Source organism: Leclercia sp. UBA7405, assembly GCF_037152215.1.
GTDB lineage: Bacteria > Pseudomonadota > Gammaproteobacteria > Enterobacterales > Enterobacteriaceae > Enterobacter > Enterobacter pneumoniae.
In genome coordinates, this window is the sequence record NZ_JBBCMR010000001.1 from 344,469 (window position 1) to 400,423 (window position 55,955).

The window sequence follows — 55,955 nt, forward strand, 5'->3', positions numbered from 1 at the left end:
CTGGAAACCGCCATTGAGAAAGTCCGTCTGGCTGAAGATGGCTGGAACACGCGCGATGCGGCCAAAGTCGCGCTGGCTTACTCGCTGGATACCAAATGGCGTAACCGTGCCGAATTCGCCAATAACCGCGAAGAGGCGGAAGGTTTCCTCGCCCGTAAGTGGAAAAAAGAGCTCGAATACCGCCTGATTAAAGAGCTGTGGGCGTTTGGCGGGAACCGTATTGCCGTGCGTTATGCTTACGAATGGCGTGATGACTCAGGCAACTGGTTCCGCTCTTATGGCAACGAAAACTGGGAGTTCGAGGCTGATGGCCTGATGAAACGTCGCTTCGCATGTATCAATGACATGCCTATCAAAGAGAGCGAGCGTAAGTTCTTCTGGCCGCTGGGCCGTCGCCCTGACGATCACCCGAGCCTCTCTGACCTCGGCCTGTAAGTCAGTCAGATATTGCGCGTGAGATAAAGCAGGGCTGTCTCAGTTCATTCTCGGGGAGCCTCGCTTTTCGCGCGTCACCAATCTGACATTCTGCGAGCCTGGGCCAGCATAAGCGCCCAGATCCCAAAGGCTCCATTGTTATTATTCCGCATCTCTGCAACTATGACCCGCACATAGCCTACCCGGCAAAACGACCCACCGAACAACACCGCCGAATCTGGGCTATGACATACGCGATAAGCCATAACAGCAATATGCTGACGAACGGAGTGAGCGCTGAGGACCGCAATATGACCAACTTTTACCCTTTTTCTGCCCGTACACTGCGTGGCGAGCCCATCCCGATGGCCGACTATGCTGGCAAAGTGATTCTGGTAGTAAATACCGCCAGCCATTGTGGTTTCACGCCTCAGTATGCCGGCCTTGAAGCGCTCTACCAAAAGTATGCGGCCCAGGGGCTGGTGGTGCTTGGTTTTCCCTGCAACCAGTTTGGCAAGCAGGAGCCCGGCGGAGCCGATGATATCGAGCAGACCTGTCACATCAACTACGGTGTGAGCTTTCCGATGTTCGAGAAAGTGGAAGTTAACGGCCCCGCCGCGCACCCGCTGTTTCGCTACCTGAAAGAGGCGTTGCCCGGCGTGCTGGGCGGGCGGATAAAGTGGAACTTTACCAAGTTCCTGATTGGTCGGGACGGCAAACCCCTCAAGCGTTATGCCCCGTTCACCAAACCGGTAAATATAGAAGCCGACATTATCGCTGCGCTTGAGCGTTAATCGTATCAGCCCGGGCTATTGCGGTTCTGAAAGAGAAGCGTCACCTGAAGGCGAAGGGCTCAGTCGATGAGCGTGACTAGCGCGTGATTGAAGCGGCGCCAGAACAGAGTAAAAGCATGGTTTTCCTGGAATCCCGCCAGCGGCTGGCACAGCGTAAGTTGCAGACTATGGTCAGTAATGGCGCTGACGCGGGTGGTTTCAAAACCCATATACGCCTTCACTCTGGGAAAGAGCGCCTTGAACAGGCTCTCCTTGGCGCTAAAGGCCAGCGTTAAGGCGAGAGGAAAGGGCAAGCCGCTGTTGAGCAGCAGGCTGCTTTCCACGTCGTTAACAATGCCCTCTTTAATGTCGAAAGCCTCTTTTTCGTCGAGGATCGCTTCATAATCAATCCCCACTAACGAATTTTCGCTAACGATAGCCATCGCGATATGGCCGCTGTGGCTGATGCTGCCATTCAGGCCCGTCGGCCAGAGCGGTTCGCCGTTTTCACCTACGCCCGGCACGGTCGATACCCCCCGCGATGAGAGGGCCGAGACCGCGGCGATCCGCCCGGCCAGGTGCTCTGTTTTACGCTTACGCCCGGCGTTAGCCAGCTGCGTATGATGGGGGAGCCAGAGGAGATCGTCCTCCGTAAAGGTGGCGGGATCGAAGGTCACAGTGTGGACGGTGGTGCCGGCGAGCTGAAAAGTGGATGTGGTGTAATACATGGCGTCCGGGATCTCGCACGGGTTTAAAACCCATGTTATCGCACGGGAGGCGATAAAACGGCAACCCATCCAGGTTGCCGTTATCAGGTTGACTTAGAAGTGCGTATTCACGCTCATGTACCAGGTGCGTCCCGGTTCGTTAAACGTATAAGCCCCTGCGCCGTACATATAGGCCCCGGTCTGGTCATTACCCGTGGTTTGCGCGTTACCCGCACGCCACACGCGTTTATCAAACAGGTTATCCACGCCGCCGGTCAAACTCACGTTTTTGGTGACATCCCAGGTCGCGCTCAGGCCAACAATGCTATATGGGCTCACTTCGTCTTTCTCAGAGCCGGTTGCCGGTTCGCCTTTGTAGTTGTATTTCTTCGGCTGCTGCTTGCCGTACCAGGTGAAGGTCGACTGCAGCGACACATCCTGATGTACCTGCCAGCTCAGGGTCGAGTTCAGCGTGTACTCAGGGATGATCGACAGTCGGTCACCGGTCTCTTTGTTTTTACTTTGCAGCATATAGGTGAGGTTATTGGACCAGTTTACCGTATCGCTAACCGGGATATTGAGCGAACCTTCCAGACCTTCTACCACGGCTTTCGGGACGTTCTCCCACTGATAGATATCGGTAGAGACCTTGCTGGTTGAGGTATGACCGATTGGCGCGTAACCCGCTTCGATCTTGTCGCGATAGTCGTTACGGAACCAGGTCACGCCGGCCAGCCAGCCATCGTGTTTCCACTCCAGCCCAATCTCTTTGTTAATGCTGGTTTCGGCCTTCAGGTCGTCATTGCCCATCATGTAGCAGCCCACGCCGTCGGAGCTTGCGTAGCAACCCTGGCCTTTACTGTACAGCAGGTAGTTCGGGTTGGTCTGATACAGGCTTGGGGCTTTATAGGCCCGGGCAATACCCATTTTCAGGGTAAAGTCATCCCCCAGACCTTGCGACAGGTTCAGGGAGGGGCTCCAGTTGTTTCCTACAATGGTGTGGTGATCGAAACGCAGCGCCGGGGTCAGCATGGTGCTGTCGGTCAGCTCCATGTTGTTCTCTGCAAAGACAGAGAAGATTTCGGCCTGCGAATACGGGCTGCGATCGTCGCTCATGCCCGGGATCGCGCCGCCTTGCAGGGGTTGCGTGTTCGAGGTGGAGTCCTTCATCCGCTGCTGGTTCCACTCGGTGCCCAGAGTCAGGTTCTGATTGACCAGGAAATCGATCGGAATATTCACTTCGCTGTGCAACATGACGTCTGCCAGGTCGGTATCGGTGAACTGATTGCTGTTAAACAACCCTTCCAGACCGCCTGCCAGCCCTTCGCCAAGACGGGAGTTACGGGTATGCTCGTATTGCGCCCAGTTGCTGGTGGTAACGCCGTTATCCCAGCCACCGTTCCAGGTGACGGCAAAGTTCTGGCGATAAATACGGTTCGTCTCTTTACCGTAATTTTTCTTAACCAGACCCTCTTTCGCATTGTCGTTATTGGTGTTTTGCGTATCACCGGCGTAGAGGTTGTTCTGACGACTGTAGCCCGCTTCGAACTCCAGCGACTGCATTGGCGCGAAGTCCCAGCGAACCACGCCGTTAATGTCTTTGTTCTCGACCCCTTCACGGCCTGCTGGCAGGGTGTCGGCGTAGGCGCCGGTACGTTCAGACTGATGACCGTCGTTGATGTCCCAGGCATCGGCCTGGGTTTTATCCAGATTGCCATACATGCGGAAGCTGAAATCACCCCCCAGCGGCCCGCTCAGGCTGAAGTTGGTGCGTTTGGTTGAACCCTCTTCTTTGTGCTCTGGCGCGTTGAGATAGGTGTTCCAGGAGCCGTGCCACTGGTCGTCGAATTTTTTGGTGATAATGTTCACCACGCCGCCCGCCGCGCCGTTGCCGTAACGCGCAGCCGCAGGACCACGAATAACTTCAATGCTCTCAATCATCTCTGGCGGTACCCAGCCGGTATCACCACGCGTATCACGCTCGCCGCGCCAGCCCAGACGGATAGAGTTGCGGCTGGTCACCGGTTTGCCATCAATCAGAATCAGGGTGTTTTCTGGCCCCATACCACGAATATCGATCTGGCGATTGTTACCGCGCTGGCCGCTGGTGGAGTTACCGGTCAGGTTGACGCCAGGCATGGTACGGATGATCTCTGCCACATCGCGTGCAGGAGGATTTTTGCGGATCTGATCGGCGGTAATCTTCGACACCCCCGGTGCCTGCAGGTTCTGCTCGGCGGCGGTGATAACCATGGTGTCTTCATGCGCGGGCGTCTCAGCGGCCATGGCGGGCAGGGCCGTGCCGAAAATCCCCAGGTTGACCAGTACGGCCAGTGAGTGAATCTTGTTGTTCATTGTGTGTCCTGCTTTTCGTTGCCGCGTTCCCCTGGCTCCGTTCCCGAAAGGGCAGGGAGGCGGCAGGATGTCGCCCGCAAGGCTGTGTAAACTGCTCGTTCCTGATCAGTACACAACGCCAGGCATGGTTAATAAATGGTCACGCTTCCCATAGCGCGACCATACGCTATTGCAAATGCAAATAGTTATCAATAATATTATCGATATAAATTATCGTTGATCAAAAACAGGCCTGTAAACATGGGGTTAATTCAGTGACAACGCTGGAGACAGGAAGCGACGCCTGGTGGCGGGCGGTAAATGGCCCGCAGAAGGTGCAGGAAGGGGATCACTATCGGGTCACGTTTTACTGGCGCGATCCGGCCGGCACCGAGCAGACGTCGCGGTTAAAGCGAGTCTGGCTCTATATCACCGGCGTCACCGACCATCACCACAATGCCCGCCCACAATCTCTGACGCGCCTGCCTGGCACCGATGTCTGGCAGTGGCAGGGCACCTTCAGCCCGCACTGGCGCGGCAGCTATTGCTTTATTCCCTCCGTGAATGACAACGATTTTGCCGATACCGTGTTTGCCGCCGATCCGCCGGATCGTATGGCCCTGCGTGAAGGGTGGCGTAAGCTGCTGCCGCAGGCCATTGCCGATCCGCTCAACGCCTGGAGCTGGCGCGGTGGACGTGGGCATCCCGTCTCGGCGCTGGAGATGCCCGGTGCGCCGGTGCAGCCGGGCTGGGAGATGACGACGTGTAGCCATGCGCAACCACGCTGCATCACCTGGCAAAGCGACAGGCTGGGCAATAGCCGTCGGGTCTGGATATTCACCACCGGCGATGACGCCCCCGCAGAACGCCCTCTGGCAGTGCTGCTGGACGGGCAGTTCTGGGCCGAGAGTATGCCCGTCTGGTCGCCGCTCACGGCCCTGACTCAGGCGGGAAAACTGCCGCCGGCGGTTTATCTGTTAATCGATGTGATCGATACCGCCCATCGCAGCCGCGAGCTGCCCTGCAACCCCGATTTCTGGCTGGCAGTGCAGGACGAATTACTGCCGCAAGTGCAGGACATCGCCCCCTTCAGCGACCGGGCCGACCGAACGGTGGTGGCCGGGCAGAGTTTTGGCGGCCTCTCCGCGCTCTATGCCGGACTTAACTGGCCTGAACGCTTTGGCTGCGTGCTCAGCCAGTCGGGGTCGTTCTGGTGGCCCCATCGCGGCGCTCAGCAGGACGGGCAATTGATTACCCAACTAAAAAACCATGAAATCACGCCGCAGGGATTGCGCATCGTCATTGAAGCGGGGATCCGCGAGCCGCTGATCCTGCGTGCCGGACAGGCACTTTATGCCGAGCTACAACGCACGCAGTTGCCGGTTTTCTGGCGTCAGGTTGACGGCGGACATGATGCACTTTGCTGGCGCGGAGGGCTGACGCAGGGGCTGATGACGCTCTGGCAGCCGCTTATTCAATAACGGAGTCTGGTATGGAATTTACTAATCCCTTCGACAATCCGCAGGGTCAGTTCATCCTTTTGCAAAACGCACAGCAGCAGTTCAGCCTCTGGCCGCAGCAGTGCGCGTTGCCTGCGGGGTGGCAGGTGGTGAGCGAGCCGCAATCCAGCGAGGCCTGTCAGCAGTGGCTGGCGGCAAACTGGCGCACCCTGACCCCCGCCCATTTCGCTGAGGAGCAGGCATGAGCACGCGTCTTCCCCTTGTCGCGGCTCAGCCGGGTATCTGGATGGCAGAGCAGCTCTCTACCTTACCCAATGCCTGGAGCGTGGCGCACTACGTAGAACTTGAGGGTGAAATCAGCGCGCCGCTGCTGGCAAAAGCCATCGTCGCGGGCATGATGCAGGCCGATACCCTGCGCACCCGTTTTGCGGAGGATAACGGCGAGGTGTGGCAGTGGGTTGATGAGACCCTGCCGCTAGCTGAACCCCCTATTGTTGACTGCCGCAATGAAGCCGATCCGCATGCCGCCGCCATGGCGCAGATGCAGGCAGATTTACACCAAAACCTGCGAGTGGATACCGGCCAGCCGTTGGCCTGCCATCAACTGATTCAGGTGGAGGACAACCGCTGGTACTGGTATCAGCGCTATCACCATCTGGTGGTGGATGGCTTTAGCTTCCCGGCCATTACCCGGCAAATCGTCGCTATTTATCGTGCCTGGTCGAGGGGAGACGAGACCCCCGCATCGCCCTTTACCCCTTTTGCGGAGGTGGTGGAGGAGTATCAACGCTATCGGGAGAGCGATGCGTATGCCCGCGATGGTGCTTTCTGGGCTGAGCAGCGTAAACAGCTACCCCCGCCGGTGTCGCTTTCCGCTACGCCGCTGCCAGGCCGGGCCGCGACCACCGATATTCTGCGCATGAAGCTAAGCGCTGATGCCCGCGCCTTCAGTAAGTTGGCAAACGCCGGGCAGGTGCAGCGCACCGATCTTGCGCTGGCGCTGGTGGCCTTATGGCTGGGACGTCTGACCGGACGGATGGAGTATGCCGCCGGGTTTATTTTTATGCGTCGTATGGGCTCTGCGGCCCTTACCGCCACCGGCCCGGTGCTGAACGTGCTGCCGCTGGCGGTCACCCTTCAGCCTGCGGAGACACTGCCCGCACTGGCGCAGCGCTTAGCCGGACAGCTTAAAAAAATGCGTCGTCATCAGCGTTACGATGCTGAGCAGATCGTTCGTGACAGCGGGCGTACCGCCAGTGACGAAGCGCTCTTCGGCCCGGTCTTCAATGTTAAAGTCTTTGACTATCAGCTCGACCTGAACGGCGTAACGGCCACGACTCACACCCTGGCGACGGGCCCGGTAAACGATCTGGAGATGGCGCTGTTTCCGGATGAGCAGGGCGGATTGACCATTGAGATCCTCGCTAACCAGCAGCGTTACGACGAAGCGACGCTGAGCCGGCACGTAGAACGTCTGCATGCCCTGCTGGCTCAGTTCGCTGAAAATCCGGCGCTGACCTGTGGCGCGGTAGAGACCGTTTCGCCCGCCGAATATCAACAGCTGGCGCAGATCAACGATACCGCGGTGGCGCTACCCGCTACCACCCTGAGCACGCTGGTGGCAGAGCAGGCTGCCCGCACGCCCGATGCCCCGGCGCTCGCCGATGCACAGCACGAACTAAGCTACCGCCAGATGCGCGAGCAGGTGGTTGCCCTTGCCACGCTATTGCGCGAACGGGGCGTACAGCCAGGCGACAGCGTCGCGGTGGCGTTACCTCGCTCGGTATTCCTGACCCTGGCGTTACATGCCATTGTGGAGGCGGGGGCCGCCTGGCTACCGCTGGATACCGGTTATCCGGACGATCGCCTGCACATGATGCTCGAGGACGCGCAGCCCTCGTTGCTGATCACGACCGACGACCAGCGCGCGCGCTTCAGCCAGCTGGCGATACCGACTTTTAGTTACAACACACTATTACCTGCCGCGGGCAGCGAACCGCTGAACCTGTGCGCGCCGCAGCAAACTGCCTACATCATCTTCACCTCGGGCTCAACAGGACGGCCGAAAGGGGTGATGGTGGGACAGACCGCCATCGTTAACCGCCTGTTATGGATGCAGGATCACTACCCGCTGACTGCTACAGACGTCGTCGCGCAGAAAACCCCGTGCAGCTTTGATGTGTCGGTATGGGAGTTCTGGTGGCCATTTATCGCCGGAGCGAAGCTGGTGATGGCCGAGCCGGAGGCCCATCGCGATCCGCTGACTATGCAGCAGTTCTTTGCCCGGTACGGCATCACGACGACCCATTTCGTGCCTTCCATGCTGGCCGCCTTTGTGGCGACCCTGACCCCGGACAACGTGGCCTGTACCCGCAGCCTGAAGCAGGTGTTCTGTAGCGGTGAAGCGCTGCCGACCGAGCTTTGCCGCGAGTGGGAGCAGCTTACGCGCGTGCCGCTGCATAATCTGTATGGCCCGACCGAGGCGGCGGTAGATGTCAGCTGGTATCCGGCGTTTGGGCCGGAGCTGGCGGCCGTGCAGGGCAACAGCGTGCCGATTGGTTTCCCGACGTGGAATACCGGCCTGCGTATTCTGGATGCCATGATGCGTCCGGTGCCGTTTGGCGTCGCGGGCGATCTCTATCTCACCGGTATCCAGCTGGCACAGGGCTATCTGGGCCGTCCGGATCTGACGGCCAGCCGCTTTATTGCCGATCCCTTTGCCCCCGGCGAACGGATGTATCGCACCGGCGACGTGGCGCGCTGGCTGGATAACGGCGCGGTGGAGTATTTAGGGCGCAGTGACGATCAGCTAAAAATACGCGGTCAACGCATTGAGCTGGGTGAAATTGACCGGGCGATGCTGAGTCTGCCTGACGTGGCGCAGGCCGTGGCCCATGCCTGCGTCTTCAACCAGGCGGTGGCGACGGGCGGAGATGCGCGTCAGCTGGTGGGATATGTCGTATCTGAGTCCGGCCTGCCGCTGGATCGCGACGCGCTACGCGAGAGGCTGAAAGCGCAGTTACCCGCCCACATGGTGCCGGTGGTACTGCTGCAAATCAGTGAGTTGCCGCTGTCTGCCAATGGCAAGCTTGACCGCAAGGCGCTGCCGTTGCCTGCCGTGTCCAACAAAACCAGCGGTCGCGCACCGGGATCCGACACTGAAATCGCTGTTGCTCAGGCCTTCTCAATGCTGTTGGGTTGCGAAGTGAATGACATTGAGGCCGATTTCTTTGCTCTGGGTGGCCACTCGCTACTGGCGATGCGTCTGGCGGCACAGCTTAGCAATACGTTTGCCCGCAAGGTAACCCCGGGACAGGTGATGGTAGCCTCAACGGTGGGGGCGCTCAGCACGCTGCTGGCGTCGTGGAACGATGATGAAGCACAGCGAATGGGGTACGAAACCCTGTTGCCTCTGCGTAAAAGCGAGGGGCCTACGCTGTTCTGCGTCCATCCGGCTTCGGGTTTTGCCTGGCAGTTCAGCGTGCTGGCGCGCTATCTGAGCCCGCGCTGGTCGATAACGGGGATCCAATCGCCGCGGCCCGAGGGACCGATGCAGCAGGGTGACAATCTGGATGCGGTGATCGACCATCATCTGGCGACACTACAAGCCCAACAACCGCACGGGCCCTACTATTTGTTCGGTTACTCACTCGGCGGTACGCTGGCGCAAGGTATCGCCGCACGTCTGCGTCAGCAGGGCGAAGAGGTCGCTTTCCTCGGACTGCTGGATACCTGGCCACCAGAGACGCAAAACTGGGCAGAAAAAGAGGCAAACGGACTTGATCCCGAAGTGCTGGCCGAGATTGCCCGCGAGCGCGACGCCTTTATCGCCGCCCAGCAGGGGCAGGCGTCTGGCAAACTGTTTGAAGCGATAGAGGGCAACTACGCTGATGCCGTGCGCCTGCTCACCACCGCTCACAGCGCGAAGTTTGACGGCAAAGCGACGCTGTTTGTCGCCGAGCGCACACGCACGCAGGATCCGCATCAGGCATGGGCACCCTGGGTGGGAGAACTGGAGGTATACCGTCAGGATTGCGCTCACGTCGATATTATTTCGCCGCAGGCGTTTGAGACCATTGGACCGGTATTACAGAGAATTCTGGGATAATGACTCCCTTTAGCATGACTATCCCGGCCTGTGCCGGGATTTTTTTTCAGCAGGGTGGGTAGATATTAGAAGCGGTAGCCGACCGAGAGGTTAAAGCCGTTAACGGAGTAAGATTCGTAATATTTTGCTGTGGTACCTTCGTAGCCGATGCCGATAGAAAAATCATCCGTTGGGTTAAACTGTACCCCAGCGCCCCAGGCGAACTGGGTTGAGTTAACGCTTTCTTTTTCATTAAGGAAAGGACCCCGGCTACTAATCCAGGTTGTATCTTCATCAACTTTGATATAAGAAACTCCGCCCAGCGCATAAACAGATACATAGTCATTAATGCGATAAGCCGGGCCAGCCAGAAACGAATAATATTTCACTTCATCTTTAAACTTCAAAACATCACTTGTACCATCATCATCGACTTCACTGCTATCCCCGGTCAGATAGGTGAAAGAGCCCATCACGCTAAAAGGGGAGTCCCATTCATAGCGATACTGAACGTTCACGCCACGGATATCACCCAGATTTTCAAAGTCACTTTGTGCATAACCAATCGAGACAGTATGGTTATTTGCCAGCGCAGTGCCGCTCATCAGGGTACTTGCTACCAGCAGCGCCAAAGACAATTTTTTCATTGATTAACATCCTTATTTTTACTGTGAAACACGCCCGTGAATGCGGCGTAGTAATATGAAGGTTACCTTTTCGAGGCAGAAAACTTTGCCTGAAGGGCGACGCTATTTTGAAGGGGTAAAGCCCATAATTGTATTTATTTCAGTGAATTAGATGCTAAATTCAGAATCTATTTAGCCTTATGCTGTAATGGGTGTTATTGCCAGTTGATGTGATAAACGAAGGCGAGGGCTGCTTTGAATAGGTGGGCGGGCTTTGAGTGTGATGATGATATTTTGTCTTTCGAGGCGGGAAGGCGACTGCGGGGCAGCAGGCCGCTGCCGCTGAAGGAGAGGGCAATGTTACGCTCTGCTGGTTAAAAATGCTCTGTAGTATAAACGAGGGGTGACAGTATTAGCGGGGTACCAAAGCGGCATGATTTATGGCAGATTTTTATTCAGGGTGACTGGTTATATGGGCTATAACCTGGTGCGAGCGTAACGCGATCTTTTTGCGCGGCGAGTGGATCGCGCAGGCAGGATTTATCAGCGGGATGCCGATCAAGATCCGGGTGATGCCGGACTGCATCGTTATCACCGCCCAGAACACCCGCGAGTTGTGGGCTGCGCCGAAGGGCTGAACGTGACTTACGTCAACAAGAAGAAGATGGAACAGTGGATCGGGGCGTTTCCGGGAGCGCTGAACGACACCGGCGATCTGCCGGTGTATAAGCGCGGGGACAGGCATTTAGGGTGAGCCTAACGGCTGATAACATTATCCCGGCTAATGGCCGGGATCTTTTGGGGTTAGTAAAAGTCTTCTCTTTTAAAAACTATACCCGTAGGTTCCAGATCATCTTTCTCAAAATAAACCGTAGTCTCTTTCCCATGTAAGATTACAGAGTACCCATAAATAATCTCATTCTCTTCACTGATGCCAAGAACAACGCCTTTACAACCAACATATTTCTTGTGCTTTGCTTCAGGAACAACCTCAACTTCTTGGTAAAAATCAATTTTCATATATATATCACTTATGAGTAATTCTGCCATCGAGAGAAATATTCAAGTGAGAACCATCCCTTGTTGCCCAACCCAATTGCGCTTTACCTGTTCGAGATAACTGTACATCCCATTCAAACGCTTGCCCTGCTGTACGAGACGGACCTTTTACCCACTCATTACCAAATCTATCAATATATCCATTATTCGGCCCTCTCGGTAAAGGCTGCGATGCAGAGTAGCCTTCGGGTGGCACATAACGGATCTTTCCTTCATTCGGTAGTTGCACATAATTGATTCGCCCTTTGATTGACCACGGCTGTGCTGCACCTGCTGTTCCTGAAGGATTAAATGGAGGCTCTTCTACATATGATAGTTTGGCGGTGGTTCCTTTCCCTGCTGGAGTTGTAGCAGTCGATTTCCCTCCCGGCAGGGTCTTCGCCTGTGCTAAAGCCCCTGATATTGTCCCTGCAACATTCTCCAGCGCTTTCTGGTCACCATTCCAGGCCTTCACAACTGTAGTTTTAATACCTTCCCACGCATCGCCATTTACGATGCTATTCAACACTTTCGCTGCCGCCGCATCTTTTTTAGCGATATCACTTTGCGCCTGACTACAGTAGCTCCCCTCTGTTGCACAGGTTGTTAACGCTGCCACTATATCAAACGCCGTATCACCGCTCAGCATCGCGAAGTCGCCGGTTTCAGCAGCGGCATTGACCAGACCATTTGCAATCTGGGAGACGGTGTTCTCACCCAGTTGTTCCCTGATCTGTTCTTTCCACCATTCCTTACTTTCTTTCAGTGACTCGCGGCCCTTATCCCCGGCCATCGAGTTATTCTCAACCTCCACCCGCGCCGTGTTCGCCCCCACGGCAGCCAGCGACACATCCCCGCCGCCCGCAGCATACCCTACACCGGCTCCGGCGAGGGTGACAAGGTTACTTACCAGGCTTTTCTCATCCGCGGTCAGCTGGCTGACATCCTTGCCGTACAGCGCGCTGACCAGCCGTTCGGAGAGCAGGGAGGCCGTCACTGCCCCTGCGGCCCCGGCCTTCATGCCGTCTGCGCCGCTGCCGCCTGCAAGCTGGGTGAGGGCGGCCGCTACGATGCCGTGCAGTGCTGCGCGGGCAGCATCGTTTTCAACGTTTTTCACCAGTGAGGCGAGCAGGGGAGCCGCTCCCGCCGCGGCCCCGGCCTGCATGTTGCCGCCGAGCGCGCCAGCCAGCAGACCTGCCGCCGCACTGCCCTTCGTCCAGAAGGCGCTCCCCGGACCGTAGTCGGTGCTGTTGTACTCCGGCTGGCTGCGGATAACCGCCTCTCGCTGGGCGGTAGTCAGGCCATCAAGCTTCCCTTCCGATGCCAGCTTCGCTTCCAGTGCGGCATTGGACTCTGCCGCCTGCTTCTGGGCGTATTTGCTGTAGGCATCCAGTACCGTGGTACCCAGGGCTGCGGCTTCGCTCTGTACCGCGAGGTCATCCTTCACCTTCTGAATATCCCCGCGGATATCCACGCCGTCGTGCGTGTTCTCCGTATCCCGGCTGAGCCCGGCAATGTCCTGCGTCTGGCCTTCCGGGTTGCGCAGGATAATCTCCCCGTCGCTGATGGCGGAGCGGGTGGTGCCGCGGCCTTCGCTGCCGGCATGCCCATGCTACCGCCCTGCCAGATAAACGCTCCACATTATCAACACCATAAAGAAAAAGAGGGGTAACATCATTAGCTAATGCACTAAGGCTGCCTGGTTCAGGGCAAAAATGTTGTCAGAGTTACTAACATAAAGGACTCAGCCTGTTGCGAGTAGAAAGCGAATTATTGTGCGCCAAATGGATAGCGCAGGGGGGATTTACCAGCGGGATGATGATCACAATCCGGTGGATGCCGGACTGTGTCGTTATCACCGCCTGGAACTCCTGTGAACTGTACGGTTGTGCCGAGGGCCGGAGCGTGGCTTACGTCAACAAGAAGAGTGGATCGGGACGTTTCCGGGGGCCGAACGACACCGGCGATCCGCCGGTGTACAGGCGCGGGGATGGGCATTGTGGGTAACGGCTGATAGGACGATCCCGACCAGATCATTCTGGCCGGGATTTATATGTTAATTCAGAAGATCCATTGATACATTGCCAGTTTCGAAGAACTCTTTGAATATACTGACAACAAGGGAAAAGTCTTTTGTTAGCTGGCATTCAGGCCAATAATTACCGAGAACAATAATTTTGTTATTGCCCTTTGACGTATCCCAGTATGAACGAACATCTGAGCTATTTTCCGAGTATTCCAACAGAGTGATTAGATAGAAGCCATTTTCTGTTGAAACATCTATATTTACAGGGCCAATATCAGATTCAGGGAGGATAACGAGTCTCATCGATCCCTGCTTATCCTTTAATTTTTCCAATAATTCTTCAACGTCAGTCCATTCGGGCCTACGTACTCTAGTAAAAGAGCTTCTACCTGATAGATAAAACTCTGCTTCCAATTCAGTTTTCATTAATTCTATTTCCTGATGAATTTTTTCATACCGGCTTCCCAGTATAGAAAATCACCATTTCTTTCTTAATATATTGTCAGTGATTTAAGACCTGATTTATCGGCCATTTTTACTATATCAGTGCTGCAATAAGAACCAACACGCTCGCCACTCACCGACATCAACATATTTTTGCCTTTAGTCATCCCTTTATCAAAGGCTTGCTGGATCATACCGATCTCAGCGTGAGCAGTCCCCATATTTGCGTTAGGCAGACTCCTTTTAGGCCGTTTGTCAAGTTTAGTCTGTATAACATCGTTTATCAGAGTTGGCTTATTATCGCGCAGATCCAGCAGGTTGCCCTCACGGGCAGGGAAGGCGCTGTAAAGCTGGATATAAGTGCTACTTTCCGGCGTCAGGGTGACGTGGCGGATATCGCCAGGCACTACCCTGAGCGCCAGTGTACCCTGACGTAAATCCTGCGCAGGCGCCAGCACCCGGGTGGTGATCCAGCCGTGATCAACCAGCCGATTTTGTAGGGCGCTCATCAGCATGTTCACCCCTTTACCGCCGAGGCACCTCCCTTGCGCCTGATTCGCAATGCGCTGCAGCGGCAGCCAGTGGGGCAGGGCCTCTTGCCCGCTGAGCGTGACGCGCGCAATGAGGAAGCAGGGGGTTTCCGTGGAAAAAATAAGCTGGCTGGAACGATCGTCGCTACCGGAGAGGCGCACGTCCGGAGTGGGTGGGGTGAGCTGTTGTTCAAGCGCCTTCTGACGCTGTTGCTGGATGATAAACTGATTGTCAGACTCAGCGGCAAAGAGCGGCTGGCCGAGCGTAAGGCAGGCAAACGCCGCACATATCCCTTGTAGCGCACGAGGCATCATAAGCATTCCATGCTGTGATTGAAAAAGAAGCAGTCAGGTCAGGAATGTTAATGTTTTTGCCGGGCAGATAAAGGGGCGTAATTCTTAAAAAGCAGTTAAATCTGAAAGATAGGGCGGGTGAGTACGAAAGCGGACGGCCTAAGCCGCCCCTTTTCCTAATGGAACCACCAGCGGCGTCCCGGCTACCGGATCGTCAATAATCATGCAGCGCATGCCGTAGATCTGTTCGATCAGATCCGGCGTTACGATCGCTTTCGGTGCGCCTTCCGCCACGATCTTCCCGTCGCGCAGGGCAATCAGGTGGGTGGCATAGCGGCAGGCCTGATTAAGATCGTGTAATACCGCCGCCAGCGTATAGCCCTGAGTGCGGTTCAGCTCACTCAGCAGCTCCAGCAGATCAATTTGATGGCTGATATCGAGCCAGGTGGTCGGTTCGTCCAGCAGCATGATGGCGGTCTCTTGCGCCAGCACCATGGCAATCCACGCCCGCTGTCGTTGTCCACCAGAAAGGGTATCCACGCTTTGAGCGGCCAGATCGGTGATGCCCGTGGCCTGCATTGCGCGGGTTACCGCGGCTTCATCCTCTTTACGCCAGCGAGTAAACAGCGGCTGATGTGGGTAACGGCCACGCGCCACCAGCTCCTGTACGGTGATATCTCCCGGGGTGGTGGCGTTCTGCGCCAGCAGACCAATACGGCGAGCCACCTCTTTGCTGGCGTAGCGCTGGATCTGCTCGCCGTCGAGATACACGTTCCCGGCCAGCGGCGTCATCAGGCGGCTCAGGGTGCGCAGCAGGGTCGATTTCCCGCAGCCGTTGGGGCCGATAATCGCCGTAAAGTGCCCGTCGGGAATGGAGACATTCAGATCCTGCGCCACGGTTTTTTTGCCATAGCCAAGGGTAAGATTTTCGCCGCGCAAGCGGGTGGGTATTGTGCTCATTTCTTGCGTGACTCCTGAACAAGCAAGACGATGAGATAGATACCGCCAAGACTGACGGTAACTACCCCGACCGGAAGTTGATAAGGCATAAACAGATGCTGGGCACAGAGATCGGCTGCCAGAAGCAGCAGCGAACCGCAAAGCGCGGCCTGGGTTAAGCCCCAGCGCGCGGTGCCGCTCAGACGGCGGGCGATATGCGGTGCGACCAGCGCAATGAATGAAATCGGCCCGGCGATGGCGGTGGCGGCTGCCGTCAGCACCACCGCCACCAGCATCAGCATTAAGCGCGAACGCTCCACGCCCACGCCGAGGGCACAGGCGCTGTCATCGCCCATCTCCAGCAATCGCATACGCTTCACCAGCAGCCAGGCACACAGCAGCATCAGGCCGATAATGGGGGTGGCAGGCAAGGTTTTCGCCCACGTCAGGCCATTTAGCGAACCCGCGTTCCACAGCCCGGCGGAGAGGGAGGTTTCCAGCGAAGCACGCAGCAAAAGCCAGGTATTGAAAGCCATCAGCATAGCCCGAACGCCAATGCCGATAATAATAAGACGGAAGGTTTCGATCCCGTTACGCCATGCCAGGGTCCAGACCACCAGCGAGGTCAGGATCCCGCCCAGCATCGCCGCCAGGGCTATCGCCGTCAGATGCTGACCAAAGAGCACCATGGCCACCAGCACGCCGCTCCAGGCCCCGGTGTTGAAGCCCATCACATCCGGGCTGCCTAATGGGTTACGCAGCAACGACTGGAATATGGCACCGCTGACGCCAAGGGCTGCGCCCACCAGTATCGCCATCATCACGCGCGGCAGGCGCCACTCGGTGACCACCAGGGTGACGTTGCGCGGCGCGCTGCCAAGCAGGGCATCGATGACCTGATGTATATCGAGGGTAACGGCGCCGCTGCACAGGCTCCAGAGGGCCACCAGCAGACTGGCGGCGATCAGCAGGAAACAGCTCAGCAGTAAACGTGGTGACGGGGTGTTCACAGGCCACCTCCGCGTTTACGTCGTACCAGGAAAATAAGCACCGGCGCGCCGATAAAGGCGCTGACCACCGAGACCCGCAGCTCGCCCGGCACCAGCAGACGGCCAATAACGTCGGCATACAGCAGCAGGGCAGGGGTGGCGAGCAGCGTGACCGGCAACGACCAACGGTGATCGGCCCCCACCAGCCAGCGTGCCATGTGCGGCATCATCAGGCCAATAAAGGCAATGGGGCCAACGACCGCCGTCGCGCTGCCGCACAGGACGGTGATGGCCAGCAGGCCGATAAGTTGAGTGCGTGCCACCCGGCTGCCCAGCGCGGTGGCCGTGTCTGCGCCCAGGCTAAGACTGTTCAGGGCCCGGCTTAACATCAGTGCCACCACGGCGGCGATGATCACCGGTAACGTCACCACTTTAAGCGTCTGCAGGGTGCGGATATCCAGCGAGCCCGCCTGCCAGAAACGCAGCTGATCCCACACGTCCGGATTGAGCAGGGCGATGCCGTTGGATAAGCCTTCCAGCACGGCGCCCAGCGCCACTCCCGCCAGGGTTAAGCGCACCGGGCTGAGCTGCCCGCCCCCCTGACTGCCGGTAAAGGCCACCAGCAACGAGGCCGCCAGCGCGCCGCAAAAGGCCATCATCAGTTGTTCTACGGGGGAGGAGAATCCAAACAGCGCGGCGCCCAGCACGATGGCAAAACTGGCCCCGGAATTCACCCCCAGGATGCCGGGGTCGGCCAGCGGATTACGGGTCAGGGTCTGCATGAGGGCACCGGCCAGCCCCAGCGCCGCACCGGCCAGCAGGCCAGCAAGGGTACGGGGCAGGCGGGCATCCAGCACAATAGTACAGTCCGCGCTTTGACAGGTACCGGACAGGGCATCGACAATCACGGCGGCGGGCAAAGGTTTTGCGCCAACCAGCAGGCTGAGTGCAGCGGCAATAATTAACAGGAGCAACAAACCGGGCACGGCAAGGGCACGCCCGGTAGAAGGTGAAAACGACATAGCAACGTCCATGACTTGATAATGATAGTAATTATCGTTATCTATCTTATTTGGCTATGTTAGCATGTGCGGCCATGGAATTGGTAAAAAAAGAAACCATTAAGGCGTTGTAATGACCCAAAAATCCTGGCTGCTCAACCTCAGCCTGCTGAAGACTCACCCGGCGTATCGCGCCGTCTTTATCGCCCGCTTTATCTCTATTTTGTCCCTTGGCCTGCTGGGCGTTGCCGTGCCGGTACAGATCCAGGCTATGACGCACTCCAGCTGGCTGGTAGGGCTCTCGGTCACGCTGACCGGCGGGGCGATGTTTATCGGCCTGATGGTGGGCGGGGTACTGGCCGACCGCTTTGAGCGAAAAAAACTGATTCTGCTGGCGCGGGGAACCTGCGGCGTCGGCTTCGTCGGGCTGTGTCTGAACGCGCTGCTGCCGGAGCCGTCGTTGATTGCCATCTATGCGCTCGGACTCTGGGACGGCTTCTTTGCCTCTTTAGGGGTGACGGCACTGCTGGCAGCAACGCCAGCGCTGGTGGGGCGTGAAAACCTGATGCAGGCGGGGGCGATCACCATGCTCACCGTGCGTCTGGGCTCCGTGATTTCGCCGATGGTGGGCGGCTTGTTGCTGGCTACCGGTAACGTGGCCTGGAACTACGGCCTGGCGGCGGCAGGCACCTTTATCACCACGCTGACCTTACTGCGTTTACCGCTGCTCCCGCCGCCCCCTCAGCAGCGTGAGCATCCGCTGAAATCCCTGCTGGCGGCGATTCGCTTCCTCTTTACCAATCCGCTGATTGGCGGCATTGCCCTGCTGGGCGGGCTGCTGACCATGGCCAGCGCAGTGCGCGTGCTCTATCCGGCGCTGGCGGGTGAGTGGCAGATGAGTGCCTCGCAGATTGGCCTGCTCTATGCGGCGATCCCCCTCGGCGCGGCGATCGGCGCGCTCACCAGCGGCAACCTGGCCCAGAGTGCGCGCCCGGGGTTAATCATGCTGGTGGCGACCTTCGTGTCGTTTATTGCCATCGCGCTCTTTAGCCTGATGCCTGTCTGGGCGCTGGGTGTGGTCTGCCTGGCGCTGTTTGGCTGGCTGAGTGCGGTGAGCTCTCTGCTGCAATACACGCTGATTCAGACCCAGACGCCGGAAAATATGCTCGGACGGATTAACGGCCTGTGGACGGCGCAGAACGTGACCGGCGATGCCATCGGCGCGGCTATTCTGGGCGGCCTGGGCGCAATCATGACGCCGGTGGCCTCAGCCAGCAGCAGTGGATGTGTGCTGGCGATAGTGGGGGCGATTTTACTGGTAGGACTGGTGAAGCTGCGCCGGTTCAGAAACGAACCGGCCGCCTCGCAGGTTTAATGAAACAGCGACTGCAATCGGGTTAACACCCGCATCGCACTGTAGTAATCCAGGCGGAAGGTCTCGGTTCCCAGCGCCCAGACGCGTTTGTTCTGCACCGCGGGCAGGTGGGCCAGTAGCGGGTTGGCATAAATCGCGTCGACGTCTTTTTGATCCCCGGCGAACAGGAACAGCCCTTCGCCGTTCAGACCCGTCGCCAGATTTTCACCACCCAGTTGAATAATGTCATGGCGTTTACCCTGGCTTTGGGAGGTGGATAGCCCGGCGGGCAGCGTGGCCAGGCTAAAGCCCAGCTGTTGCAACAGTTGCCCCTGCGCAGAATCGGCAGTCCAGAGGTTCGCGCTGTGTGCCGCCGCAGTGTAGACCAGCGCATTTACCGGCTGCGGTGGCAGTTTCATCTGCTGCTTAACCTGGGCCAGCTGTTTATCGAACTCATGGATACGCTCCGCAGCCTGCTTTTCCTGACCGGTGATCGTGCCCAACTGCGTCAGCAGCGTCTGCCAGCTTTTATCGTCGTAATTGATCACAAGCGTAGGCGCAATGGCCGACAGCTGATCGTAAAGGGCCAGGGCCGAGTCGCCGCCGGTGGCGCTGATCAGAATCAGATCGGGCATCTGGGCAGCCACCGCTTCGGCGCTCGCCTCACCAATATAGAGACGTGTGAGTTTGCGCTGTTTGGCAATGTCACCCCACTGGCGCAAAAAGCCCTGGTCGTCTGCCACGCGGTTGTTCGGCGTGGTTGCCCCGCTGGCTACCACCGGCGCGTCGATTGCCAGCAGAGAGCCGGTAAGGGTCACGCTGGTCGAGACGATGCGCATGGGTTTGCTTTCAAGGGTGTGCGTGCCGTGGCTGTCGGTCACCTGACGGGGCCAGTCGGCGGCGGTGGCTGAGGTTACTCCTAAAACGAAAATGGCGCCCAGGAGCAGGGCATGACGGCAAACGGCGGGGAATTTCACAAAGCGGCATCCTGTATTTGCTGAGGTTAATGCTTCTCATTTTCATGAAAGCGTCACGGGGATGCAAGCGATAGTCGCACAAGATGCGCTGTCTGCGGTTGACACCCTTGCGATGAGCGATTAGGTTAGCCACCAAAATATAAATGATAATAATTCTTACTGCTTTTATCATTTCAGGAGGATGATATGGATACGTCATTGGCCGAGGAAGTCCAACAGAACCCGGCCACGCTGCAATCAGACAGTTTCTTCTTTATGTCGCCTTATCGCAGCTTTACCACGTCCGGCTGTTTTGCCCGCTTCAACGAACCCGCTGAAAATGGCGAACATCTCTCGAGCGCTTTCCAGCAAAAACTGGCGCAGGCCTTTGCGCAGGCGAAAGCCAGCGGCATCGCGAACCCCATCATGGTAGGCGCGATCCCCTTTGATACCCGTAAACCCTCTTCACTGTTTATTCCGCAACGCTGGCAGAGCTTTGCCCGTCCGGCACGTCAGCAGGCTGCGCGCTATGCCAGCCCAACGCAGACGCTGACCGTCGCCCAGCGCAGCGAGATCCCCGGCCAGCCGGTGTTCGAAGAGATGGTTGCCCGTGCCGCCGCGCTGACCGCGACGCCTCGCGTCAACAAGGTGGTGCTGTCGCGACTGATTGATATCGTCACCGAGGAGCAGATCGACAGCGGCGCGCTGCTGGAGCGTCTGATTGCGCAGAACCCGGCGAGCTTTAACTTCCACGTCCCCCTGGAAGATGGCGGCGTACTGTTGGGTGCCAGCCCTGAATTGTTACTGCGCAAAGAGGGCAGCCATTTCAGCTCCCTGCCGCTGGCGGGATCGGCGCGTCGTCAGCCCGATGACATGCTCGACCGCGAAGCGGGTAACAAGCTGCTGGCCTCTCAGAAAGACCGTCACGAGCACGACCTGGTGACCCAGGCGATGAAAAGCGTCCTGGAAACCCGTAGCCATCAGCTGACCATGCCCGCCTCGCCGCAATTGATCACCACCCCAACACTATGGCACCTGGCAACGCCGGTAGAGGGCGAGGCGCGTGCCGATGAAAACGCCCTGACGCTGGCCTGTTTACTGCACCCGACGCCGGCGCTGAGTGGCTTCCCACATCTGGCCGCGAAAGCCCTGATTGCCGAACTGGAGCCCTTCGACCGCGAGCTGTTTGGCGGCATTGTTGGCTGGTGCGACAGCGAAGGCAACGGCGAGTGGGTGGTCACTATCCGCTGCGCACGCCTGCAGGCGAACACCGTGCGACTGTTCGCCGGCGCGGGCATTGTGCCGGCCTCCTCTCCGGTCGGTGAATGGCGCGAAACCGGCGTCAAACTCTCCACCATGCTGAACGTTTTTGGTTTGCACTAAGGAACAATCATGACCATTCCCTTTACCCGTTGGCCTGAGGATTTTGCCCGGCGCTATCGCGAAAAAGGTTACTGGCAGGATCTGCCGCTGACTGACATTCTGACCCGCCACGCCAGCAGCGACGCGACGGCCATCATCGACGGTGACCGCCAGTACAGCTATCGCCAGTTCCACCAGGCGGTGAACAATCTGGCCGCTTCGCTACAGGCGCAGGGCATCAAGCGCGGTGAGACGGCGCTGGTACAACTGGGCAACGTGGCCGAGTTCTACATCACTTTCTTTGCGCTGCTGCAGTTGGGCGTGGCGCCGGTTAATGCGCTTTTCAGCCATCAGCGCAGCGAGCTTAATGCCTACGCCAGCCAGATCGAACCGGTGGTGCTGATTGCCGATCGCGGGCATGCCCTGTTTACCGGCGATGATTTCCTTAACACCTTCGTCGATGAGCACCGTTCGGTGCGCGTAGTCATGCTGCGTGGTGATAACGGTGAACACGCGCTGGAGACGGCGATGACCCGCCAGGATCCTCACTTTATCGCCTCGCCGACCCCGGCCGATGAGGTGGCTTTCTTCCAGCTATCGGGCGGCAGTACCGGTACGCCGAAGCTGATCCCCCGCACCCATAACGACTACTACTACAGCATTCTGCGCAGCAACGAGATTTGCGCTATCACTGCCGACACACGCTATCTGAACGCGCTGCCTGCCGCCCATAACTTTGCGATGAGCTCGCCGGGTTCGCTGGGAGTGTTTATGGCGGGCGGTTGTGTCGCGCTGGCGCACGATCCCAGCGCCACCCACTGCTTCCCGCTGATTGCTCAGCATCAGCTGAACATGGCCTCGCTGGTGCCGCCGGCGGTTAGCCTGTGGTTACAGGCCATTGCCGATGGGGCAGATAAAAGCCAGCTCGCCTCTCTCACGCTGTTGCAGGTTGGCGGCGCACGGCTCTCTGCGACCCTCGCCGCACGCATTCCTGCTGAGATCGGCTGCCAGCTGCAGCAGGTATTTGGTATGGCGGAAGGGCTGGTGAATTACACCGCGCTCGACGACGCGCCGGAGAAGATCATGAATACCCAGGGCCGCCCGATGTGTCCGGACGACGAAGTCTGGGTGGCCGATGAAAACGGCAATCCGCTGCCGCGTGGGGAAGTGGGGCGCCTGATGACCCGCGGGCCCTATACCTTCCGTGGCTATTACAAAAGCCCGGAACACAACGCCAGCGCCTTCGATGCCAACGGTTTTTACTGTTCCGGCGACCTGATCGCAATCGACGAGCAGGGCTATATCACCGTTCAGGGGCGTGAGAAAGATCAGATCAACCGCGGCGGCGAAAAGATTGCCGCAGAAGAGATTGAGAACCTGCTATTACGCCACGAGGCGGTGATCCATGCGGCACTGGTCAGCATGGAAGATAGCCTGCTGGGCGAGAAGAGCTGCGCGTATCTGGTGGTGAAACAGCCCTTGCGTGCCGTAGAGGTTCGCCGCTTCCTGCGTGAACAGGGCGTCGCAGAATTTAAGCTGCCGGATCGCGTCGAGAGCGTGGATGCGCTGCCGCTGACGCCGGTGGGAAAAGTAGACAAGAAACAGTTGCGCCTGTGGCTGGCTGAACGCGCCCAGGGCTGAGGAACAGAAGATGGCCATTCCAAAATTAACCGCTTACGCGCTGCCGACCGTGGCAGATCTGCCTGATAACAAAGTGAACTGGGCGTTTGAACCCGAACGCGCCGCGCTGCTAATCCATGATATGCAGGAGTATTTCCTCAATTTCTGGGGCGAAAACAGCGCGATGATGCAGCAGGTCGTGGCAAATATTGCTCGCCTTCGTGACTTCTGCAAAGCCCACAACATTCCGGTCTATTACACCGCCCAGCCGAAAGAGCAGAGCGATGAAGACCGTGCCCTGCTGAACGATATGTGGGGGCCGGGGCTGACCCGCTCCCCGGAGCAACAGCGCATTGTGGCCGGGCTGACGCCGGACGAAGCGGATACCGTGCTGGTCAAGTGGCGTTATAGCGCCTTCCATCGCTCCCCGCTGGAGCAGATGTTGAAAGATACTGGCCGTAACCAACTGATCATTACCGGTGTCTATGCGCACATTGGCTGCATGACCACCGCCACCGACGCTTTCATGCGAGACATTAAGCCTTTCTTCGTCGCCGATGCGCTGGCTGACTTTACCCGTGACGAGCACCTGATGTCACTTAAGTACGTGGCGGGTCGCTCCGGCCGCGTGGTGATGACCGATGAACTGCTGCCCTCTATTCCGGCATCAAAGGCAGCGCTGCGCGAAGTGATCCTGCCGCTGCTGGACGAATCCGACGAGCCGATGGATGACGAAAACCTGATCGATTACGGCCTCGATTCCGTACGCATGATGGCGCTGGCTGCCCGCTGGCGCAAAGTACACAGTGATATCGACTTCGTGATGCTGGCGAAAAATCCGACCCTCGACGCCTGGTGGGCGCTGCTCTCCCGCGAGGTGAAGTAATGGCCGGATTCGATTTTACCGGCAAAACCGTCTGGGTGACGGGGGCGGGTAAGGGGATTGGCTATGCGACGGCGCTGGCCTTCGTTGAGGCGGGGGCGAACGTAACCGGCTTTGACCTGGCGTTTCCGGCGCAGGATTACCCCTTTGCCACTGAAGTGCTGAACGTGGCGGATGCCGCCCAGGTGAGCACGGTCTGTGCTCCCCTCCTTGCCGCTCAGAACCGCCTTGATGTGCTGGTCAACGCGGCCGGTATTCTGCGCATGGGGGCCACCGATGCCCTCACGCAAGAGGCGTGGCAAGAGACGTTCGCGGTGAACGTCGGCGGTGCGTTTAACCTGTTTCAGCAGACGATGGGCCAGTTTCGTCGTCAGCAGGGTGGGGCGATAGTCACCGTGGCTTCGGATGCGGCACATACCCCCCGTATCGGCATGAGCGCCTATGGTGCCTCGAAAGCGGCGTTAAAAAGCCTGGCGCTGACCGTCGGGCTGGAGCTGGCGAGCAGCGGCGTGCGGTGTAATCTGGTCTCACCGGGGTCAACGGACACCGATATGCAGCGCACCCTTTGGGTGAGCGATGATGCCGAGCAGCAGCGCATCCGCGGCTTTGGCGAGCAGTTTAAGCTGGGTATTCCGCTGGGCAAAATCGCCCGTCCGCAGGAGATTGCCAGCACCGTATTATTCCTGGCCTCCGATGCCGCCAGCCATATCACCCTGCAGGATATTGTGGTGGATGGCGGTTCAACCCTGGGGGCCTGAATGATCTGGAAACGTCACTTATCACTCGACGCGCTGAATGCCACCAGCCAGAACACGATGGTGGCCCACCTCGGCATCCTCTATACCCGCATCGGTGATGAGACGCTGGAAGCTGAAATGCCGGTAGATACCCGCACCCATCAACCCTTTGGTTTGCTGCACGGTGGGGCATCGGCTGCGCTGGCGGAGACGCTTGGCTCAATGGCCGGCTATCTGATGACCCGTGATGGGCAGAGCGTGGTGGGTACTGAGCTTAATGCCACGCATCACCGGGCAGTGTCGCAGGGTAAGGTGCGCGGCGTGTGCCAGCCGTTACATCTGGGGCGCACCAGCCAGAGCTGGGAGATTGTGGTCTATGACGAGCAGGGGCGGCGTTGCTGCACCTGTCGGCTAAGCACCATGGTGCTGGGATAATTGTTGCCCCCTTATCCTACGGGTGAGGGGGGCTGCTGCACCCGAAAGTGATCGGGTTAACAATGTGTTGTAAATACCTGGTTTTACCCCCCATTTCTACGTTTCAAAGTTGTTAAAAATGTCCCTGTGATCTAGAAACAAAATGTAACACCTCCTGTTTCACGCTAACGGACATCAACTATGAACAACTCAGGGAAATACCTCGTCTGGGCCATGCTCTCCGTAGTGGGAGCATTCGCGCTGGGCTACATCGCCCTCAACCGTGGTGAACAGATAAATGCGCTGTGGATTGTAGTTGCCTCAGTCTGTATCTATCTGATTGCTTATCGCTTTTATGGCAAGTTTATCGCCCGCAATGTGCTCTCAGTAGACAGCACGCGCATGACGCCTGCGGTGCGGCACAACGACGGTCTGGACTATGTGCCAACCGACAAAAAAGTGTTGTTTGGTCACCACTTTGCCGCTATCGCCGGGGCGGGGCCGCTGGTGGGGCCGGTACTGGCCGCACAGATGGGGTATTTACCTGGCATGATCTGGATCCTCGCCGGCGTGGTACTGGCCGGTGCGGTGCAGGATTTTATGGTGCTCTTCGTCTCCACCCGTCGCGACGGACGCTCGCTCGGTGAGCTGGTTAAAGAGGAGATGGGGGCCACCGCCGGGGTGATCGCGTTGATCGCCACCTTTATGATCATGGTGATCATTCTGGCGGTGCTGGCAATGATCGTGGTGAAAGCCTTAACCCACAGCCCGTGGGGAACGTATACCGTCGCCTTCACCATCCCGCTGGCGCTGTTTATGGGGATCTATATTCGCTATCTGCGTCCTGGACGTATTGGCGAAGTGTCGATCATCGGTCTGTTCTTCCTGGTGTTCGCCATTATCTCTGGTGGCTGGGTGGCGGAGAGCCCGACCTGGGCACCGTACTTTGACTTTACCGGCGTACAGCTGACCTGGATGCTGGTGGGCTACGGTTTCGTGGCGGCGGTACTGCCGGTGTGGCTGCTGCTGGCGCCGCGCGATTATCTCTCGACCTTCCTGAAAATCGGCACCATCGTTGGGCTGGCGATTGGCATTCTGATTATGCGCCCGACCCTGACCATGCCAGCGCTCACCAAGTTTATCGATGGCACCGGCCCGGTATGGACGGGTAACCTCTTCCCGTTCCTGTTTATCACTATCGCCTGCGGGGCGGTGTCGGGGTTCCATGCCCTGATCGCCTCCGGTACCACACCGAAGATGCTGGCCAATGAGAACCAGGCCTGCTTTATCGGCTACGGTGGGATGCTGATGGAGTCCTTCGTGGCGATTATGGCCCTGGTCTCTGCCTGCATTATCGATCCCGGCGTCTACTTCGCGATGAATAGCCCGATGGCGGTGCTGGCCCCGGCCGGTACGGCAGACGTGGTAGCCTCTGCGGCGCAGGTGGTAAGCGGCTGGGGCTTTGCGATCACGCCAGAAACCTTAACCCATATCGCTAATGAAGTAGGGGAGCAGTCCATCATCTCCCGCGCGGGCGGGGCACCGACCCTGGCGGTGGGGATGGCTTACATCCTGCACGGTGCGCTGGGTGGGCTGATGGATGTGTCGTTCTGGTATCACTTCGCCATTCTCTTTGAAGCGCTGTTTATTCTGACGGCGGTGGACGCGGGTACCCGTGCGGCACGCTTTATGCTGCAGGATCTGCTGGGGGTGATCTCACCCGGCCTGAAGCGCACCGATTCGCTGCCGGCGAACCTGCTGGCTACGGCGCTGTGCGTACTGGCGTGGGGCTACTTCCTGCATCAGGGGGTGGTGGATCCGCTCGGCGGCATTAACACGCTGTGGCCGCTGTTCGGTATCGCTAACCAGATGCTGGCGGGGATGGCGCTGATGCTTTGCGCAGTCGTCCTGTTTAAGATGAAACGTCAGCGTTACGCCTGGGTCGCGCTGGTGCCGACCGCCTGGCTGCTGATTTGTACCCTGACCGCCGGCTGGCAGAAAGCCTTCAGCCCGGATACGAAGATCGGTTTCCTGGCGATTGCCAATAAGTTCCAGGCAATGATCGACAGTGGTAATATTCCTGCTCAGTACACCCAGTCGCAGCTGTCACAGCTGGTGTTTAATAATCGTCTGGATGCCGGGCTGACCATCTTCTTTATGGTGGTCGTGGTCGTTCTGGCGTGGTTCTCTCTGAAGACCGCCCTGGCGGCGCTGAAGGTGGATACCCCAACGGCAAAAGAGACGCCGTATGAGCCGATGCCTGAAAACCTGGATGAGATCGTCACCCAGGCAAAAGGGGCGCATTAAACGAACCTCCCCCTCTCTCCGCCGGGGAGAGGGGTTAACAGAAGAGATATGGCATGTTCGACACCCTCTCCAAAGCAGGTAAATATTTAGGCCAGGCCGCCAAAATGATGATCGGCGTCCCGGACTACGACAACTACGTCGAGCATATGCGCGTCAATCATCCCGATCAGACTCCAATGACCTACGAGGCCTTTTTCCGCGATCGCCAGGATGCGCGCTACGGGGGCAAGGGCGGGGCGAAGTGCTGTTAACCCTCTTTCGGAAAGTAGAGGCTTATCTGCTCTTGTTTGCAGCCATAAATTGCGGCCAGTTTTTCGCGGGTGCGTTTTTGCGGGCGGGAATCAGGTGATTCAAGCTGTGAGACGGCAGACTGGCTGATGCCCAGTTTGTCGGCCACCTCCTGTTGGGATAACCCACGCAGAATACGCCAGGCGGCCTGCAGACTGACATCCTGATAAGTCATGATACTGCATACCTCTCCGGGCAGTTCAACGTCATCATAACCGTCATGTTCAATTTCTATTTCTTCCAGATCGTCGTCGGTTTCATCGTCGATCTCTGCCATTTGTAAGCACATACGGAAGTATTCGTCATAGGGAATAACTGCGTACTGAGCGTTTCCTTCATCGTCCTTAATCAGTTGAACAGCCATAGGGCATATTCTCCTCGTGTAAATAAGTGGTCGTTGTACGACGCTTTACGGCAATCACATAGCAGTGCTTATCAGGTGTTCCGCGAAGCGCAAAGATGACGCGATAGTCACCAACGCGTAACCGAAAGTGATCCTCTGCCGCTGTTATTTTACGAATGTCAGGTTGAGGAGCAGAACGATCATCCAGTTTCGCCAGTTTATTTTCTATCCGAACCTGATAACGGGTATCAATTCTTCTGCATGCGCGTTGTGCCGCTTTAGACCAGACAATCTTCATCCGTACCTCCACTGTACGCCCACATAAAATATAAGGGAATAATTAGACTATTAGATAAATTCCGAATCCCTTATGGGGCATCGTAAGGCGAGGAAGAGAGCAGAAAAAGCGGCAAAAAGTGAAACGTCGAAGCGGCTCGCAAGCGCCTCTGTCGGGCGACAGAGGCTTACATCACTTGTGCGATCAGGCGTTCAACCCTCCATCCACGTCCAGACCCGTTCCGGAGATCTGCCCGGCGGCAGGGCTTGCCAGGAAGGTGACCGCGGCGGCGACATCCTCCGGTTGGCCATAGTGACCCAGCGCAATGAGCTGGCGCTGCGATGCGGCCTGCTCGCCATGCTCCGGGTTCATATCACTGTTTGTCGGGCCAGGATGGACAAGATTCACGGTGATGCCGCGTGGCCCTAAATCGCGCGCCAGCCCGCGGGTCAGGGAGTTGAGCGCAGATTTGGTCATTGAATAGACGGCAATGCCCGGCTGGGCGACGCGGTTTGCCAGGCAACTGCCGATATTGATAATGCGCCCGCCCTCAGACATATGGACAAGGGCTTCCTGGATGGCAATCACCACGCCGCGAATATTCACGTTGATCAGGGCGTCGATATCCGCCAGGGTCATCGATTCCAGCGGGCCGCCGCGCGCAATACCGGCATTGTTGACCAGGATATCCAGCCCGCCAAGGGAACGTGCTGCCTGAGTAACGGCTTCCTGGATCGCCTGCGCGTTGGCGCTGTCGGCCTGAATCGCCTCGCTGTGCCGACCCAGCCCCTTAATCTCATCCGCCACGGCCTGCGCTTTATCGGCGGATTTTTCGTATGTGATAACCACATCGGCGCCGGCGCGTGCCAGAGAGAGTGCGATGGCACGACCCAATCCACGGCTGGCGCCGGTAACCAGCGCCTTCTTACCTGTTAAATCGATCTGCATGATGACCTCGTTGCGAGAGTGGTGATAGCCATCATTAGTTATAGTCAATCTGTGCAACTATCGGTGGAAGGATTCGACCTTCTCAAACGCCGCGCGCAGAACCGCAGGGGTTAGCGCTACCGACAGATAATGAATCGACTCTACCGGACGCAGGGTGTGGGCGATCACCTTGTCCAGCGCGGCGGTATCGTTGATATCGACGTCCAGCTCACGCAGCGTGGTAGGCAGATTGAAACGCTGATAGGCCGCCACCAGCTGTGCCAGAACATCATCCTGGCCGAGCAGGGCGCTTTGCACCAGAATACCGTAAGCCACTTTTGTGCCGTGCAGATATTTGTCTGTTTGCGGCAGCACGGTCAGCCCGTTATGCACCGCATGCGCTGCTGCGACGCGGGTATAACGCTCGCCCAGGCCGCCCACCATCCCACCACCCGCAATGATGGCATCAACCACATCGCGAAAACGTTGCGTCTGCTCACCGCGCGCCTGGTCCGCCAGTGCCTGTTCGCTGCTTTCCAGTAACACATCGCGGATCGCCAGGGCGCCGTTGATGCCCAGCCGCACGGTTAACGGCAGGGTTTCAGGCTGCGGGGCCAGCACCACCGCCTCGTACCATTTCGCCAGCGTGTCGCCGATGCCCGCCAGCAGATACTCCGCCGGGGCGTGAAGGATAATGTCAGGCTCGACCAGCACCAGGAAGTTGGCGTCGTCGAAAATCTCAAAGTGCAGGGCGGAACCCGCGTCGTTGTACCAGACCGAGAGCGGTGTCCAGGCGGCACAGGTGGCGGCGATGGTGGGAATGGCAACCACCGGTAGACCCAGACGTCGTGCCACGGCTTTCACCGTATCCAGCAGCGCACCGCCGCCAATGCCAATCACCACGCTGCGATCGTCGCCGGACTGTTTCACAAGATCTGCAACGTCGCGCTCACTGCAGTGGCCTTTAAACAGAATCTGCTTTGCCCCCTCAGCGTTAAAGCTCTCTGGCAAGAACGGGCGTGCGCCTTCGATGGCACGTTCGCCATAAATCCAGACCGCCCGGGAGAGCTGTTCTGGAGTGAAAAAGTCGTGCAGGCGTTGCAGGCTGCCGTTGTGAGAGAAGTAATTGGCCGGACCCGGAACGACGCGAATATCGGTGTTGCTCATGTTGTTATCCTTTTTGCGAAATGCTAACCTGATGTTATGTCTGGACATCTGGATGGCTAATAATATTTTGCTTTATCTTATGCCTTTTCCGTCGTTGTCAGTCAACCGTAGCTGTGAAAAATTCCATAAATCATAATATTAAAGAAGGATTTAACGCCGATGGTTTCAAGTCGCCTGGAGATGCGTGGCATCAGCCTGGCCTTTGCGGGCTTTCAGGCGCTGTCGCGTGTCGATTTCACCCTGATGGGCGGCTCTGTGCATGCCCTGACGGGCGCCAACGGTGCGGGGAAGTCCACGCTGATGGCGGTGCTTTGCGGCACCCACGACCATTACGAGGGCGAAATCAGCATTAATAACCAGGCGGTGACCATTCGCGAACCCCTGGATGCCAAACGGCTGGGGATCCATCTGGTACAGCAGGAGGTGGATGTCGCGCTGATCCCGGGCTTAAGCATTGCTGAAAATATCATGCTCGATCATCTGGCGCAGCCAGGGCACCGCTTTCGCTGGCGGAGTGTGCGCCAACAGGCGGAAGCGGCGCTGGCCCAGTTGGATGTTCAGCTGGACGTACGCCGCCCTATCGACAGCTGTACGCTGGCGGAAAAACAGCAAATCTTGCTGGCGCGCGCCCTCTCGCATCACTGTCGTTTCCTGATCCTGGATGAACCTACCGCTCCGCTGGATGCGCATGAAAGCGAGCGTCTCTTTAACGTGGTGCGCCGTTTACAGCAGCAGGGGATCGGCGTGGTGTTTATCTCCCACCGCATTCATGAGCTGAAGGCGATTTGCGATACCTTAACCGTGCTGCGTGACGGCAAGCTGATTGAGTCAGGCCCGATGGCGGCCCTGAGCGGCGAAGCGATCGTCGAGAAGATGCTCGGCCATGAGTTGAGCGACATTTACCCGCCTCCGCGCCCGCGCGTCAGCGACGAAACCTTGCTGCGCATTGAGGGGCTGCATGATGACGCGCTGCTAAAAGATATCTCTCTGCATCTGCGCAAAGGCGAGATTTTAGGTATCGCCGGGCTCGCGGGCGCAGGCAAAACGGAACTCTGCAAGGCGCTGTTCGGCGCCAGTAAAAGCCGGGTTGACCGCGGTGAACTGAATAACCGGGCCTGGCGCCCCCGCGATCCCGCCGATTCGGTCCTGCGCGGGCTGGCGCTGGTGCCGGAAGAGCGGCGCAAAGAGGGCATCTTTATCGATGAGCCGGTGAGCATGAACCTGGCGGTCAGCGCCGATAACACCTTCTCTCGCTGGAGTCTGTTTGGCCATCGTCAGGCATGGCGCTGGGCGGAAGAGGTGATCGCCCGTGTGGGTGTGCGAGCGCGCGGGCCAGGACAGGTGCTGCGGCGACTCTCGGGTGGCAACCAGCAGAAGGTGGCGATCGGCAAATGGTTACGTGGCAACGCGCAGGTGCTCATTTTTGACGAACCCACCAAAGGGGTGGACGTGAAAGCCAAAACCGATCTCTTCCAGCTGATTGACGGCCTGGCGCGCGAAGGCAAAGGGGTGATCTACGCCTCTGGCGAATTTGCCGAGCTGGTCGGGCTTTGTGACCGCATCTGCGTCTTATGGGATGGGCGCATCGTGGCAGAGATTGCCGGGGCCGAGGCCCGGGAAGAGACATTACTTTACTATTCAACCGGAGGAACCGCGTCGTGAGCAAGGCCCTTTCAGTGAATGCGGCGGCGTCTGGCCGTCAGCAAATATTCGATTTTCTCTACAAATGGGGCATGTTGCTGACCGTTGTCGCCTTGATTGCGATATTTGGTATCGCATCAGACAACTTCCTCGATCCCTTTAACATTATCAATATCCTACGATCTATCGCCATTGTGACGGTGATTGCCATTGGCGTCTCCATCTCCCTGACCGTGGGCGGTTTTGACTTGTCGGTGGGCTCGACGGCCTCGCTTGCCAACGCGCTGGTCATTTCGCTCTTTGTCTGGCATGGCTTCGGCACCACGGAATCGATTCTGATCACCCTGGCGCTCTGTACGCTGGTAGGGCTGTTTAACGCCTTTCTGATCGTCATCCTGCGCATTCCGGACATGCTTGCCACCCTTGCGAGCCTGTTTGTGATCCAGGGGGTAGCGATGACATACAGTTACGGCGGATCGATTACCGAAAATATGGTGCTGCCGAGCGGAGATATGGCGGAAGGGACGATTCCGGCAGCTTTTGGCGCGCTGGGGCAGGTACCCACGATCGTGATCATCATGCTGGTGGTGACCCTGGTGGCGCAGCTGGCGTTGTCACTCACGACCCACGGCCGTCGCATGTACGCCATTGGCGGCAATCCGGAGGCGGCGCGTTTATCCGGGATTCGTACGACCCGCTATAAGGTTGCTGCCTACGTCATCGCCTCATTGCTGGCCGGACTGGGGGGTATTCTGCTGGCCTCGCGCATTGGCTCGTCACAGGTGAACGCCGGGAGCGGCTATTTGATGGATGCGGTGGCGGCGGCGTGGATCGGTTTCTCACTGGCCGGCTCGGGTAAACCCAACGCACTGGGTACGCTGGTGGGGGCGGTGATCCTCGGCGTACTCTCCAACGGACTGGTGATGCTTTCGGTCCCCTATTACGCCATGGACATTATAAAAGGGCTGGTGCTGGCAGCGGCGCTGGCGATCACCTACATACAAAAACGCTAATAATTCACAACAACACAACGGGATAACAGAATGAAAAAAATGGCGCGCTCTTTGGTGGCACTGGGATTACTTGCAGCCTTACCCGGCTTTGCAGCCACGCCGGCTCCGGTTCCGGCGGCGATTGCTAACCATGACGGGCAGATCCGCATCGCGGTGATCCGTAATCTCGGTTCGGACGACAACACCACCCAGTTTGTCTCCGGTGCGATTCAGGAAGGGAAAAAGCTCGGCTTCAAAGTCAGCACCTTTTTAAGTAACGGTGACGATGCCAAATTCCAGGACTTCGTTAACCAGGCCATCAGCCAGAAATATGACGGCATTATTCTCTCCCAGGGGCGTGACCCGTACTCCACGGCGCTGGTGAAAAAAGCGGTAGATGCTGGCATAAAAGTGTCGGTGTTCGACACCGCCGTAAAGGGCGATATCCCGGGCGTGACCGTCACGCAGCAGGATGATGCCTCCCTGACCCATCTCTCCTTCGGCCAGCTGGCGAAAGATTTTAACGGCAAAGCCAATATCATTAAGCTGTGGGTCGCTGGCTTCCCGCCGATGGAGCGTCGTCAGGCGGCGTACCAGGAATTACAGAAGCAGTATCCAGGCATTAAAGAGCTCGAATCTATTGGCGCGGTCTCGTCTGACGTGCAGGGCGACACCGCCAACAAAGTCGGCGCCGTGCTGGCGAAATACCCGAAAGGGCAGATCGACGCTATCTGGGGCACCTGGGACGCCTTTAGTCAGGGAGCCTACAAAGCCCTGAAAGAGAACGGTCGCACGGAGATCAAACTCTATAGCATTGATATCTCCAACCAGGATCTGCAATTGATGCGTGAATCCGGCAGCCCGTGGAAAGTGAGCGTGGCGGTGGATCCGAAGCTGATTGGTGCTACCAACGTGCGGTTGATTGCCAACAAGATTGCCGGGGAAACCACGCCAGCAACCTATGACTTTAAAGCGGCCGCCATCCCTCAGGCGCTGCTGACGGCGCAGCCTGGGGCAGTTAACGTGGCATCGCTTGGTAAAATCATTCCAGGCTGGGGCCAGACCCAGGACTTCATCGCCCCGTGGTTTGCTACGCTCGAAGCCAAAAATAAATGAGTACGCTTCCCACGCCTGAATACAGCCGCAATATGCGGCTGATTGGCCATAGCGATCAGGGCGGTCGCCCGGACGGGGTGCAGCTGATGGTGCACCGTGGCTTTGCCTATATTGGACATATGGTGTCGCAGGGTTTTTCGATTGTGGATGTGCGCGATCCCAAAAATCCTCGCGCGGCCGGGTATGTGCCCGCACCACCCGGCACCTGGAATGTCCACCTGCAGGCGCATGACGATCTGCTGCTGGTGATCAATGCCCGGGATCTCTTTGCCGATGCCCGCTTCGCAGACGAGAAAGTCTACTACACCCGACAGGTGGGGGAGACCGTTAGTGACGTGCAGGACAAAGGCTGGAGCGCCGGGCTGCGTGTGTTTGATATTTCGACCCCTGACAAACCGCGTGAAATTGGCTTTTTGTCGCTGAACGGTATCGGTATTCACCGCATCTGGTATGTGGGTGGACGCTGGGCTTATGTTTCGGCGCTGATAGACGGTTTTACCGATTACATATTTCTCACCATCGATCTGGCGGATCCGCGCAGGCCAGAGGTGGCGGGGCGCTGGTGGTTGCCGGGCATGAACCAGGCTGAAGGCGAGAAGCCAACGTGGCCGGACGGTAAGCGCTATGCGCTACACCACGCGATTATCGCCGGCGATACCGCCTACGGAAGCTGGCGCGACGGCGGACTGACGCTACTGGATGTGAAAGACAAAACCCAGCCGAAGCTGATCAGCCATCGCAACTGGAGTCCGCCGTTTGGCGGCGGTACGCACACGGCGTTGCCGTTGCCGGACCGGGATCTGCTGGTGGTGTTGGACGAAGCGGTACTCGACAATCAGGAGGATGGTGAGAAGCTCATCTGGCTTTTTGATATCCGCGAGCCGTCGAACCCGGTCAGTATTGCCACCTTCCCGCAGCCGGATGAGAGAGATTACGTAGCGAAAGGGGCGCACTTCGGTCCACACAACCTGCACGAGAACCGGCCTGGTAGCTTTGTTAGCTCGACGCTGATTTTTGCCACCTACCAGAACGCTGGGGTGCGCGCGTACGATATCTCGAATCCGTATCGTCCGGTGGAGACCGGGGCGCTGGTTCCGGCGGCGCCTGAGAGGATGATGGATACACGACCAAATCGCCCGCAGGTGATCCAGTCGTGTGATGTGTTTGTGGACGCGCAGGGGATTATCTACAGCACCGATTATAACGGTGGGCTGTCGGTGATTGAGTATTTGGGGTAAGTGCGGGTTGCTGCCCTCACCCCGGCCCTCTCCCACAGGGAGAGGGAGAAAATACCGGCCTCTCTTCTACAGGGAGAGGGAGGAGTCAGCTGTACTGGCGCACCCGCGCCACCAGTTCTTCTGCGCTGTCGATGCGATCGGCAATGACAATCAGCGCTTTACCTAATTGAATGGCATGGCGCAGGCATTCATGGCGCATCGCCTCATCCTGAATGGTGTCGATATCCGCCACGTGCGACAGGCCGACGCTACGGCGAATCAGTTCGGTGCCGCAGAAGCCAATGGCATCCTTCCAGACCTTTTTGAGAAATTCCGACGCATAGCCGGGTTCACGCAGGGCGGCATCGCGGGTTTTTTCGCTTGCCAGCGCCTGGAAACGCTCTGAGAAGGTATTCCACAGTGTCTGAATATCCCTCAGACGCTGTTCGCGGGCGGCGGCGGCATCGCGAATGCCCAGATGCCCCGGCAGGCCGCAGAAGTTCAGCAGCAGGTTGCCGATGGCGGTGCCCACGTCAAAACCGATTGGACCAAAGTAGCCAAACTCGGCATCGATTGCCTTCAGGCTCTCTTCGGCGACAAAAATCGAGCCGCTGTGAATATCCCCATGCAGCAGCGCTTCGGCCTGCGAGAAGAAGCGGTGTTTCAGGGAGGCTACGGCAGTTTTTAGCTGTCCATCATTACGCAGGGCGGCAACATCATTTTCCAGCTCAGCCGGATAGTTGTTGCGCTCGTGCACCTGATACGGATCGTTAAAGAACAGATCTTCAGTGATCTCGCACATTTCCGGGTTGATGAATTTCGCCACCTGCGCTTTTTTAGCGTGCGGGTGGAGGTAGAAATCGCTGGTATGGAACAGGGTATGCGCCAGGTACTCCCCAAGCTGGCGGGCGGCTTGCGGGTAGTCCACATTTTTTATCAATTCACCGCGCCAGATACGGTGGCTGGAGAGATCTTCCATGACCATCACCGCCAGTTGCGGATCGTAATGGTGAATCTTTACCGTGTGCTGCGGGCTATGTTGATAGTGGGCAACCAGGGTTTCTGCCTCAAGACGCGCGCGATCCAGGGTTAATGGCCAGGATTCGCCCACGCAGCGTACGTATGGAAGCGCCTGTTTCACGATGATGCGACTGACGCCCTCGGTATCAAAAATTTTAAAGACCAGATTGAGATTGCCGTCGCCCACCTCTTTCGCCTCCACCAGCGATGACGGGTTATCGAGGCCGCCAAACTGTTGTGCGTACGCCACGGCGTCCTGAGCGGTAAAGGTACGGTATTGCGACATTGCCTGTTCCTCACTGATTCTGGTAATTAAGACATTTAGACGTCTATACATCTGAATTTTATCCTGACACAATGTTATACAACAACGCAACAGAGAATTAACGACATGCAGACATTACAGACGACCAGCCTGCGGGTGGTGGAAAATCAGTTATTTATTCTCGATCAACAGGCGCTTCCGCAGGAGAAACGCTGGCTGGATGCCTCCAGCGTAGAGGCGCTGGTCGGCCATATTCATGCCTTACGTGTACGCGGCGCGCCGCTGATTGGTCTGTCAGCCAGCCTGCTGTTGGCCCTGCTGGCAGAAGCGGGTAAAAACCGCGACGAGCTGGCGCAGGCGCTTGAGACGCTGCGCGCCTCGCGGCCGACGGCGGTGAACCTGATGAATAATCTGGATCGCATGAAGCAGGCGTTGCAGCAGGAGAATTTTGTGCCAGCGCTGGTGACCGAGGCGTTACGCCTGATCGACGAAGATAAACAGCTGTGCGATGCCATTGCCCGCGCAGGCAGTCAACTTGTGAAGCCGGGTAGCCGTCTGTTGACCCACTGTAATACCGGCGGGCTGGCAACGGCGGGCGTAGGCACGGCGCTGGGCGTGATTGCGCTGGCGCATCAGCAGGGCAATGTACGTAACGTCTGGGTGGATGAGACCCGTCCATTATTGCAGGGCGGCAGACTGACGGCGTGGGAACTGGGTGAATTAGGGGTGCCTTACCAACTGATCACCGATTCAATGGCCGCCAGTCTGATGGCGAAAGGGCAGGTGGATGCCGTCTGGGTGGGGGCTGACCGCATTGCCGCCAATGGCGACGTGGCGAATAAAATCGGCACTTACTCTCTGGCGGTACTGGCGAAGTTTCATGGGATTCCATTTTACGTTGCCGCGCCGCAAACGACGCTGGATCCGCACTGCCCAAACGGCGACGCGATCCCGATTGAACAGCGCGCCGCCAGCGAAGTCACGGGCGTGGCGGGGAGCTTTGGCGAAGTCCAGTGGGCCCCCGCGGATGCGCAGGTTTACAACCCGGCGTTTGACGTGACGCCAGCAGCCTTGATTAGCGGTTGGGTGCTGGATACGGGCGTGGTTACGCCGCTGCAGGTAGCAGAAGGGAAATTTTCCTGAGTCTTCGAAGGAACTGAAGCGGTAGTGCTTTTAGACCCCCTCTCCCCGGAAGGGAGAGGGGGAGATATCATGCGAGGCGTGGATAGCCGTCAGCAATCGCATCGCCCGTAAACTGTGCGATCCAGCCTTCGGGATTATCGAAAATACGAATGGCGGTAAAGTTCGGCTCCGAACCCATATCAAACCAGTGCGGCGTGCCGGCAGGCACCGAGATCAGATCGTTTTTCTCACACAACACCTGATACACCTGATCCCCGATGTGCAGGCAGAACAGCCCTGCGCCCTCGACGAAGAAACGCACTTCGTCTTCGCCATGGGTGTGTTCGTTGAGGAACTTCGCACGCAGCGCCTCTTTTTGCGGGTTGTCGGCGCGCAGGCTGATCACATCCCAGCTCTGGTAGCCTTTCTCTGCCACCAGTTTATCGATCGCATGCTGGTAGGCGTTGATCACCGCCTCCGGTGCCGGATCCTGGCCTAAATCACGATCCGCCGCCCAGCGTTCAAACCGCACACCTTTGGCGTTGAGCTGTTCGGCAATTTCGGCGGCATCGGTGCTGTGCCACTGCGGCTGGCTGGCGTCTTTATCAGAATAAATCGTTAATGCGCTCATGAAGGGATCTGCTCCGGGTTAATGTCGTCAAACTGGTGCACCTGATGGTGATGGCTCGCGCCGTCGTCATCGCCGCGAATCAGTTGCAGGGTGCGAAAACCGGCCTGCTCAGCGGCGTCCAGCTCCTGATGTATATCGGACAGGAAAAGGATTTGCGACGGTGCAACGCTAATCTGCGCCGCGATGTTCTGATAAGACTGAACGTCGCGCTTAGCGCCCACATGGGTATCAAAATAGCCGCTGAAGAGATGCGTAATATCGCCCTCATCGCTGTAGCCAAATAACAGTTTTTGCGCAGCAACAGAGCCTGAGGAATAGACATAGAGATCAATGCCCTGAGCTTTCCATTTCTCCAGCGACGGCAGCACGTCGGGGTAGAGGTGGCCGGTAAAATCACCGTTAACGTAGCCGTCGTGCCAGATGATCCCTTGCAACGCTTTTAACGCGGTGGATTTGCGGTCTTCATCCATAAACTGCAACAGCGCGTCCGTTAGCGCGCTGGCGCTGGCCTGCGGTGCGCCGATTTCATCGCGTAGATTATCCAGAATGGATTTCACCGGCTCGGCGTATTGCTGGGCTGCGACAAACGCTGCCAACCGCTCACGCGCGTAGGGGAATAACACATTATGGACAAAACGAATATCAGTGGTCGTCCCTTCAATATCCGTCACAATCGCGCGAATCATACTCTCTCCAGTTGGCGTAAACGCATTTCACATTCAAATAAGAATTCAAGACCTTCCAGGTGACGACGGGCCTCAGCCACGTCGCGTCCCCAGCAGGTTAAGCCATGGCCGCGCAGAAGAAAACCATAATTAAGGGGGCGCTCTTGTGCGTAGTGGGCGATTCGCGAGGCGAGGGCATCAATATCCTGATCGTTATCGAATACGGCGATGGCCAGCGTATCCAGATGCGTGGTCTGGCCGGTCAGGGATTTCTGCATTTCAAAACCGCTGATCTTCAGCTCTGCCGTTTTGACGAGACGTGACAGCACGGTGGCATTCACCGTATGGACATGTAGCACGGCGTTGGCATCAGGAAACAGACGGTAGATTAAGGTATGCAGACCTGTTTCCGCCGACGGCTTACGCCCGGAAGGGGCACGGTTCGTCGCGATCTCTACTTGCAGAAAGTCTTGTTCGGTCAGGCTGCCTTTATCTTTGCCCGATTCGCTAAGCCAGCAAAACTGCGCGTCCTGACGGACAGACATATTGCCACCCGTGGCAGGCGCCCAGCCTTTGGCGCCAATCCAGCGGCAGGCGTCGACCAGTTGAGTAAGTTGCAGGTTTTCTGTCATGTCCGTTCTACCTCTGTCTGTCAGTCAGGAAGCGTTATCTTATATAGACGTCTAAGCGTCTTGATTGCTAAAGACTAACATCGTGTTATAGTGGCAGCAACATAAGTATTACAAGCAGGCATAACACAATGAACGATAACCCATTGATTCCAGAGAGCAAACTACCCAATCTTGGCACCACCATCTTCACGCAAATGAGCGCTCTGGCTCAGCAGCACAACGCCATTAATCTTTCGCAGGGGTTTCCGGATTTCGATGGCCCGGGCTATTTGCAGGCTAGGCTGGCGCATCACGTTGCCGCCGGTGCAAATCAATATGCGCCGATGACCGGCGTTCAGCCTCTGCGCGAAGCCATTGCCGATAAAACGGCCGAGCTCTACGGCTACACACCAGATGCGAATACAGAAGTGACGGTTACCGCCGGCGCGACCGAAGCGTTATATGCGGCCATTACTGCGCTGGTACGCGCCGGTGATGAGGTGATCTGCTTTGACCCGAGCTACGACAGCTACGCGCCCGCGATTGAACTGGCTGGTGGGGTCGTGAAACGCATTGCGCTGCAGCCGCCACACTTTCGCCCGGACTGGCAGGCCTTTGCTGCCCTGTTGAGTGACAAAACACGTTTAGTGATCCTGAATACGCCGCATAACCCGTCAGCGACGGTATGGCGCAAGGCCGATTTCGCCGCCCTGTGGCAGGCGATTGCCGACCGTGAAATCTACGTGCTGAGCGATGAAGTCTATGAGCATATCTGCTTCGCCGAAGAGGGGCATGCCAGCGTGCTGTGCCATCCGCAGCTGCGCCAGCGCGCCATTGCGGTATCGTCCTTTGGCAAAACCTATCATATGACTGGCTGGAAAGTAGGTTACTGTGTGGCGCCGACGGCCATCACCGCCGAGTTGCGCAAGGTGCATCAGTACCTGACCTTTTCGGTTAATACCCCGGCTCAGTTGGCGCTGGCGGATATGCTGCGCGCCGAACCGGGTCATTATCGTGAGTTACCGGCGTTTTACCGGACCCGTCGGGACTGCTTTGTTAACGCCCTCGGCAATAGCCGTCTGAAGCTATTGCCCTGCGAGGGTACCTATTTCTTGCTCGCTGACTATAGCGCCATCTCCGATCTTGATGACGTGAGTTTCTGTCAGTGGCTGACGAAAGAGGTGGGCGTGGCCGCCATTCCGCTCTCAGTATTTTGTGCCGGACCTTTCCCACATAAGCTTATTCGACTCTGTTTTGCCAAGCAGGAGTCAACGCTTCTGGCCGCCGCAGAACGATTAAATACGTTGTGAAACGTAGATAAAATAATGCGATTCTGATCCCGGTGTAATACTCGATCAGAATCGATTATTTTTATGGACTAATTTGCGCAATAAAATGGGAGAAGCTGTTGCTGTTCAATGCGGAACGGTTATACATCATATGTATTTTCATTCGCGGCAGCTCAACATCCGAATTGATCGCTTTCAATTCAAGAAAATCGGCATATCGCTGGAAAACAATTTCCGGGGCGATGCCAATCATATCCGAAGTGCTAACCATAGAGAGTATTGTCATGTAGGAGTCGCTACGAAAAGCGACATTGCGATCCGGGAGCGCTTCCGCAATGGTTGACTGGAAGTTTTTAACCCCTGGCTCCTCACTTAAAAAGGCGGTGAATTTCTCCTGCAGCAAGCTTTCGCGATCCGGGGCCTCCCCAATACGCGGATGGTCTTTTCGGCAGAACAGAACGAAGGGTATCTCTCTGAAATCGGTACAGGTAATCGACCGGTTTTGTAACGGCGTGAAGGAGAAGATCAGGTCGGCTTTTCGGTAGGCCAGTAAATCTTCAGCCGACTCACGCGTCACCATCATGTCATGCAGTTCAATTTCATAATTATGTTCGCCTATCAGCAGCTTTAGCGGCTCCATAATCACTTTAGTGGTAATTATTTGCGGACAGTAGATGATGAAGTTTTTCTTCAACTTACTGTTGTGCATGATATTAATGGTCTGCTCCAGCTGGTTTAGATTCTGTTCCAGATGGATATGCAAATTGGTGCCAACCGTCGTGGGCGTAATACCTTTACCCGAGCGAATAAAAAGCGGATCGTTGAGCTGATTGCGCAACCGCTGTAATGACTGACTGACCGCCGAAGGGGTAATAAAAAGCGTTTCTGCCGCTTTGCTTATACTCAGATGCTGATAAATGCACTCAAATATCACCAGCAGGTTAAGGTCAAATTTCTTCAGATCATAAAGGTTAGCCATGTTTCTTCCTGATGTAGCTGTGCCGATAGCGCTTTTCGTATAAATGATAGCTATAGATTTAATTTAGCCATTTACAATCCATTTCAATGACTAGCTTAATTACGTTTGAACGTGAACTAAATATATCATGCCTGTGGATTTATTCGAGACGAAGATTTTTATTAAATTATCCACGAAAGGGGTGGTGGCGGAGAGAAATGGCCGCCACCGGGTAACATTATTGTTTACCCATCATCATATCCAATTGTTCTTTTTCGGGCAGCCCGGTCACTTGTTGTAATTCGTTGTCGCTGTTCATGTAATAAATGGCGGGGGTGGCGTTTGCCCCGAGGGCATCCATAATGGCCTCATGATCCTTCAGCGTTTTAAGATGTTCAGCAGAGGGGGAAGAGGGGACATCTAACGACAATTTGCCGCCTGAGCTTTCATACTCATGCCAGACTTTGGCCGGATCTTTCGCCGCCAGAATGGCCGCAGCAGTGGCTTTGCTCTCGGGTTTGATGACGCCTACCAGCAACGTACGAAGTTGTACTTTTCCTGCCTTCACCCAGGGCTGTGCTTGCTGCCAGAACTGTTTGCAGTAAGGGCAGAACGGATCGGCGAAGACATAGATAACGCGCGGTGCCGCTTTATCCCCCTCCAGGAGCCATTGTGCTTTCTCCATGCGCTGCCACAGCTCGCGGCCGGCGGGCGCATAGATCTCTTTCTGAATCACCTTTTCGCTAAGGTTGGTCCCTTTATCATCGTACATGTACCCGGAGATAGCATGCTTGCCGTCTGGGGTCAGGTAGATGGTGACCCCCATATCCTGATATTTGCCCAGCCAGCCTTTTACGCCGCCGGGTGCCTCGAAGGGTTTGATAATGGTGATACCCTGTTTTTCAATAGCTTTAACAGGGGCGGGTAACTCCTCTGCCTGCACCAGAGCGGGAATGAGAGAGAGTAAAAGGGTACGTTTCAACATAAAAATCCTTATATATCAGAGGCCAGGCATCTGATTCGACAAAACCTATCGCAACCATAGGCACAAGTGCGGTGCCGGGTAATTGTCCTTTATCATACAGGATGGTGTAATCCATAGCGCTGTTACGACCTTGCTAAAGGTAATGTAGAGCGCAACACATCGCCAGCTTCGGCTGGCACTGAAGTTACCCACGGGTATTTCAGGTATCAGGGCCGCCCGTAAAGGCGGCCTTTTTACGTTTAAGGGTTGATAACCGGTTTCAGGTGGGTTGTTAGGTATGGCTGATTGATTTGATAACGCCTACCCATTAGCCCCGATGAGCAAAGTTGGTTACCTTACACCTCAACGAAAACACGGAGGAAGTACAGATGTCTTTGATTAACACTAAAATTAAACCTTTCAAAAACCAGGCGTTCAAAAACGGTGAGTTCATTGAAGTAACCGAGAAAGATACCGAAGGTCGCTGGAGCGTCTTCTTCTTCTACCCGGCTGACTTTACTTTCGTTTGCCCGACCGAACTGGGCGACGTTGCAGACCACTATGAAGAGCTGCAGAAACTGGGCGTGGATGTTTACTCTGTCTCTACTGACACCCACTTCACCCACAAAGCATGGCACGGTAGCTCTGAAACCATCGCGAAAATCAAATACGCGATGATCGGTGACCCGACTGGCGCCCTGACCCGTAACTTCGACAACATGCGTGAAGACGAAGGCCTGGCAGATCGTGCAACCTTCGTTGTTGACCCGCAGGGCATCATCCAGGCAATCGAAGTTACCGCTGAAGGTATCGGCCGTGATGCGTCTGACCTGCTGCGTAAAGTGAAAGCGGCTCAGTACGTTGCTTCTCACCCAGGCGAAGTATGCCCGGCGAAATGGAAAGAAGGCGAAGCGACCCTGGCTCCATCTTTAGATCTGGTTGGTAAAATCTAAGTTTTACTACCCGTTCATCAATGGGCGCGCCCGCGCCCATTAATTTCAGCACCATGATGCAAGTTGCATTCAGGCGGCCCAAATAAGGCGGCTTGCATGATGACGTTTTAAGAGAGGGAAGAACAATGCTCGACACAAATATGAAAACCCAGCTCAAGGCTTACCTTGAAAAACTGACCAAACCTGTTGAGCTGATTGCCACGCTGGATGACAGCGCTAAATCGGCAGAGATCAAGGAACTGCTGGCAGAGATTGCCGAACTGTCACCGAAAGTGACCTTTAAGGAAGATAACGCGCTGCCTGTGCGTAAGCCCTCTTTCCTGATTACTAACCCTGGCTCGGTGCAGGGACCGCGCTTCGCCGGTTCTCCGCTGGGCCACGAATTTACCTCCCTGGTACTGGCGTTGCTGTGGACCGGTGGGCATCCGTCCAAAGAGGCGCAGGCGCTGCTGGAGCAGATCCGCGATATCGACGGTGATTTCGAGTTCGAAACCTATTACTCGCTCTCTTGCCATAACTGCCCTGACGTTGTGCAGGCGCTGAACCTGATGTCGGTGCTGAATCCGCGTATCAAACACACGGCTATCGACGGCGGCGTGTATCAGAATGAGATCACCGAACGTAACGTAATGGGCGTTCCCGCGGTCTTTATGAACGGTAAAGAGTTTGGTCAGGGCCGTATGACGCTGGCTGAAATCGTGGCGAAAGTGGATACCGGCGCGGAAAAACGCGCAGCAGACGAGCTGAACAAACGCGATGCTTACGACGTACTGATCGTGGGCTCTGGCCCGGCAGGTGCGGCAGCGGCGGTCTACTCGGCACGTAAAGGTATTCGTACCGGTCTGATGGGCGAGCGTTTTGGCGGCCAGGTGCTCGACACCGTAGATATTGAAAACTATATCTCTGTGCCGAAAACCGAAGGCCAGAAGCTGGCCGGTGCCCTGAAGGCGCACGTTAGCGATTACGAAGTGGATGTGATTGACAGCCAGAGCGCCAGCAAACTGGTTCCGGCAGCGGTTGAAGGCGGGTTACACCAGATTGAAACCGCCTCCGGCGCGGTGCTTAAAGCACGCAGCATCATCATTGCAACCGGTGCCAAATGGCGCAACATGAACGTGCCGGGTGAAGATCACTATCGCACCAAAGGCGTGACCTATTGCCCACACTGCGACGGCCCGCTGTTTAAAGGTAAACGCGTGGCGGTGATCGGCGGCGGTAACTCCGGCGTGGAAGCGGCTATCGACCTGGCGGGTATCGTTGAACACGTTACGCTGCTGGAGTTTGCCCCTGAAATGAAAGCGGACCAGGTCCTGCAGGATAAAGTGCGTAGCCTGAAAAACGTCGATATCGTTCTGAATGCGCAGACGACGGAAGTGAAGGGCGACGGTAGCAAAGTGACAGGTCTGGAATACCGCGACCGCGTGAGCGGTGATGTGCACGGCGTACAGCTGTCGGGGATCTTCGTGCAGATTGGGCTGTTGCCAAACACTAACTGGCTGGAAGGCGCCATTGAGCGTAATCGCATGGGCGAAATCATCATTGACGCGAAATGCGAAACCAGCGTGAAGGGCGTGTTCGCAGCGGGCGACTGCACCACCGTACCGTACAAACAGATCATCATCGCTACCGGCGAAGGGGCGAAGGCGTCACTGAGTTCCTTTGATTATCTGATTCGCACCAGGACGGCATAAAAAAAAGTAAGACTACACCTGCAAAGTGAAGAGGCTACCCCCAGGGTAGCCTCTTTTTTTACCTGACGACCAACACCGGAATAAAGGCGTGGCGGATGACGCTTGACGCGTTCGAACCCAGCAGGTGGGTGGAAATTGAGGGGTTGCGCGAGCCAATCACCACCACATCGGCATTGAGTTCGCTGGCGACTTCATTAACCACATCGCGCACATTACCAAAACAGACGTGCGTTCTGATCCTGGACGGGTCAATGCTGAAATGACTGACCATGGTTTTCAGGCGCGTTTGTGCTTCGTGCTCAATGTGCTCTTCGAAGCGGCGAATGTCCGCGGCGAAACGATGCAGGCCGAAGCTGGATGATCCGGGCAGGACATGCAGTAAATGAATGATGCCATCCTGTTGTGCCAGGAATTCGGCGTGGCGAATCGCTTTATCACTCAGTTCCATTTCAAAAACATCCACCGGCATAATAATTGTCTGATACATGCGACTTTCTCCCTGTTAATTAACGCACTATCCATTCAATCACAAGAGAATGTTCGTTTCTGCCAGGCGGGTGGCACTTTTAATATCGTCTGAATAAATCTTTCAGGCAGAAAAGAGGCGGAAAAAAGAGTTAACCGGGAGCGGGGAATTTACGGTGATAGGTTACCAGTGCCGTTCAAGATAAAGCACAGCCATAATAATGACTGCCATTAACACCAGGAAAAAGAGTGAGATAACAAGCCCTTCGTTCATGACCGTCCCCGCGGCACTGAAACAAATTAAGCCTGGATTAACGGGAATTTACGCTCAATAGCACGAAAGTATGATTTTGCGGAAAGAGGATGCGCGGGCATCCTCTGTGCAAAGCGTCGGGACGCTTATTCAGAAAGGTTAACGTAGGTATTCACCGGCCGCTTCAGGTTGCCAGAGCAGTTCCAGCACCTCCAGATGCGTCGATGTGCCACCAGGTAACGCCCAGTTGATGGTATCTCCGGCGCGTAAACCAATCAGCGCTGCGCCAACCGGAGCCAGCACCGAAAGCTGGGTCGCGCTGTCGGTCATCTGCGCGGGATAGACCAGGGTGCGGACACGCACTTCACCGGTGGTCAAATCGCGAAACTTTACCTTGCTGTTCATCGTCACCACATCATGCGGCATATTTTGCGGCGTGCACATCTGGGCGCGATCCAGCTCGGCATTGAGGGCATCAGCAACGGGCAGAGAAGCAAACGCCGGCTGCTCTAACAGGCGGTCGATACGTTCAGCATCGAGTTCATTAATGATGATTGTTGGTCGTGACATAATTTACTCCATGTCGTTAATGCTGCGACAACCGCAGAAAAGATCCCAAAAGAAAACCCTCGCCGTCTGGCAGCGAGGGTTTATCGTCTGATGATAATACTGACTCTGGCGCCATGTTTGAAGTGATCAAGCGCACATTCACAGAGGTGATTGTTCATAACCCGTCTCCCTGAGTCGTTTGTATGATTTTAGGCCCCGGCGCGTGATCCTTCGCCGTTTTGCATTATAGTTTTTAAGCGCCCGGATGGGGCGACTCAGGCAGACAGAAGACGGCCTGCCCGGGTGATAACGTCGTAAAATCTAACAGATTGCGTTACGCTGATTCTCCTGGGGGCAGGGGAATGAGCGAAGCGCAATTTACGCCCTGCCAGTCTCCATACTGTTCAGAGAGCGCTATGTACTTTTACCAACCTTCACAGGGACACGGCCTGCCGCATGACCCGCTGAATGCCATCATTGGCCCGCGTCCGATTGGCTGGATCGCCTCTCGTAATGCGTCAGGGCAACACAACCTGGCACCCTACAGCTTCTTTAACTGCTTTAACTACCATCCGCCCATTATTGGCTTTGCCAGCAGTGGCTGGAAGGACAGCGTGCGTAACATCGTTGAGACCGGCGAGTTTGTCTGGAATCTTACGACCCGCACGCTGGCCAGCGCGATGAACGAAACATCCGCCAGCCTGCCGCACGGTGAGGATGAGTTTATTCGTGCCGGGCTAACCAAGGCTGAAAGCCGGGTTGTACAGGTACCACGAGTGGCTGAAAGCCCGGTGAACTTCGAATGTCGCTTGTCACAATGTATTCAACTCACCGCCGCGAATGGCGAAGCCATTGACACCTGGCTGGTACTGGGGGAGGTGGTGGGGATTCATATCGATGAAGTGCTACTGCAGGACGGTATTTATCAGACGGCACGGGCGGAGCCTGTGCTCCGCGCCGGTGGACCGAGTGCTTACTTTGCAATAAGCGAAGACCAGCGTTTTGACCTGGTGCGCCCGGACGCGCGTAAGTAAGCGCTTAATATCCTACTTTATCGAGAACAAACTTTTTCCCACAGTTGCCCGGATGCGGCTGTGGGGCAAAGGAGGAGGCCGCAAGCGGCGCGTTAATCTGGCTGGCCTGCAGCGAGATTTGCATTTCGGTGAGATAGGCAGGGTTGCCGTTACAGGTCAGCTTTACGGCTTTTACCGCTGGCTTGCCAAAGCTTTGGGCCACGGCCGCATCAAAAGCGCTGCGGCTGATGGTTTTGCCATAATTGGCGGCGAGGAACTGTCCCAGAGGGCTGCTTTTGACCTCCTGATTCATCCGCACCATCGTGCCAAAATAGGCGTCAGGATCGAATCCAAAACAGACGCCGTGCTTCGCATATTCATACCGTTCAAGGCAGGAGTTCCCTCCTGCGCCCGGCATGGACTCGCTCAGCTTTGCGGCCCCAGTCAGTGATAAGCCCGTTTCTGCCGCGGCGCATTTCATCCCCGCTTTGGCTTCCGGCATGTTAGGAATGGGGCGAGTCGCGCAGCCGAAGCGCATCCAGCGGCGTTCATCCACACCACGCGCAGCAACCGACTTCGGCAGACCCGGCCACAGGCCATGGATCGTCAGGACCGCAGTTTTGTCCGGGCTCTCTTTTTGCAGGCGACACTCGTCCGGCTCGGCGCTCTTTCTGTCGTGCAGGCTCTGACAGAATCCCGACTGCCACGACAATGCCAGCACGTAGCGGTCAAAATCCCCGTACTGGGTTGCCTTCAGTGGCGTAGCTTGTGCGGTGCAGGCAAACATCGCCACGGCGGCGGCGCTGAGACGGTAAACGAAATCCTTCCTGAACATGTCAATTCCTGATAGTTGAAAGCAAATAATTACTTGCCGTAATTAAAACACAAAAAGCGCCAGACGGCGCTTTTTGCTGAGCGGCAGGTTAACCTGCTGCGGTGCCGGGCACCAGAATCTCGGTGGCGACAATCACAATCACTAGCCCCACCAGTACCGGAACTGAGGTGCGTTTTACCACTTCGAAAGGCGAAATTTTTGCCATGCCGGCAACGGCAACCACCACACCAGAGACGGGAGAGATGGTACGGCCAAGATTGGAGGCCTGCAACATCGGGATCGAGAGATAGGCTGGGTTAATCCCCGATGAGTGCGCCAGTTTTGGAATCATTTCGACAAACGCATAAAACGGAGCATTGCCGGAGCCAGTGGTCATCGCGGCCAGCATGGTCAGTACCACCAGCACCAGCATCAGGATAATGCTTGCCGAGCCAAACGAGGTGGCGATAGAGATCAGGCTCTGAATAAAGCCTATGGTGCTCAGCCCCTGGGCGAAGACCCCGGCTGCGACCAGCAGCATCACCACGTTGGCAAAGGCATCGGCCATACCGCGCCACGCAACGTCGAGACCGCTAAAGACTTTCTGGATATTAAAACCCCGTACGAATTCCAGCACGGCGGCCACCAGCATACAGATAACCAGGATGGTGATGATATGCAGCTGTGGGCCCCATTTGCCGTCGAAAATCAGGACGCCCACAATGGGTGTAAACGGCAGGATGGCATAAAACGACGGTGCCGTGGTGGTGATCTCGTTCACATCCATCATTTCGTGAGAGATGTTCTCTTTTTTATCGAGATAGCGCTGCCAGAAGAAGTGCGCGATAGCCATACCAATAATGGCCGCAATGGAGATGGGCAGGGTCGTTTTAAAGGCAAAATCAATCAGCGGCATTTCTGCGGCTTTCGCTGCGAGCACCACATCTCCGGAAGTAGGGGAGAGAATAATGGCTGCGGGGGAGGCGCAAATCGCCGCGGCGGCGCCACGACTGATCCCCACGTTTACCATGACCGGGAACAGCGTTGCCATCAGTAGCACGCCCAAACCGGTGGCCGATGAAACTGCCAGCGACATCAGGCAAGCCACGAAATAGGCGGCAATCATCAACATATAAGGAGAGTTGATGTATTGAAGCGGTTTCGAGGCCAGCTTCACGACCATGTCGTTGGCACCGATGTGCGTCATGTAAGCGGCAAAACCGCATAACATCATGATCATCATGCCGAGGTCGCCGCCGCGACTCATCAGCAGGATTTTGATGTACTCAACAATATCAGTCGCGGTGTAACCGGTGCTTTCCGCACTGGCAGGTAAAACCTGATGGCCCATCAGCGCGCTGACGATCAGCAGGCCCAGGCCCCCCACGAACAACACGCCGGTGGCTGAGTAGCCTTTGATGATATAGCGCGCGACGCCAACAATGACGGCCACGCCGATAAGAAGCTCAATAACGGTAAGCATGTTTTCCCCTGTCCCCGACGCCCAGAGCGTATGGATAAAAGTAGTAAGAATCATAAGGTGTAAAAATGTGCCGAAATAATGGCCCAATATTGCTGACCAAAATCAATAAATCTACTACTAAAGGGGAGATCAGCGATATTTAGCAGGCCTGGTAACGAAAGCCGTCCGTGTAAGGCCTACGCCTCCACCTTCACGTCGGTTACGCACCGCCGTCAAGGTGCTGCGCAAACATCGTAAGCTAAAAATTTCTTTGCGGAGCAAGGTGTTATATTTATTCGCGAGGTTCGGTTGGAGGTGTTATTTTCCACTCGCTTTTATTCATTGTAGAAATATATTTTTACCGGCTGGTAAGTGGGGTAAATAATTATTATCGCTGAGTTAATAATTATGCAGATAGCATATTATTTTTTTAGCCAGTCATTAGCAGACTCAGCGTGGGAGTGGCGTACAGCGTGCCTTGCCACCTTTTGAGTCTTTTTTAGCTGTATGTAGAGGATTATTAGCTTAATGGACAGGGTTATCCAGGAGAAATCTTATTAGTAGCGATTAATAATTAAGAGTAGCGCTAATGTTGTTAAGGGTTCATTCAATTAAGCTATGCGAAGATAAGCGTTGAATACATAGCATGGTAATAGAATCGTGACAGTAATTAATAAATTTGCCCTGGTTTTTTTGTTTATTTTTGGTCAGCTTACACTCTCTTCCGCCGCGTTATCCGCTGAAAATGGAAGCGACAAAGGGTGGTTTTCAACGTTTAAGGATAACGTTGCGCAAACATGGAATGAACCCGAACATTATGACCTCTACGTACCGGCCATCACCTGGCATGCCCGTTTTGCCTATGATAAAGATAAGACCGACCGCTATAACGAGCGCCCATGGGGTGCTGGCTTTGGTCAGTCACGCTGGGATGAGAAAGGTAACTGGAACGGTATCTATCTGATGGCGTTTAAAGACTCCTATAACAAATGGGAGCCGATCGGGGGTTATGGCTGGGAAAAGACCTGGCGACCGCTGGCAGATGACAATTTCCACGTCGGATTGGGCTATACCGCTGGCGTCACCGCACGTGATAACTGGAAGTACATCCCCGTACCTGTATTGCTACCCCTGGCTTCCGTGGGTTACGGTCCGGCAACTTTCCAGATGACCTATATACCCGGAACGTATAATAACGGTAACGTCTATTTTGCCTGGATGCGCTTCCAGTTTTAACTGAGATAACTTTACATTTTGGTGAAAAAACAGTCAGTCATTGAATCGCAAAGGATAAAAAGGAAGTGGCAAAGATTAACGCGACTTTTGTCACTTTTTATAAAATCTCCGCTGGACAAAACGTCTCACAATTGATGTACTGATACCCGACACAGCATTAGTGTCTTTTTTTCATGTAAAGGTAATTTTGATGTCTAAGATTAAAGGTAACGTTAAGTGGTTTAATGAGTCCAAAGGATTCGGTTTCATTACTCCGGAAGATGGCAGCAAAGACGTGTTCGTACACTTCTCTGCAATCCAGAGCAATGGTTTCAAAACTCTGGCTGAAGGTCAGCGCGTTGAGTTTGAAATCACTAACGGTGCCAAAGGCCCTTCTGCTGCTAACGTAATCGCTCTGTAATCCAGACGAGACAGCAAGAATTTCAAAACCCGCTCACTGAGCGGGTTTTTTTCGTTTCAGCTTAGCTAAACAGATATAAATTCAGAAAGCTGGCGACGATAAGCAAACTCAGCATCACCATCCCCGCGCACATCATGCTCTCTTTCATCCCGGCACCCCTTCTCACTAGTTGGGCTCAGGGTGCCAGAGAAAAATTAAGACAACATTAACGCGCGGTTTCTATTGCGCGTTTGCGCCAGAAAAAAGCCAGAATGCGATCGCGGTCATCATCAGCGACCCCAGCAGGTTTAACGCGATATTCAATAATGCCCACGAAACACGGCCTTCCTGCAGCAAAAAGATGACTTCCGCCGAAAACGTTGAAAACGTTGTCAGGCCACCACAAAAGCCGGTGGTGATCAGAAGCTTCCAGACAGGGTCAATGTGCGTCATGCGGTTGAACCAGGCCAGACCCATACCAATGATAAACGCACCGATCAGGTTGGCGGCCAGCGTGCCCAGGGGAATGATCTGATGCAGTGGGTTGAAGCGCATGCTTAACAACCAACGCGCAACGCTGCCCGTTCCGCCGCCAATAAATACGGCTAAAAGTAGTTGAAACACGAACAATACCTGCTATTTGATGTGTAGAGGTTATGAGTGTAACGCCGTTTATGGCAGGGGGAAAATATGTATGTCGCGGTAGGGCAGTTTGCAGTAACGCCGGAATGGCAAAAAAATGCAGAAACTTGTGTATCGCTGATGGAGCAGGCCGCGGAGCAGGGGGCCTCGCTGCTGGTGTTACCCGAAGCGCTGCTAGCGCGTAATGATAACGACCCGGATCTGTCTGTGAAATCGGCTCAGCCGCTCGACGGCGGTTTTCTCACATTGCTACTGGCTGAGAGCGCACGCAATACTATGACAACCGTCTTGACGCTGCATGTGCCTTCCACTGCGGGCAGGGCGGTGAATACGCTGGTTGCATTGCGGAGCGGCAAAATCGTTGAGCAGTACGCCAAACTGCATCTCTACGATGCGTTCAGTATTCAGGAGTCGAGGCTGGTGGATGCCGGAACGATCGTGCCGCCGCTTATCGAGATCGAGGGGATCCAGCTTGGGTTGATGACCTGTTACGATCTTCGTTTCCCGGAGATGGCGATCAATCTGGCGCTGGCGGGCGCACAGGTACTGGTACTCCCTGCGGCCTGGGTCCGGGGCCCCCTGAAGGAGCATCACTGGTCGACGTTGCTGGCGGCCCGGGCGCTGGATACGACCTGTTATGTCGTGGCGGCAGGCGAGTGTGGGAACAAAAATATCGGGCAAAGCCGTGTCATCGATCCGTTGGGCGTGACCGTTGCCGCTGCGGCGGAGGCACCTGCGCTGTTAATCGCTGAAATCAACCCACAACGTATCGCCTATGCCCGGCAACAATTACCGGTGTTACGTAACCGCCGTTTTGCGCCACCGCAATTATTATGACGTTTTTTTCAACAAGGCTTGATTCACCTTGTTACAGATTGCTATTGTGTCAGCGCGCCAAATGACCGTTAATAAACTCGGGTTTTAAGGGCGCATTACGCAGCCTGTTTCAAGTCAAGAAGGTATCTATGGGTGAGATTAGTATTACCAAACTGCTGGTGGTTGCCGCACTGGTGGTCCTGCTGTTTGGTACTAAAAAGTTACGCACGCTGGGCGGAGATCTGGGTGCAGCCATTAAAGGCTTCAAAAAAGCGATGAACGACGATGATGTAACGGCAAAGAAAACCGCCGATGCAGACATCACCGCTGAGAAGCTCTCTCACAAAGAGTAATAGGCTCGCAGTAAACAAAAAAACCGGCTCAGGCCGGTTTTTTTATGGGGGAAATGTAAGCGGGTGTGATCCGCTTATTTCACCTCTTCCCCTTTCGCCTGCATATCGGCGTGGTAAGAAGAGCGGACAAACGGACCACAGGCTGCATGGGTAAAGCCCATTGCCATGGCTTCAGCTTTCATTTCATCAAACTCTTCCGGGCTGACGTAGCGCTGAACCGGCAGGTGGTGACGGCTTGGCTGGAGATACTGGCCCAGTGTCAGCATGGTCACGCCGTGACGACGCAGGTCGCGCATCACTTCAATGATCTCTTCGTTAGTTTCGCCCAGACCCACCATCAGACCCGATTTCGTTGGGATATCTGGATGCGCCTCTTTAAAGCGCTCCAGCAGCTTCAGAGACCAGTTGTAGTCTGCACCAGGACGTACCTGACGATACAGGCGTGGCACGTTTTCCAGGTTGTGGTTAAACACGTCTGGCGGCGTCGCGTTCAGGATCTCCAGAGCGCGGTCCATACGGCCACGGAAGTCAGGCACCAGCGTTTCAATTTTGATGTTCGGACTTTTCTCGCGAATCGCGGTAATGCAGTCGGCAAAGTGCTGTGCACCGCCGTCACGCAGATCGTCGCGGTCAACGGAGGTGATAACCACATAGCGCAGCGCCATGTCGGCAATTGTCTGCCCCAGTTTCTGCGGCTCATTCGCATCCGGCGCGACAGGGCGGCCATGGGCAACGTCACAGAACGGGCAACGACGGGTACAGATGGCACCCAGGATCATGAAGGTCGCTGTACCGTGGTTGAAACACTCGGCCAGGTTAGGACAAGAGGCCTCTTCACAAACGGAGTGAAGGCCGTTTTTACGCATCGCCGCTTTGATTCCCTGGATACGCGACGAGTCGGCCGGAAGTTTGATTTTCATCCATTCCGGTTTTCTTAACAGCGCTTCGCGCTCCGTAGCCACGTTTTTAACCGGGATAAGGGCCATTTTATCGGCATCGCGGTATTTAACACCGCGTTCCATCACAATGGGTTTACTCATAGCGTGCGTGTTCCAGTTGCGAAATTCGAGGGAAAGCGTTTCTATTCAAGGGAATGTTGCAATTATCAACTATATTTGAACGAACGACAGGCAGTATATCATTGATACGGACGATAAAGCAGCCTGAGCGGTCGCCAATTTGTAAAATAGTTGTTGGATTGTGCGATTTGACCTACCCGCGACAGGCGTCAGGGGTAGTGTGATGACTCAAAACGTCTGACGGATCACGTTGATGACGTTTTCCAGTACCGGATCGCGCAGGCTCAGCTTGTTGTAATACAGCGATATCTCAGCCGTTTCTGCGTTGAGTTGCGCCAGAGGGATCTGCTCTAGCGGCCAGCAGTTGCGAAGCAGACTGAACATGCGCGTCGGCATGATACCAATCAAATCGCTGCTACCGATCAGGGCGGCAATCGTAAACATATTGTAACTACTAAAGCTCACCGGACGCTCCGGGAAGATCTCATTCACCCGCTGACGCAGGCCGTTCATACTTTGCCCTTCGGTAATTAGCAGCGTTTGCTCGTAATGGCGCAGATTTTCAATCGTGGCTGGCTGGCTCAGCGCCGGGTGATGCTTACGACACACCAATAACAAGGTGTCGGTAAACAGCACGGTATGGCTGAGCGCGCGTGCATTGAGCGTATTAGCATCAATAATCAGGTCGGTCTGAAATTGGGCAAGCTGGGCTTCCGCATCGGTAATCGGAATGTTGCGCAGCAGCAGTTGCGGTGCGTGAGTTTTGACGGCGTGGTAGATCTGTGGCATCAACAGTGCGCCGATGGAAGGCGTGGTACCGATGGTAATAGTACGCTGTTTGTCATAGCTGCCAGTCAGGTCCAGTGCCCCAAGGATCGACTCAAGCCCCTGACTAATATATTCGTGCAGATGCGTGGCATACGCGGTAGGCGTAACCCCCTGGCCTTTACGAATGAAAAGCGGATCGGGAAATATGGCGCGTAACTTCTGGATAGACTGGCTTATAGCTGACGGCGTGAGATTAAGAATTTTCGCAGCATTAACGATTCCTTTGTGGACATATACTGCCTCGAATATTGTCAATAAGTTGAGGTCAATATTGCGTAAAGTCCGAAAAATTTGCGGTTTCGCATCTCCGCTCGGCTCACTAAGGCGTTTTTCTGGACGATTATTATAATCCACGCTTTCGCTCCATTCTTGTTCGCAATATAAATAATAGTTGAAATTAAATATTATGCTTATTGTTCTGATTGAACAGTTTTGCCGTAGTTACTTGCTGTTAGGAATCAAACGGTTGCTTGACTGCTGCGCAGGTAGTGACTTGCCACTCGGATGGCCGTGCCGGCACAGGCTATTATTTAGCGCTTATTGGCAGGGGCTTTGCAGGCTTTTTGAAAATATAGAAACTCGTGTTTATTGTAAAGTCAAAATGCGGGGAAATAAGGATGGCCCGCCAAATAAGTGGGCCAAAAAGGAATAATTTTAAGCATCCATATATTCATGGGGTGGATAGTTTAGCAGT

58 protein-coding genes (2 of these 58 cut by a window edge) are annotated in these 55,955 nt (G+C 56.0%); 28 read left to right on the forward strand and 30 right to left on the reverse strand.

The genetic code is table 11. From position 1 onward, the window contains the following. Nucleotides 1–435 carry the 3' portion of a nuclear transport factor 2 family protein gene (locus WFN75_RS01650; RefSeq protein WP_207293182.1) on the forward strand. It extends 42 nt beyond the left edge of the window, so only the last 435 of its 477 coding nucleotides appear in the window; its start codon lies off the left edge, out of view; its stop codon occupies nt 433–435. A gap of 290 nt (nt 436–725) precedes the next feature. Continuing rightward, nucleotides 726–1,208: a glutathione peroxidase gene (locus WFN75_RS01655; protein WP_336995525.1), complete on the forward strand. Its 483-nt coding sequence runs from the start codon at nt 726–728 to the stop codon at nt 1,206–1,208. 59 nt (nt 1,209–1,267) lie between these two features. Here the strand turns inward: WFN75_RS01655 and entD are convergent, their stop codons facing one another. Beyond that, a complete protein-coding gene (gene entD, locus WFN75_RS01660) occupies nt 1,268–1,915 on the reverse strand; it encodes an enterobactin synthase subunit EntD (protein WP_336995526.1) in 648 nt (215 codons plus the stop codon). Nucleotides 1,916–2,008: 93 nt separating this feature from the next. Next, the gene (locus WFN75_RS01665) at nt 2,009–4,249 is read right to left on the reverse strand and encodes a TonB-dependent siderophore receptor (protein WP_046884337.1); all 2,241 of its coding nucleotides are present in this window, start codon (nt 4,247–4,249) and stop codon (nt 2,009–2,011) included. Between the two features lie 254 nt (nt 4,250–4,503). Here WFN75_RS01665 and fes point away from each other — a divergent pair, with 254 nt between their 5' ends. From fes to entF, 3 genes are read left to right on the forward strand one after another with little or no spacing between them, the layout of a single operon-like run. Further along, nucleotides 4,504–5,709 (forward strand): enterochelin esterase, encoded by a 1,206-nt coding sequence (gene fes, locus WFN75_RS01670; RefSeq protein ID WP_336995527.1) that lies wholly within the window; start codon nt 4,504–4,506, stop codon nt 5,707–5,709. An 11-nt stretch (nt 5,710–5,720) separates the two neighbouring features. Beyond that, a complete protein-coding gene (locus tag WFN75_RS01675; RefSeq protein WP_040076627.1) occupies nt 5,721–5,933 on the forward strand; it encodes an MbtH family protein in 213 nt (70 codons plus the stop codon). After that, the gene (gene entF, locus WFN75_RS01680; protein WP_336995528.1) at nt 5,930–9,796 is read left to right on the forward strand and encodes an enterobactin non-ribosomal peptide synthetase EntF; all 3,867 of its coding nucleotides are present in this window, start codon (nt 5,930–5,932) and stop codon (nt 9,794–9,796) included. Before WFN75_RS01675 ends, entF begins: the two co-directional genes overlap by 4 nt. A 65-nt stretch (nt 9,797–9,861) precedes the next feature. Here entF and WFN75_RS01685 read toward each other — a convergent pair whose 3' ends face one another. Beyond that, the gene (locus WFN75_RS01685; RefSeq protein ID WP_336995529.1) at nt 9,862–10,422 is read right to left on the reverse strand and encodes an Ail/Lom family outer membrane beta-barrel protein; all 561 of its coding nucleotides are present in this window, start codon (nt 10,420–10,422) and stop codon (nt 9,862–9,864) included. 488 nt (nt 10,423–10,910) lie between these two features. Here WFN75_RS01685 and WFN75_RS01690 point away from each other — a divergent pair, with 488 nt between their 5' ends. Continuing rightward, on the forward strand, nt 10,911–11,039 hold the full coding sequence (locus tag WFN75_RS01690) for a SymE family type I addiction module toxin (RefSeq protein WP_336995530.1): 129 nt from the start codon (nt 10,911–10,913) through the stop codon (nt 11,037–11,039). Between the two features lie 166 nt (nt 11,040–11,205). Here the strand turns inward: WFN75_RS01690 and WFN75_RS01695 are convergent, their stop codons facing one another. Continuing rightward, nucleotides 11,206–11,421 carry an Imm31 family immunity protein gene (locus WFN75_RS01695; RefSeq protein WP_046884501.1) on the reverse strand — a complete coding sequence of 72 codons (216 nt, stop codon included), beginning with the start codon at nt 11,419–11,421 and terminating at the stop codon, nt 11,206–11,208. A gap of 7 nt (nt 11,422–11,428) precedes the next feature. After that, nucleotides 11,429–12,886 (reverse strand): polymorphic toxin type 17 domain-containing protein, encoded by a 1,458-nt coding sequence (locus tag WFN75_RS01700; protein WP_336995531.1) that lies wholly within the window; start codon nt 12,884–12,886, stop codon nt 11,429–11,431. Nucleotides 12,887–12,919: 33 nt separating this feature from the next. Here WFN75_RS01700 and WFN75_RS01705 point away from each other — a divergent pair, with 33 nt between their 5' ends. Further along, the gene (locus tag WFN75_RS01705; RefSeq protein WP_336995532.1) at nt 12,920–13,111 is read left to right on the forward strand and encodes a hypothetical protein; all 192 of its coding nucleotides are present in this window, start codon (nt 12,920–12,922) and stop codon (nt 13,109–13,111) included. Nucleotides 13,112–13,495: 384 nt separating this feature from the next. On the opposite strand, the gene WFN75_RS01710 is transcribed toward WFN75_RS01705, so the two are convergent. The 5 genes from WFN75_RS01710 to fepD all read right to left on the reverse strand — a co-directional run bounded on the left by WFN75_RS01710 (nt 13,496) and on the right by fepD (nt 17,683). After that, nucleotides 13,496–13,891, reverse strand: coding sequence for a DUF6911 family protein (locus WFN75_RS01710; RefSeq protein ID WP_336995533.1), 396 nt, complete (start codon nt 13,889–13,891; stop codon nt 13,496–13,498). 65 nt (nt 13,892–13,956) lie between these two features. Further along, nucleotides 13,957–14,751, reverse strand: a complete 795-nt coding sequence (locus tag WFN75_RS01715; RefSeq protein ID WP_442913304.1) for a cytidine deaminase-like fold-containing protein — start codon at nt 14,749–14,751, stop codon at nt 13,957–13,959. Between the two features lie 141 nt (nt 14,752–14,892). Next, the gene (gene fepC, locus WFN75_RS01720) at nt 14,893–15,693 is read right to left on the reverse strand and encodes an iron-enterobactin ABC transporter ATP-binding protein (protein ID WP_286932971.1); all 801 of its coding nucleotides are present in this window, start codon (nt 15,691–15,693) and stop codon (nt 14,893–14,895) included. Beyond that, entirely contained in the window at nt 15,690–16,682 is a 993-nt protein-coding gene (gene fepG / locus WFN75_RS01725) for an iron-enterobactin ABC transporter permease (RefSeq protein ID WP_336995534.1), read from the reverse strand. The genes fepC and fepG overlap by 4 nt, the downstream gene beginning before the upstream one ends. Continuing rightward, a complete protein-coding gene (gene fepD / locus WFN75_RS01730; protein WP_212476903.1) occupies nt 16,679–17,683 on the reverse strand; it encodes a Fe(3+)-siderophore ABC transporter permease in 1,005 nt (334 codons plus the stop codon). Before fepD ends, fepG begins: the two co-directional genes overlap by 4 nt. A 112-nt stretch (nt 17,684–17,795) precedes the next feature. On the opposite strand from fepD, the gene entS reads away from it, so the two are divergent. After that, a complete protein-coding gene (entS, locus tag WFN75_RS01735) occupies nt 17,796–19,037 on the forward strand; it encodes an enterobactin transporter EntS (RefSeq protein ID WP_233801171.1) in 1,242 nt (413 codons plus the stop codon). On the opposite strand, the gene fepB is transcribed toward entS, so the two are convergent. Continuing rightward, a complete protein-coding gene (gene fepB / locus WFN75_RS01740) occupies nt 19,034–19,993 on the reverse strand; it encodes a Fe2+-enterobactin ABC transporter substrate-binding protein (RefSeq protein WP_286777653.1) in 960 nt (319 codons plus the stop codon). The two genes, entS and fepB, sit on opposite strands and share 4 nt — an antisense overlap. Nucleotides 19,994–20,179: 186 nt before the next feature. Between fepB and entC the strand changes: the two genes are divergently transcribed. The 7 genes from entC to WFN75_RS01775 all read left to right on the forward strand — a co-directional run bounded on the left by entC (nt 20,180) and on the right by WFN75_RS01775 (nt 27,546). Beyond that, on the forward strand, nt 20,180–21,355 hold the full coding sequence (gene entC / locus WFN75_RS01745) for an isochorismate synthase EntC (RefSeq protein ID WP_040076618.1): 1,176 nt from the start codon (nt 20,180–20,182) through the stop codon (nt 21,353–21,355). Nucleotides 21,356–21,364: 9 nt separating this feature from the next. Next, the gene (gene entE, locus WFN75_RS01750; protein WP_336995535.1) at nt 21,365–22,975 is read left to right on the forward strand and encodes a (2,3-dihydroxybenzoyl)adenylate synthase EntE; all 1,611 of its coding nucleotides are present in this window, start codon (nt 21,365–21,367) and stop codon (nt 22,973–22,975) included. Nucleotides 22,976–22,985: 10 nt separating this feature from the next. Further along, a complete protein-coding gene (locus WFN75_RS01755; protein WP_207293195.1) occupies nt 22,986–23,840 on the forward strand; it encodes an isochorismatase in 855 nt (284 codons plus the stop codon). Continuing rightward, on the forward strand, nt 23,840–24,595 hold the full coding sequence (entA, locus tag WFN75_RS01760) for a 2,3-dihydro-2,3-dihydroxybenzoate dehydrogenase EntA (RefSeq protein ID WP_212476893.1): 756 nt from the start codon (nt 23,840–23,842) through the stop codon (nt 24,593–24,595). The genes WFN75_RS01755 and entA overlap by 1 nt, the downstream gene beginning before the upstream one ends. Next, entirely contained in the window at nt 24,596–25,009 is a 414-nt protein-coding gene (gene entH, locus WFN75_RS01765; RefSeq protein WP_046884323.1) for a proofreading thioesterase EntH, read from the forward strand. Between the two features lie 180 nt (nt 25,010–25,189). Continuing rightward, entirely contained in the window at nt 25,190–27,295 is a 2,106-nt protein-coding gene (gene cstA, locus WFN75_RS01770; protein WP_046884322.1) for a pyruvate/proton symporter CstA, read from the forward strand. Between the two features lie 53 nt (nt 27,296–27,348). Then, nucleotides 27,349–27,546, forward strand: coding sequence for a YbdD/YjiX family protein (locus WFN75_RS01775; protein ID WP_014169079.1), 198 nt, complete (start codon nt 27,349–27,351; stop codon nt 27,544–27,546). On the opposite strand, the gene WFN75_RS01780 is transcribed toward WFN75_RS01775, so the two are convergent. The 4 genes from WFN75_RS01780 to WFN75_RS01795 all read right to left on the reverse strand — a co-directional run bounded on the left by WFN75_RS01780 (nt 27,543) and on the right by WFN75_RS01795 (nt 30,297). Then, complete coding sequence (locus tag WFN75_RS01780; RefSeq protein ID WP_040076612.1) at nt 27,543–27,947, reverse strand: helix-turn-helix domain-containing protein; 405 nt, start codon at nt 27,945–27,947, stop codon at nt 27,543–27,545. The genes WFN75_RS01775 and WFN75_RS01780 overlap by 4 nt on opposite strands. Beyond that, on the reverse strand, nt 27,928–28,224 hold the full coding sequence (locus tag WFN75_RS01785) for a type II toxin-antitoxin system RelE family toxin (protein ID WP_336995536.1): 297 nt from the start codon (nt 28,222–28,224) through the stop codon (nt 27,928–27,930). Before WFN75_RS01785 ends, WFN75_RS01780 begins: the two co-directional genes overlap by 20 nt. A 183-nt stretch (nt 28,225–28,407) precedes the next feature. Continuing rightward, nucleotides 28,408–29,151 (reverse strand): SDR family NAD(P)-dependent oxidoreductase, encoded by a 744-nt coding sequence (locus WFN75_RS01790; protein WP_288821168.1) that lies wholly within the window; start codon nt 29,149–29,151, stop codon nt 28,408–28,410. 57 nt (nt 29,152–29,208) lie between these two features. Continuing rightward, nucleotides 29,209–30,297 (reverse strand): oxidoreductase, encoded by a 1,089-nt coding sequence (locus WFN75_RS01795; protein ID WP_046884318.1) that lies wholly within the window; start codon nt 30,295–30,297, stop codon nt 29,209–29,211. A 159-nt stretch (nt 30,298–30,456) separates the two neighbouring features. Between WFN75_RS01795 and WFN75_RS01800 the strand changes: the two genes are divergently transcribed. The 4 genes from WFN75_RS01800 to WFN75_RS01815 are packed head-to-tail and all read left to right on the forward strand — an operon-like array spanning nt 30,457 to nt 35,284. Next, nucleotides 30,457–31,959 carry a sugar ABC transporter ATP-binding protein gene (locus tag WFN75_RS01800; protein WP_336995537.1) on the forward strand — a complete coding sequence of 501 codons (1,503 nt, stop codon included), beginning with the start codon at nt 30,457–30,459 and terminating at the stop codon, nt 31,957–31,959. Beyond that, nucleotides 31,956–32,951 (forward strand): ABC transporter permease, encoded by a 996-nt coding sequence (locus WFN75_RS01805; RefSeq protein ID WP_212476886.1) that lies wholly within the window; start codon nt 31,956–31,958, stop codon nt 32,949–32,951. The genes WFN75_RS01800 and WFN75_RS01805 overlap by 4 nt, the downstream gene beginning before the upstream one ends. Before the next feature lie 30 nt (nt 32,952–32,981). Continuing rightward, complete coding sequence (locus WFN75_RS01810) at nt 32,982–34,046, forward strand: sugar ABC transporter substrate-binding protein (protein ID WP_040076607.1); 1,065 nt, start codon at nt 32,982–32,984, stop codon at nt 34,044–34,046. Continuing rightward, the gene (locus WFN75_RS01815) at nt 34,043–35,284 is read left to right on the forward strand and encodes an LVIVD repeat-containing protein (RefSeq protein WP_286809713.1); all 1,242 of its coding nucleotides are present in this window, start codon (nt 34,043–34,045) and stop codon (nt 35,282–35,284) included. The genes WFN75_RS01810 and WFN75_RS01815 overlap by 4 nt, the downstream gene beginning before the upstream one ends. A gap of 85 nt (nt 35,285–35,369) precedes the next feature. On the opposite strand, the gene mtnK is transcribed toward WFN75_RS01815, so the two are convergent. Beyond that, on the reverse strand, nt 35,370–36,569 hold the full coding sequence (gene mtnK, locus WFN75_RS01820; protein WP_336995538.1) for an S-methyl-5-thioribose kinase: 1,200 nt from the start codon (nt 36,567–36,569) through the stop codon (nt 35,370–35,372). A gap of 105 nt (nt 36,570–36,674) precedes the next feature. Here mtnK and mtnA point away from each other — a divergent pair, with 105 nt between their 5' ends. Beyond that, nucleotides 36,675–37,691, forward strand: coding sequence for an S-methyl-5-thioribose-1-phosphate isomerase (gene mtnA / locus WFN75_RS01825; protein ID WP_336995539.1), 1,017 nt, complete (start codon nt 36,675–36,677; stop codon nt 37,689–37,691). A gap of 67 nt (nt 37,692–37,758) precedes the next feature. On the opposite strand, the gene WFN75_RS01830 is transcribed toward mtnA, so the two are convergent. Genes WFN75_RS01830 through WFN75_RS01840 form a run of 3 tightly spaced genes read right to left on the reverse strand, consistent with a single transcriptional unit; the run spans nt 37,759 to nt 39,598 of the window. After that, nucleotides 37,759–38,301 (reverse strand): 1,2-dihydroxy-3-keto-5-methylthiopentene dioxygenase, encoded by a 543-nt coding sequence (locus tag WFN75_RS01830; RefSeq protein WP_286809710.1) that lies wholly within the window; start codon nt 38,299–38,301, stop codon nt 37,759–37,761. Further along, a complete protein-coding gene (mtnC, locus tag WFN75_RS01835) occupies nt 38,298–38,987 on the reverse strand; it encodes an acireductone synthase (RefSeq protein ID WP_336995540.1) in 690 nt (229 codons plus the stop codon). Before mtnC ends, WFN75_RS01830 begins: the two co-directional genes overlap by 4 nt. Beyond that, nucleotides 38,984–39,598 (reverse strand): methylthioribulose 1-phosphate dehydratase, encoded by a 615-nt coding sequence (locus WFN75_RS01840; RefSeq protein WP_046884311.1) that lies wholly within the window; start codon nt 39,596–39,598, stop codon nt 38,984–38,986. The genes mtnC and WFN75_RS01840 overlap by 4 nt, the downstream gene beginning before the upstream one ends. Nucleotides 39,599–39,726: 128 nt before the next feature. Here WFN75_RS01840 and WFN75_RS01845 point away from each other — a divergent pair, with 128 nt between their 5' ends. Next, nucleotides 39,727–40,887 (forward strand): pyridoxal phosphate-dependent aminotransferase, encoded by a 1,161-nt coding sequence (locus WFN75_RS01845; protein ID WP_336995541.1) that lies wholly within the window; start codon nt 39,727–39,729, stop codon nt 40,885–40,887. A gap of 61 nt (nt 40,888–40,948) precedes the next feature. Here WFN75_RS01845 and citR read toward each other — a convergent pair whose 3' ends face one another. Further along, nucleotides 40,949–41,845 carry a DNA-binding transcriptional repressor CitR gene (gene citR, locus WFN75_RS01850; protein ID WP_336995542.1) on the reverse strand — a complete coding sequence of 299 codons (897 nt, stop codon included), beginning with the start codon at nt 41,843–41,845 and terminating at the stop codon, nt 40,949–40,951. A gap of 217 nt (nt 41,846–42,062) precedes the next feature. Then, entirely contained in the window at nt 42,063–42,809 is a 747-nt protein-coding gene (gene dsbG / locus WFN75_RS01855) for a thiol:disulfide interchange protein DsbG (RefSeq protein ID WP_046884308.1), read from the reverse strand. 368 nt (nt 42,810–43,177) lie between these two features. Between dsbG and ahpC the strand changes: the two genes are divergently transcribed. After that, nucleotides 43,178–43,741, forward strand: coding sequence for an alkyl hydroperoxide reductase subunit C (gene ahpC, locus WFN75_RS01860; protein WP_006818993.1), 564 nt, complete (start codon nt 43,178–43,180; stop codon nt 43,739–43,741). Nucleotides 43,742–43,866: 125 nt separating this feature from the next. Continuing rightward, the gene (gene ahpF / locus WFN75_RS01865; protein WP_046884307.1) at nt 43,867–45,432 is read left to right on the forward strand and encodes an alkyl hydroperoxide reductase subunit F; all 1,566 of its coding nucleotides are present in this window, start codon (nt 43,867–43,869) and stop codon (nt 45,430–45,432) included. 58 nt (nt 45,433–45,490) lie between these two features. Here ahpF and uspG read toward each other — a convergent pair whose 3' ends face one another. From uspG to rnk, 3 genes are all read right to left on the reverse strand, one after another. Beyond that, nucleotides 45,491–45,919 carry a universal stress protein UspG gene (gene uspG, locus WFN75_RS01870; protein ID WP_046884306.1) on the reverse strand — a complete coding sequence of 143 codons (429 nt, stop codon included), beginning with the start codon at nt 45,917–45,919 and terminating at the stop codon, nt 45,491–45,493. A gap of 162 nt (nt 45,920–46,081) precedes the next feature. Beyond that, nucleotides 46,082–46,171: a small membrane protein YldA gene (gene yldA, locus WFN75_RS22610; protein WP_353960801.1), complete on the reverse strand. Its 90-nt coding sequence runs from the start codon at nt 46,169–46,171 to the stop codon at nt 46,082–46,084. 138 nt (nt 46,172–46,309) lie between these two features. Beyond that, nucleotides 46,310–46,720: a nucleoside diphosphate kinase regulator gene (rnk, locus tag WFN75_RS01875; protein ID WP_207293208.1), complete on the reverse strand. Its 411-nt coding sequence runs from the start codon at nt 46,718–46,720 to the stop codon at nt 46,310–46,312. A 395-nt stretch (nt 46,721–47,115) separates the two neighbouring features. On the opposite strand from rnk, the gene WFN75_RS01880 reads away from it, so the two are divergent. Further along, nucleotides 47,116–47,733: a flavin reductase family protein gene (locus WFN75_RS01880; protein WP_336995543.1), complete on the forward strand. Its 618-nt coding sequence runs from the start codon at nt 47,116–47,118 to the stop codon at nt 47,731–47,733. Nucleotides 47,734–47,737: 4 nt separating this feature from the next. On the opposite strand, the gene rna is transcribed toward WFN75_RS01880, so the two are convergent. Next, nucleotides 47,738–48,547: a ribonuclease I gene (rna, locus tag WFN75_RS01885; protein ID WP_336995544.1), complete on the reverse strand. Its 810-nt coding sequence runs from the start codon at nt 48,545–48,547 to the stop codon at nt 47,738–47,740. Nucleotides 48,548–48,635: 88 nt separating this feature from the next. Beyond that, nucleotides 48,636–50,009 (reverse strand): anaerobic C4-dicarboxylate transporter DcuC, encoded by a 1,374-nt coding sequence (gene dcuC, locus WFN75_RS01890; RefSeq protein ID WP_336995545.1) that lies wholly within the window; start codon nt 50,007–50,009, stop codon nt 48,636–48,638. Between the two features lie 639 nt (nt 50,010–50,648). Between dcuC and pagP the strand changes: the two genes are divergently transcribed. Further along, nucleotides 50,649–51,224 carry a lipid IV(A) palmitoyltransferase PagP gene (gene pagP / locus WFN75_RS01895; protein ID WP_212476873.1) on the forward strand — a complete coding sequence of 192 codons (576 nt, stop codon included), beginning with the start codon at nt 50,649–50,651 and terminating at the stop codon, nt 51,222–51,224. A gap of 190 nt (nt 51,225–51,414) precedes the next feature. Beyond that, nucleotides 51,415–51,624, forward strand: coding sequence for a transcription antiterminator/RNA stability regulator CspE (gene cspE / locus WFN75_RS01900; RefSeq protein ID WP_002439184.1), 210 nt, complete (start codon nt 51,415–51,417; stop codon nt 51,622–51,624). 219 nt (nt 51,625–51,843) lie between these two features. Here cspE and crcB read toward each other — a convergent pair whose 3' ends face one another. Then, complete coding sequence (gene crcB / locus WFN75_RS01905) at nt 51,844–52,227, reverse strand: fluoride efflux transporter CrcB (protein ID WP_336995546.1); 384 nt, start codon at nt 52,225–52,227, stop codon at nt 51,844–51,846. Between the two features lie 66 nt (nt 52,228–52,293). Here crcB and WFN75_RS01910 point away from each other — a divergent pair, with 66 nt between their 5' ends. Together WFN75_RS01910 and tatE are read left to right on the forward strand one after the other, a co-directional pair. Beyond that, a complete protein-coding gene (locus tag WFN75_RS01910; RefSeq protein WP_288821161.1) occupies nt 52,294–53,082 on the forward strand; it encodes a deaminated glutathione amidase in 789 nt (262 codons plus the stop codon). A 128-nt stretch (nt 53,083–53,210) separates the two neighbouring features. Next, nucleotides 53,211–53,414 carry a twin-arginine translocase subunit TatE gene (gene tatE, locus WFN75_RS01915; protein WP_040076588.1) on the forward strand — a complete coding sequence of 68 codons (204 nt, stop codon included), beginning with the start codon at nt 53,211–53,213 and terminating at the stop codon, nt 53,412–53,414. A gap of 74 nt (nt 53,415–53,488) precedes the next feature. On the opposite strand, the gene lipA is transcribed toward tatE, so the two are convergent. From lipA to lipB, 3 genes are all read right to left on the reverse strand, one after another. Beyond that, nucleotides 53,489–54,454 (reverse strand): lipoyl synthase, encoded by a 966-nt coding sequence (lipA, locus tag WFN75_RS01920; RefSeq protein ID WP_046884300.1) that lies wholly within the window; start codon nt 54,452–54,454, stop codon nt 53,489–53,491. 207 nt (nt 54,455–54,661) lie between these two features. Further along, the gene (locus WFN75_RS01925) at nt 54,662–55,615 is read right to left on the reverse strand and encodes a YbeF family transcriptional regulator (protein ID WP_040076586.1); all 954 of its coding nucleotides are present in this window, start codon (nt 55,613–55,615) and stop codon (nt 54,662–54,664) included. A 300-nt stretch (nt 55,616–55,915) separates the two neighbouring features. Next, nucleotides 55,916–55,955, reverse strand: the final stretch of a protein-coding gene (gene lipB / locus WFN75_RS01930) for a lipoyl(octanoyl) transferase LipB (RefSeq protein ID WP_325946521.1). It continues 602 nt past the right edge of the window; 40 of the gene's 642 nt are visible here — the last part of the coding sequence; its start codon lies off the right edge, out of view — the gene reads right to left on this strand; its stop codon occupies nt 55,916–55,918.

What these genes read in the sequence shown, in the direction of transcription:
- WFN75_RS01655 (WP_336995525.1), top strand. Translation starts at nt 726, where the DNA reads ATGACCAACTTTTACCCTTTTTCTGCCCGTACACTGCGTGGCGAGCCC.
- entD (WP_336995526.1), bottom strand. Translation starts at nt 1,915, where the DNA reads ATGTATTACACCACATCCACTTTTCAGCTCGCCGGCACCACCGTCCAC.
- WFN75_RS01665 (WP_046884337.1), bottom strand. Translation starts at nt 4,249, where the DNA reads ATGAACAACAAGATTCACTCACTGGCCGTACTGGTCAACCTGGGGATT.
- WFN75_RS01675 (WP_040076627.1), top strand. Translation starts at nt 5,721, where the DNA reads ATGGAATTTACTAATCCCTTCGACAATCCGCAGGGTCAGTTCATCCTT.
- entF (WP_336995528.1), top strand. Translation starts at nt 5,930, where the DNA reads ATGAGCACGCGTCTTCCCCTTGTCGCGGCTCAGCCGGGTATCTGGATG.
- WFN75_RS01685 (WP_336995529.1), bottom strand. Translation starts at nt 10,422, where the DNA reads ATGAAAAAATTGTCTTTGGCGCTGCTGGTAGCAAGTACCCTGATGAGC.
- WFN75_RS01695 (WP_046884501.1), bottom strand. Translation starts at nt 11,421, where the DNA reads ATGAAAATTGATTTTTACCAAGAAGTTGAGGTTGTTCCTGAAGCAAAG.
- WFN75_RS01710 (WP_336995533.1), bottom strand. Translation starts at nt 13,891, where the DNA reads ATGAAAACTGAATTGGAAGCAGAGTTTTATCTATCAGGTAGAAGCTCT.
- WFN75_RS01715 (WP_442913304.1), bottom strand. Translation starts at nt 14,751, where the DNA reads ATGCCTCGTGCGCTACAAGGGATATGTGCGGCGTTTGCCTGCCTTACG.
- fepC (WP_286932971.1), bottom strand. Translation starts at nt 15,693, where the DNA reads ATGAGCACAATACCCACCCGCTTGCGCGGCGAAAATCTTACCCTTGGC.
- fepD (WP_212476903.1), bottom strand. Translation starts at nt 17,683, where the DNA reads ATGTCGTTTTCACCTTCTACCGGGCGTGCCCTTGCCGTGCCCGGTTTG.
- entS (WP_233801171.1), top strand. Translation starts at nt 17,796, where the DNA reads ATGACCCAAAAATCCTGGCTGCTCAACCTCAGCCTGCTGAAGACTCAC.
- entC (WP_040076618.1), top strand. Translation starts at nt 20,180, where the DNA reads ATGGATACGTCATTGGCCGAGGAAGTCCAACAGAACCCGGCCACGCTG.
- entE (WP_336995535.1), top strand. Translation starts at nt 21,365, where the DNA reads ATGACCATTCCCTTTACCCGTTGGCCTGAGGATTTTGCCCGGCGCTAT.
- WFN75_RS01755 (WP_207293195.1), top strand. Translation starts at nt 22,986, where the DNA reads ATGGCCATTCCAAAATTAACCGCTTACGCGCTGCCGACCGTGGCAGAT.
- entA (WP_212476893.1), top strand. Translation starts at nt 23,840, where the DNA reads ATGGCCGGATTCGATTTTACCGGCAAAACCGTCTGGGTGACGGGGGCG.
- entH (WP_046884323.1), top strand. Translation starts at nt 24,596, where the DNA reads ATGATCTGGAAACGTCACTTATCACTCGACGCGCTGAATGCCACCAGC.
- cstA (WP_046884322.1), top strand. Translation starts at nt 25,190, where the DNA reads ATGAACAACTCAGGGAAATACCTCGTCTGGGCCATGCTCTCCGTAGTG.
- WFN75_RS01775 (WP_014169079.1), top strand. Translation starts at nt 27,349, where the DNA reads ATGTTCGACACCCTCTCCAAAGCAGGTAAATATTTAGGCCAGGCCGCC.
- WFN75_RS01780 (WP_040076612.1), bottom strand. Translation starts at nt 27,947, where the DNA reads ATGGCTGTTCAACTGATTAAGGACGATGAAGGAAACGCTCAGTACGCA.
- WFN75_RS01785 (WP_336995536.1), bottom strand. Translation starts at nt 28,224, where the DNA reads ATGAAGATTGTCTGGTCTAAAGCGGCACAACGCGCATGCAGAAGAATT.
- WFN75_RS01790 (WP_288821168.1), bottom strand. Translation starts at nt 29,151, where the DNA reads ATGCAGATCGATTTAACAGGTAAGAAGGCGCTGGTTACCGGCGCCAGC.
- WFN75_RS01795 (WP_046884318.1), bottom strand. Translation starts at nt 30,297, where the DNA reads ATGAGCAACACCGATATTCGCGTCGTTCCGGGTCCGGCCAATTACTTC.
- WFN75_RS01800 (WP_336995537.1), top strand. Translation starts at nt 30,457, where the DNA reads ATGGTTTCAAGTCGCCTGGAGATGCGTGGCATCAGCCTGGCCTTTGCG.
- WFN75_RS01810 (WP_040076607.1), top strand. Translation starts at nt 32,982, where the DNA reads ATGAAAAAAATGGCGCGCTCTTTGGTGGCACTGGGATTACTTGCAGCC.
- WFN75_RS01815 (WP_286809713.1), top strand. Translation starts at nt 34,043, where the DNA reads ATGAGTACGCTTCCCACGCCTGAATACAGCCGCAATATGCGGCTGATT.
- mtnK (WP_336995538.1), bottom strand. Translation starts at nt 36,569, where the DNA reads ATGTCGCAATACCGTACCTTTACCGCTCAGGACGCCGTGGCGTACGCA.
- mtnA (WP_336995539.1), top strand. Translation starts at nt 36,675, where the DNA reads ATGCAGACATTACAGACGACCAGCCTGCGGGTGGTGGAAAATCAGTTA.
- WFN75_RS01830 (WP_286809710.1), bottom strand. Translation starts at nt 38,301, where the DNA reads ATGAGCGCATTAACGATTTATTCTGATAAAGACGCCAGCCAGCCGCAG.
- mtnC (WP_336995540.1), bottom strand. Translation starts at nt 38,987, where the DNA reads ATGATTCGCGCGATTGTGACGGATATTGAAGGGACGACCACTGATATT.
- WFN75_RS01840 (WP_046884311.1), bottom strand. Translation starts at nt 39,598, where the DNA reads ATGACAGAAAACCTGCAACTTACTCAACTGGTCGACGCCTGCCGCTGG.
- WFN75_RS01845 (WP_336995541.1), top strand. Translation starts at nt 39,727, where the DNA reads ATGAACGATAACCCATTGATTCCAGAGAGCAAACTACCCAATCTTGGC.
- citR (WP_336995542.1), bottom strand. Translation starts at nt 41,845, where the DNA reads ATGGCTAACCTTTATGATCTGAAGAAATTTGACCTTAACCTGCTGGTG.
- dsbG (WP_046884308.1), bottom strand. Translation starts at nt 42,809, where the DNA reads ATGTTGAAACGTACCCTTTTACTCTCTCTCATTCCCGCTCTGGTGCAG.
- ahpC (WP_006818993.1), top strand. Translation starts at nt 43,178, where the DNA reads ATGTCTTTGATTAACACTAAAATTAAACCTTTCAAAAACCAGGCGTTC.
- ahpF (WP_046884307.1), top strand. Translation starts at nt 43,867, where the DNA reads ATGCTCGACACAAATATGAAAACCCAGCTCAAGGCTTACCTTGAAAAA.
- uspG (WP_046884306.1), bottom strand. Translation starts at nt 45,919, where the DNA reads ATGTATCAGACAATTATTATGCCGGTGGATGTTTTTGAAATGGAACTG.
- yldA (WP_353960801.1), bottom strand. Translation starts at nt 46,171, where the DNA reads ATGAACGAAGGGCTTGTTATCTCACTCTTTTTCCTGGTGTTAATGGCA.
- rnk (WP_207293208.1), bottom strand. Translation starts at nt 46,720, where the DNA reads ATGTCACGACCAACAATCATCATTAATGAACTCGATGCTGAACGTATC.
- WFN75_RS01880 (WP_336995543.1), top strand. Translation starts at nt 47,116, where the DNA reads ATGTACTTTTACCAACCTTCACAGGGACACGGCCTGCCGCATGACCCG.
- rna (WP_336995544.1), bottom strand. Translation starts at nt 48,547, where the DNA reads ATGTTCAGGAAGGATTTCGTTTACCGTCTCAGCGCCGCCGCCGTGGCG.
- dcuC (WP_336995545.1), bottom strand. Translation starts at nt 50,009, where the DNA reads ATGCTTACCGTTATTGAGCTTCTTATCGGCGTGGCCGTCATTGTTGGC.
- cspE (WP_002439184.1), top strand. Translation starts at nt 51,415, where the DNA reads ATGTCTAAGATTAAAGGTAACGTTAAGTGGTTTAATGAGTCCAAAGGA.
- WFN75_RS01910 (WP_288821161.1), top strand. Translation starts at nt 52,294, where the DNA reads ATGTATGTCGCGGTAGGGCAGTTTGCAGTAACGCCGGAATGGCAAAAA.
- tatE (WP_040076588.1), top strand. Translation starts at nt 53,211, where the DNA reads ATGGGTGAGATTAGTATTACCAAACTGCTGGTGGTTGCCGCACTGGTG.
- lipA (WP_046884300.1), bottom strand. Translation starts at nt 54,454, where the DNA reads ATGAGTAAACCCATTGTGATGGAACGCGGTGTTAAATACCGCGATGCC.